Annotated in this window: 36 protein-coding genes and 3 pseudogenes (1 of these 39 running past the window's edge); 31 read left to right on the top strand and 8 right to left on the bottom strand. The window is 67.9% G+C overall.

Going from position 1 to position 57,671, the window contains the following annotated elements:
* Positions 1-287: 287 nt before the first annotated feature.
* Both EF387_RS05020 and EF387_RS05025 read left to right on the top strand, forming a co-directional pair.
* Positions 288-917, top strand: a complete 630-nt coding sequence (locus tag EF387_RS05020) for an ATP-grasp domain-containing protein (protein WP_128375261.1) — start codon at positions 288-290, stop codon at positions 915-917.
* Between the two features lie 246 nt (positions 918-1,163).
* A complete protein-coding gene (locus EF387_RS05025; protein WP_162467081.1) occupies positions 1,164-1,496 on the top strand; it encodes a DUF2516 family protein in 333 nt (110 codons plus the stop codon).
* Positions 1,497-1,706: 210 nt separating this feature from the next.
* Here the strand turns inward: EF387_RS05025 and EF387_RS05030 are convergent, their stop codons facing one another.
* The 3 genes from EF387_RS05030 to EF387_RS05040 form a co-directional block, all read right to left on the bottom strand.
* A complete protein-coding gene (locus EF387_RS05030; RefSeq protein WP_420802528.1) occupies positions 1,707-3,260 on the bottom strand; it encodes a PP2C family protein-serine/threonine phosphatase in 1,554 nt (517 codons plus the stop codon).
* Between the two features lie 223 nt (positions 3,261-3,483).
* Positions 3,484-4,566, bottom strand: coding sequence for a C40 family peptidase (locus tag EF387_RS05035; RefSeq protein WP_128375263.1), 1,083 nt, complete (start codon positions 4,564-4,566; stop codon positions 3,484-3,486).
* Positions 4,567-4,961: 395 nt separating this feature from the next.
* A complete protein-coding gene (locus EF387_RS05040; RefSeq protein WP_128375264.1) occupies positions 4,962-5,774 on the bottom strand; it encodes a class I SAM-dependent methyltransferase in 813 nt (270 codons plus the stop codon).
* A gap of 204 nt (positions 5,775-5,978) precedes the next feature.
* On the opposite strand from EF387_RS05040, the gene mshA reads away from it, so the two are divergent.
* The 3 genes from mshA to EF387_RS05055 all read left to right on the top strand — a co-directional run bounded on the left by mshA (position 5,979) and on the right by EF387_RS05055 (position 9,935).
* Positions 5,979-7,319: a D-inositol-3-phosphate glycosyltransferase gene (gene mshA, locus EF387_RS05045; RefSeq protein ID WP_128375265.1), complete on the top strand. Its 1,341-nt coding sequence runs from the start codon at positions 5,979-5,981 to the stop codon at positions 7,317-7,319.
* 196 nt (positions 7,320-7,515) lie between these two features.
* Positions 7,516-8,007: a type III secretion system chaperone family protein gene (locus tag EF387_RS05050; RefSeq protein ID WP_128375266.1), complete on the top strand. Its 492-nt coding sequence runs from the start codon at positions 7,516-7,518 to the stop codon at positions 8,005-8,007.
* Positions 8,008-8,159: 152 nt separating this feature from the next.
* Positions 8,160-9,935, top strand: coding sequence for a glycoside hydrolase family 55 protein (locus EF387_RS05055; protein ID WP_238431341.1), 1,776 nt, complete (start codon positions 8,160-8,162; stop codon positions 9,933-9,935).
* Here EF387_RS05055 and EF387_RS05060 read toward each other — a convergent pair.
* Positions 9,905-10,711 (bottom strand): AraC family transcriptional regulator, encoded by an 807-nt coding sequence (locus EF387_RS05060; protein ID WP_128375267.1) that lies wholly within the window; start codon positions 10,709-10,711, stop codon positions 9,905-9,907. The two genes, EF387_RS05055 and EF387_RS05060, sit on opposite strands and share 31 nt — an antisense overlap.
* Positions 10,712-10,760: 49 nt before the next feature.
* Between EF387_RS05060 and EF387_RS05065 the strand changes: the two genes are divergently transcribed.
* On the top strand, positions 10,761-11,228 hold the full coding sequence (locus EF387_RS05065; protein ID WP_128375268.1) for a DUF2000 domain-containing protein: 468 nt from the start codon (positions 10,761-10,763) through the stop codon (positions 11,226-11,228).
* A gap of 174 nt (positions 11,229-11,402) precedes the next feature.
* A pseudogene (locus EF387_RS05070) lies at positions 11,403-12,252 on the top strand (hypothetical protein).
* 148 nt (positions 12,253-12,400) lie between these two features.
* On the opposite strand, the gene EF387_RS05075 reads toward EF387_RS05070, so the two are convergent.
* Both EF387_RS05075 and EF387_RS05080 read right to left on the bottom strand, forming a co-directional pair.
* A complete protein-coding gene (locus tag EF387_RS05075) occupies positions 12,401-13,171 on the bottom strand; it encodes a class F sortase (RefSeq protein ID WP_128375269.1) in 771 nt (256 codons plus the stop codon).
* A 225-nt stretch (positions 13,172-13,396) separates the two neighbouring features.
* Positions 13,397-13,906: a sortase gene (locus EF387_RS05080; RefSeq protein WP_128375270.1), complete on the bottom strand. Its 510-nt coding sequence runs from the start codon at positions 13,904-13,906 to the stop codon at positions 13,397-13,399.
* 531 nt (positions 13,907-14,437) lie between these two features.
* On the opposite strand from EF387_RS05080, the gene EF387_RS05085 reads away from it, so the two are divergent.
* The 4 genes from EF387_RS05085 (at position 14,438) to EF387_RS46570 (ending at position 16,847) form a co-directional block, all read left to right on the top strand.
* Positions 14,438-14,857: a Tat pathway signal sequence domain protein gene (locus EF387_RS05085; RefSeq protein WP_128375271.1), complete on the top strand. Its 420-nt coding sequence runs from the start codon at positions 14,438-14,440 to the stop codon at positions 14,855-14,857.
* Entirely contained in the window at positions 14,854-15,468 is a 615-nt protein-coding gene (locus EF387_RS05090) for a class F sortase (protein WP_128375272.1), read from the top strand. Before EF387_RS05085 ends, EF387_RS05090 begins: the two co-directional genes overlap by 4 nt.
* A gap of 343 nt (positions 15,469-15,811) precedes the next feature.
* The gene (locus tag EF387_RS05095) at positions 15,812-16,303 is read left to right on the top strand and encodes an RNA polymerase sigma factor (protein ID WP_128375273.1); all 492 of its coding nucleotides are present in this window, start codon (positions 15,812-15,814) and stop codon (positions 16,301-16,303) included.
* The gene (locus EF387_RS46570) at positions 16,287-16,847 is read left to right on the top strand and encodes a hypothetical protein (protein WP_155589735.1); all 561 of its coding nucleotides are present in this window, start codon (positions 16,287-16,289) and stop codon (positions 16,845-16,847) included. The genes EF387_RS05095 and EF387_RS46570 overlap by 17 nt, the downstream gene beginning before the upstream one ends.
* Before the next feature lie 403 nt (positions 16,848-17,250).
* On the opposite strand, the gene EF387_RS05105 is transcribed toward EF387_RS46570, so the two are convergent.
* Both EF387_RS05105 and EF387_RS05110 read right to left on the bottom strand, forming a co-directional pair.
* Positions 17,251-18,408, bottom strand: a complete 1,158-nt coding sequence (locus EF387_RS05105; RefSeq protein ID WP_128375424.1) for a sugar ABC transporter permease — start codon at positions 18,406-18,408, stop codon at positions 17,251-17,253.
* Between the two features lie 404 nt (positions 18,409-18,812).
* A complete protein-coding gene (locus tag EF387_RS05110) occupies positions 18,813-19,922 on the bottom strand; it encodes a sugar ABC transporter substrate-binding protein (protein ID WP_128375274.1) in 1,110 nt (369 codons plus the stop codon).
* Positions 19,923-20,348: 426 nt separating this feature from the next.
* Here EF387_RS05110 and EF387_RS46575 point away from each other — a divergent pair, with 426 nt between their 5' ends.
* From EF387_RS46575 to EF387_RS05210, 20 genes and pseudogenes are all read left to right on the top strand, one after another.
* Entirely contained in the window at positions 20,349-20,495 is a 147-nt protein-coding gene (locus tag EF387_RS46575; RefSeq protein WP_155589736.1) for a hypothetical protein, read from the top strand.
* Positions 20,473-21,029: pseudogene (locus tag EF387_RS05115) on the top strand (tyrosine-type recombinase/integrase); the annotation flags it as partial. The gene EF387_RS46575 and the pseudogene EF387_RS05115, both read left to right, overlap by 23 nt.
* Before the next feature lie 616 nt (positions 21,030-21,645).
* A complete protein-coding gene (locus tag EF387_RS05120) occupies positions 21,646-22,434 on the top strand; it encodes a hypothetical protein (protein ID WP_128375275.1) in 789 nt (262 codons plus the stop codon).
* Positions 22,431-23,753 carry a 7-cyano-7-deazaguanine synthase gene (locus EF387_RS05125; protein ID WP_128375276.1) on the top strand — a complete coding sequence of 441 codons (1,323 nt, stop codon included), beginning with the start codon at positions 22,431-22,433 and terminating at the stop codon, positions 23,751-23,753. The genes EF387_RS05120 and EF387_RS05125 overlap by 4 nt, the downstream gene beginning before the upstream one ends.
* Before the next feature lie 100 nt (positions 23,754-23,853).
* Positions 23,854-24,972 (top strand): DUF6615 family protein, encoded by a 1,119-nt coding sequence (locus EF387_RS05130; protein ID WP_338058086.1) that lies wholly within the window; start codon positions 23,854-23,856, stop codon positions 24,970-24,972.
* Between the two features lie 673 nt (positions 24,973-25,645).
* Entirely contained in the window at positions 25,646-26,254 is a 609-nt protein-coding gene (brxE, locus tag EF387_RS05140; protein WP_202918148.1) for a BREX-6 system BrxE protein, read from the top strand.
* Complete coding sequence (locus EF387_RS05145; RefSeq protein ID WP_128375279.1) at positions 26,251-27,036, top strand: DUF1819 domain-containing protein; 786 nt, start codon at positions 26,251-26,253, stop codon at positions 27,034-27,036. Before brxE ends, EF387_RS05145 begins: the two co-directional genes overlap by 4 nt.
* Positions 27,033-27,671, top strand: a complete 639-nt coding sequence (locus tag EF387_RS05150) for a DUF1788 domain-containing protein (protein ID WP_128375280.1) — start codon at positions 27,033-27,035, stop codon at positions 27,669-27,671. Before EF387_RS05145 ends, EF387_RS05150 begins: the two co-directional genes overlap by 4 nt.
* Positions 27,672-27,679: 8 nt before the next feature.
* Positions 27,680-31,300 carry a BREX system P-loop protein BrxC gene (brxC, locus tag EF387_RS05155; protein WP_128375281.1) on the top strand — a complete coding sequence of 1,207 codons (3,621 nt, stop codon included), beginning with the start codon at positions 27,680-27,682 and terminating at the stop codon, positions 31,298-31,300.
* A 22-nt stretch (positions 31,301-31,322) separates the two neighbouring features.
* Positions 31,323-35,603, top strand: coding sequence for a BREX-6 system adenine-specific DNA-methyltransferase PglX (gene pglX, locus EF387_RS05160; protein ID WP_238431342.1), 4,281 nt, complete (start codon positions 31,323-31,325; stop codon positions 35,601-35,603).
* Positions 35,600-38,527: a BREX-6 system phosphatase PglZ gene (gene pglZ / locus EF387_RS05165; RefSeq protein WP_128375283.1), complete on the top strand. Its 2,928-nt coding sequence runs from the start codon at positions 35,600-35,602 to the stop codon at positions 38,525-38,527. The genes pglX and pglZ overlap by 4 nt, the downstream gene beginning before the upstream one ends.
* Positions 38,524-39,849, top strand: coding sequence for a BREX system ATP-binding protein BrxD (gene brxD / locus EF387_RS05170; protein WP_128375284.1), 1,326 nt, complete (start codon positions 38,524-38,526; stop codon positions 39,847-39,849). The genes pglZ and brxD overlap by 4 nt, the downstream gene beginning before the upstream one ends.
* Positions 39,846-42,629 carry a DEAD/DEAH box helicase gene (locus EF387_RS05175; protein WP_202918149.1) on the top strand — a complete coding sequence of 928 codons (2,784 nt, stop codon included), beginning with the start codon at positions 39,846-39,848 and terminating at the stop codon, positions 42,627-42,629. Before brxD ends, EF387_RS05175 begins: the two co-directional genes overlap by 4 nt.
* A 488-nt stretch (positions 42,630-43,117) precedes the next feature.
* Positions 43,118-44,672: pseudogene (locus EF387_RS05180) on the top strand (IS1634 family transposase).
* 192 nt (positions 44,673-44,864) lie between these two features.
* Positions 44,865-46,115: a helix-turn-helix domain-containing protein gene (locus EF387_RS05185; RefSeq protein ID WP_238431356.1), complete on the top strand. Its 1,251-nt coding sequence runs from the start codon at positions 44,865-44,867 to the stop codon at positions 46,113-46,115.
* A gap of 60 nt (positions 46,116-46,175) precedes the next feature.
* Positions 46,176-47,423 carry a restriction endonuclease-related protein gene (locus EF387_RS05190; protein WP_128375287.1) on the top strand — a complete coding sequence of 416 codons (1,248 nt, stop codon included), beginning with the start codon at positions 46,176-46,178 and terminating at the stop codon, positions 47,421-47,423.
* A complete protein-coding gene (locus EF387_RS05195; protein WP_238431343.1) occupies positions 47,420-50,731 on the top strand; it encodes a hypothetical protein in 3,312 nt (1,103 codons plus the stop codon). Before EF387_RS05190 ends, EF387_RS05195 begins: the two co-directional genes overlap by 4 nt.
* A 15-nt stretch (positions 50,732-50,746) precedes the next feature.
* Positions 50,747-53,563 carry an RNaseH domain-containing protein gene (locus EF387_RS47045; protein ID WP_162467083.1) on the top strand — a complete coding sequence of 939 codons (2,817 nt, stop codon included), beginning with the start codon at positions 50,747-50,749 and terminating at the stop codon, positions 53,561-53,563.
* Positions 53,564-54,136: 573 nt separating this feature from the next.
* Positions 54,137-56,002 (top strand): ATP-dependent nuclease, encoded by a 1,866-nt coding sequence (locus EF387_RS05205; RefSeq protein WP_128375288.1) that lies wholly within the window; start codon positions 54,137-54,139, stop codon positions 56,000-56,002.
* A gap of 538 nt (positions 56,003-56,540) precedes the next feature.
* A protein-coding gene (locus EF387_RS05210) for an ATP-dependent nuclease (RefSeq protein WP_162467084.1) crosses the window boundary here: on the top strand, positions 56,541-57,671 show its 5' portion. It continues 756 nt past the right edge of the window; only the first 1,131 of its 1,887 coding nucleotides appear in the window; the start codon lies at positions 56,541-56,543; the stop codon falls past the right edge of the window.

Raw genomic sequence — 57,671 nt, forward strand, 5'->3', positions numbered from 1 at the left:
CATCCGCCGACCGGCATCCGCCGACCGTCATCCGCCGACCGGCATCCGCCGACCGGCATCCGCCGACCGTCATCCGCCGACCGGCATCCGCCGACCGGCATCCGCCGACCGGCATCCGCCGACCGGCATCCGCCGACCGGCATCCGCCGACCGGCATCCGCCGACCGGCATCCGCCGACCGGCATCCGCCGACCGGCATCCGCCGATCGCACCCTCCGACCGGCACGCCGGTCGGCCGCAGACCACAAACCCTCATGCTCAACAGCGATTCCGGAAGGACCATCGCCATGGCGATCACCGAAGACCTGCGTAAGACCTTCAGCGACCCGACCCCGCTCTACTTCGCCGCAGGCACCGCGGACCTGGCCCTCCAGCAGGCCAAGAAGCTGCCCGGTCTGGTCGACCAGGTGCGCGCCGAGGCCCCGGCCCGTATCGAGGCCGTGCGCAACGCCGACCCGAAGGCCGTCCAGGAGAAGGCGGCCGCTCGCGCCAAGGAGGCCCAGGAGACCATCCAGGCCCGGGTGCAGGGCCTCATCACCACCCTCGACACCGACCTGAAGAAGCTCGGTGAGTCCGCCCAGGACCTGGCTCTGCGCGGAGTCGGCGTCGCGGCGGAGTACGCCGTGAAGGCCCGGGAGACCTACGAGAAGGTCGCCGAGCACGGTGAGCAGGCCGTCAAGACCTGGCGCGGCGAGGCCGCCGAGGAACTCCTCGATGTCGCCGAGGCCGTGGAGCCGAAGACGGGCCCCGAGCCGGTCGCGGTCAAGGAGGAGCCGGCCGAGGTCAAGGTCACCCCGGCCCCCGCCAAGAAGCCCACCCCGGCGCCCGCCTCGACCCCCGCCCCGGCCGCGAAGAAGGCCCCGGCGCCGGCCGCGAAGAAGGCCCCGGCCAAGAAGACCACGCCGCCCGGGAAGTGAATCCGGCAGCCCGACCGCGGCGGGCTCACCTCGGCTGAGGCCGCTGAGGCCACGACCATCTGAGGCCGCTGAGCCTGCTGAGTCGGCGCTGAGCCCGCGCTGAGCCCGCGGCTGGTACCGCCGCGGGATCGGCGACCGGCAGGACCGACGGGCCGGGCACTCGACGAGTGCCCGGCCCGTTTCGTGGGTAACGGGTACCGTGGCCGCGTAGCGGACGAACCGAGTCTGGTGGTGGACGTTGTGCTGATGCAGGGTTTCGCGGGGGTCATGTGGCTGCTGAGCATGGCCCTGATCGTTTTCAGCGGCTTCGCGCTCTTCGACGCCGCCATTCGCCGTGAGGACGCCTACCGCGCGGCAGACAAGAAGACCAAGCCGTTCTGGCTGATCATTCTCGGGCTCGCCTTCGTGGTGAACCTGCTCTTCCCGATCCTGTCCTTCCTGCCGATCATCGGTCTGATCGCGACGATCGTGTACATGGTCGACGTCCGGCCGGCGGTGCGCGCACTCCCGGGCGGCGGCCGCGGCCACCGCGGCTCCAGCAGCGACGGACCGTACGGCCCGTACAACGGAGGACGCTGACCCGGCAGCGGCAGCGGCAGCGGCCACTGGCAGCGGTGGCGGCGCAGCGCGGCGGACTCGTTCGTGAGGCCGCCGCGCGCTGCTACGCCCGATCCAGCGCGCCCCGTCGATCCGGCACAGCGCGCCAGCGCGCCCTGTTAGGCCCGGTCCAGCGCGCCCCGTTACGCCTTGCCCGGTCCAGCGCGCCCCGTTACACCCGGGCGCGCTCTCTTACGCGCGGTCGAGCAGCACTACGGCCACGTCGTCCGTCAGTTCGCCGCCGTTGAGTTCGCGGACTTCCGTTACCGCCGCCTCGAGCAGTTCCTCGCCGCGGCGGCCGTGTGCCAGTTGGCGGCGGATGAGGTCCACCATGCCGTCCTGACCGAGACGCTCCTTGCCCCGGCCGATCCGGCCCTCGATCAGGCCGTCCGTGTAGAGCATCAGACTCCAGGCCCCGCCCAGCTGCACCTGGATGCGGGGCCAGCGCGCGTCCGGGAGCAGCCCGAGGGCCGGGCCGCCGCTCTCGTACGGCAGCAGCTCGGCCGGCCGACCGGGGCGCGCGACCAGCGGGGAAGGATGCCCGGCCAGGCACAGTCCCGCACTCCGGCCGTCCGGGGCTATGTCCACCGTGCACAGCGTCGCGAAGATCTCATCGCTCTCGCGCTCGTGCTCCAGCACCCGCTGAAGCGTGGAGAGCAGCTGGTCCCCGCAGAGCCCCGCGAAGGTCAGCGCCCGCCATGCGATGCGCAGCTCCACACCGAGCGCGGCCTCGTCGGGACCGTGGCCGCAGACGTCGCCGATCATGGCGTGCACCGTGCCGTCGGGCGTGCGGACGGTGTCGTAGAAGTCTCCGCCCAGCAGGGCCCGGGAGCGGCCGGGGCGGTAGTGGGCCGCGAAGCGCAGCGCCGAGCCCTCCAGGAGCGGCGTCGGCAGCAGACCGCGCTCCAGACGGGAGTTCTCCTGGGCCCGCAGCCGGGACTCGGTCAGCCGCCGCTCGGCCGTCTCCGAACGCTTCCGCTCCACCGCGTACCGGATGGCACGGCTCAGCAGCCGGCCGTCCAGCTCGTCGCGGAGGAGATAGTCCTGGGCGCCCACCCGTACGGCCTCGGCGCCGCGTTCGGCGTCGCCGGACGCGGTCAGCGCGAGGACGGCGTGCCGGGGGGCGAGCCGCAGTACGTGCCGGAGCGTCGCCAGCTCGTCGCCCCGGTCGCCACCGGTCCTGCCCGCCGCCCGCGCGGAGCCGGAGGCCTTCGCCTGCGCGGTACCGGGTGCCGGCAGCGCGAGGTCGAGCAGGATGCAGTGCACGTCGTCCGTGAGCAGCCGTTCGGCCTCGGTGAGGTTGCGGGCGGTGCGGATGCGGATCGGTTTGCCCGCGCTGTCCAGCATCCGCGGCACGCTCAGCACGCCCGCCGGGTCCTCCTCGATCACCAGCAGGGTGAGGTTGGTGGGGCTGTCCACGGCGGCGGGTCGGGCTTCGTCGAGGTCGCCCGCGTCGCCGGGGGCGGACGCGTCGGACCCGGAGCCGGACGTGCCGGATCCGGCGGCGCCCCTGGCGGGCGTCGCCTCGGCCGTGACCCGGCCGGAACTGGGGCCGGGCACGTCCCGAGCCGGGCAACTCTCCACGGCCGGGATCGCTCGTTGCCGCGGTACGGGTACGGGCATCGTCTCGGTTCCTTCACTCCCCCCAGAGCACGGTGGGACGAAGGGCCTCGGCCCACCAGAGGGGGACCCTAGCGGTAGGCCCCGCCACAACGGAATGGCGGACCCTGGACAGCCCCTGGTCATGTGCCGTCCGCCGCACCGCAATTGGTGCCTCGGGCCCCGCTCCGGATGACGAACATCACGTCGCCGGACCTTACCGGGTGCCCGGAACATGCTGTGGGTCACGTTTTGGGCGGTCGCGTCGGCAGCCGCGAACGGGTTTGTGCGGCACCTGTCGGGCGGTGCATCACCTGTGATGCACTGCATACGTAAGAGGGTAAATGCCCCAATATTCCATGTTCGGTGCTTACTTGTCCGGCCGTACGACCCCCAGGATCGGCATCGAACCCGCGCCCGCGACCGTGACGGTCCGCCCCGGGCGCGGTGAGTGCACCATCGCCCCGTCGCCGATGTACATCGCCACATGGCTGGCGTCATCGAAGTAGATGATCAGGTCGCCGGGCCGCATGTCCTCCACGTCGACGCGAGGCAACTGCCTCCACTGCTCCTGGGAGGTGCGCGGGATGGTGCGCCCCGCCGCGAGCCAGGCCTGCGAGGTCAGCCCGGAGCAGTCGTACGCCTTGGGCCCCTCGGCGCCCCATTGGTACGGCTTGCCCGTCTGCGCCGTCGCGAACGCCACCGCCTTCTTCCCGCCGGTGGTGGCCTGCCCCTTGGCGTCGTCGAGGACGCCGGAGCCGAGCCACGCCGTCTGCGCCTTGCGGGCCGCCTCCTCCTCGAGTTCCGCCAGCCGCTCCCGCTCGTCCTTCTCCAGTTGCGACTCGAGCTTCTGCGCGGCGGCGATCTGTTTCGTGACCTTCTTCTTGGCCTCGGCCTTGGCCTTGCGGTTGGCCTCCAGTTGCTTCCACTGCGCGGAGGCGTCCGCGGAGTACTGCTCCAAGTCCTGCTGGGTGCGGGTCAGCTCGCCGAGCAGGCCCTGGGTCGCCTGCTCGCCCTGGCGGACCCGGCCCGCGCCCTCGAGGAACGCCTCCGGGTCGTCGCTCAGCCACAGCCGGGCCTCGGGCGGGAGGCCGCCCGTGCGGTACTGGGCGCGGGCGGCGGCGCCGGCGCGGTCCTTCAGTCGTTCCAGCTTCGCCCGGCCCTCGACGATCTCGCGGGCCAACTCGACGATCTCGGCCGACTGTCGCTCAGACTTCTCCTCCGCGGCGTTGTACGCGTCGGTGGCCACCGCGGCGTCGTGGTAGAGCTCGTCCAGCTTTTCGCGGATCTCCTCAAGTTCCTTGAGACTCTGGGGCGTTGACGCTGGTAAGGGAGCGGGGGGTGGCGTCGGTGCGGTGACGCTCGCGTGGGCGGCGCCGGACGTGGCCAGCACGGTCACCGCGCAGGCCAGGGCCAGGGCCGCCGTCGTGAGGCTCCGCCGTCCGGTGCCCATACACTTGCCCCCTCTGTCTGATTTGCCGTCAGTTACCTTCGACTGCCGGGGGATCGGGTCATGTCCGGGCGCTGACCGACAGGAGCGGATGCGGACTTCCCCGCCTCGCGCCCTGAGCTCACTGCCCCTTCCTCGTCACACGTGATCACGATCTCCCGCCTGTGTGACGAAGGACTCACGCCGAGCGTTCCGGGTTACGGGGGTTGACTTTCGCCCCGTCTGCCTCCGACCGCTCCACCTGCGCCCAAGCCCTCGGCCTCGGCTCGGCCTCGGCTCGGCTTCGGCTCGGCCTCGGCTTCGGCTCGGCCTCGACTTCGACTTTGACTCGGCCTCGGCTTCGGCTCGGCCTCGGTTTCAGCTTCAGCCTCGGCCTCGGCCTCGGCCTCGCGCGAGGGTCAGGCTCCACGCGGCGCCAACGCCCCCCAGGCCACGCTCACCTCGCCCTGTCGCCACCGCCCGGTCCCGTCCACCACGGGCCAGTCCCGCGTCAGCGCCCGCACCGCACGTATCCACCGCTGTCGCGCCCCGTAGGAGGCGTACGGCGCTGCGGCGGCCCAGGCGCGGTCGAAGTCGCGCAGGAAGGCGTGCACCGGTTCGCCGGGGACATTGCGGTGGATCAGCGCCTTCGGCAGGCGCTCGGCGAGGTCGGACGGGCGCTCCAGGGAGCCGAGCCGGGTGGCGAAGGTGACGGTCCGCGGACCCTCGGGTCCGAGCGCCACCCACACGTGCCGGCGCCCGATCTCGTCGCAGGTGCCCTCGACCAGCAGTCCGCCCGGTGAGCCGTCCCCTGCCGGTGCGAGCCGTGCGCACAACCGCTCCCAGACGTCCGCGACCTCGTCCTCGTCGTACTGGCGCAGCACGTTCGCGGCGCGGATCAACTGGGGCCGTCCCGGCAGCGGTATCTCGAAGCCGCCGTGCCGGAAGGCGAGCCCCTCCCGTTCGTAGGGCTTCGCCGCCGCGACCCGGGCCGGTTCGATCTCCACCCCGACCACACGCGTCCGGGGCGCGACCGTACGGAGCCGCGTGAGCAGCTCCAGGGCCGTCCAGGGTGCCGCCCCGTACCCGAGGTCGACGGCCACGGGGTCTGCGGCGCGGCGCAGCGCACCGCCGTGGACAGCGGCGATCCAGCGGTCCATGCGGCGCAGGCGGTTCGGGTTGGTGGTCCCGCGCGTCACCGTTCCCACGGGGCGGGAGGCGCGGGATGTCATGCGTATGAGGGTATGGGGTGGTCCGCGGCGCTCCGGACCCGCCGCCGGGGCCGCCTCAGCACGCGGGATGACCTCGAACGGTTGAGCGATCTCTGGTAATGATTCGGCAAAAAGGAAATGGAGTGGCCCGCTCCGATGTTCCTCCCTCGTGGAGGGCGTTCCACGTCCTCCTCCAGGCATGCCCGCAGCAAGGAGGAACGCCACGTGAGCCAGTACGTGAGCAGGCTCGGGCGTCGCTCGTCGGCAGCGCCCTCACGCCTCAGGCTGCACCACCGCAAGCCGCGCCGCGTCGCGATGCTCTCCGTGCACACCTCGCCGCTGCACCAGCCCGGCACGGGCGACGCCGGCGGTATGAACGTCTACATAGTGGAGCTCGCCCAGCGCCTCGCCGCGATCAACATAGAGGTAGAGATCTTCACACGCGCAACCACGGGATCGTTGCCCCCGGCGGTGGAGCTGGCCCCCGGAGTGTTGGTGCGGCACGTGGACGCCGGCCCCTACGAGGGCCTCGCCAAGGAGGATCTTCCCGCCCAGCTGTGCGCCTTCACGCACGGCGTGATGCAGGCCTGGGCCGGCCACCGCCCCGGCTACTACGACCTGGTGCACTCGCACTACTGGCTCTCCGGCCACGTCGGCTGGCTGGCCGCCGAACGCTGGGGTGCGCCCCTGGTGCACGCGATGCACACCATGGCCAAGGTCAAGAACGCCGCACTGGCCGAGGGCGACAATCCCGAACCCGTGGCGCGCGTCATCGGCGAGACCCAGATAGTGCGCGCCGCCGACCGGCTCATCGCCAACACCTCCGAAGAGGCCGACGAACTCGTACGCCACTACGAGGCCGACCCGGCGAAGGTCGCCGTCGTGCATCCCGGCGTCAACCTGGACCGCTTCCGCCCGGCCGACGGCCGCGCCGCCGCCCGTGCCCGACTCGGTCTGCCGCAGGACGCCCTGATCCCGCTGTTCGCGGGCCGCATCCAGCCCCTGAAGGCCCCCGACGTGCTGCTGCGCGCGGTAGCCGTGCTTCTTCAGGAGCGCCCCGAACTCCGCACCAGGATCGTGGTCCCCGTGGTGGGCGGCCCGAGCGGCAGTGGGCTCGCCAAGCCGGAGGGGCTGCAGAAGCTCGCCGCGCGGCTGGGGATCGCCGACGTCGTACGGTTCCGTCCGCCCGTCGGGCAGGAGCGGCTCGCGGACTGGTTCCGGGCCGCGTCCGTGCTGGTGATGCCGTCGTACAGCGAGTCGTTCGGACTGGTGGCGATCGAGGCTCAGGCGGCGGGCACACCGGTGCTGGCGGCCGCCGTCGGCGGACTGCCGGTGGCCGTGCGCGACGGGGAGACCGGGTTCCTCGTCCAGGGCCATGATCCGGCCGCCTACGCGCGCGTGCTGCGCGATTTCGCCGACCGGCCGGAGCTGCCGGCGCGGATGGGCGCGGCGGCAGCCCGGCACGCCGAGTCCTTCGGCTGGGACACCGCAGCCTCGACCACGGCGGACGTCTACACGGCGGCGATCCAGGAGCGTCGCCGCCGCATCCGCTCCCACCACGGCTGACTCCGCGGTCGGCCCTCCGTCGTCTCTCCGTCGGCCCTCCGTCGTCTCCGGCGGCCAACATGCCCCGGCCCCGCCAGTCGGTGGCCGGGCCACGCTGGCGCGGCCGCACCCCGGCTTCGCCGTCGGCCCTCCACCGTCCCCGCCGCCGACGGAGCCGCGCCCGGCCGGGGCGTCGGCTGTCGCGTACGCTCCCACCATGGCTGACGCAGCGTCGATCATCGAGCAGGTACTGAACGAGGCCGAACTGGAGTGGGAGAGCCCGCGGAGCGGCTCGTACGTGGTGAAGCTCCCCGGTACGCGCAAGCTCTCGACGACCGTCTCGCTGATCGTCGGCAACCACTCGCTGTCGCTGAACGCCTTCGTGATCCGCCGTCCGGACGAGAACGCCGAGGCTGTCCACCGCTGGCTCCTGGAGCGCAATCTCAAGCTCTACGGCGTCAGTTACGCCGTCGACACCCTGGGAGACGTGTATCTGGTCGGCAAGCTGCCGCTCGCCGCCGTCACCCCCGAGGAGGTCGACCGGCTGCTCGGTTCGGTCCTGGAGGCCGCCGACGGCAGTTTCAACACGCTCCTCGAGCTCGGATTCGCGACTGCGATTCGCAGGGAGTACGCCTGGCGGGTCTCCCGCGGTGAATCGACCCGAAACCTCGACGCGTTCACACATCTGACTCAACGTTCCGTCGACTGACTGACCGACTGGCCGACTCCCGGGTGACCATTTCCTGACGTCGACCTCTGCGCGACCTCTTCCGTGCGCGGGGTCTCCGTGGCATGCTCCCCGCCGTCCCCCACATGAACATCGTTCACATCCATGTACTGCTTCATGGAAGGCGGTCGGTCATGATCGACGGACGGAACTGCGATGTCCCCGGCTTCTCCAGGCGGGGTCTGCTCGGTGCCTCCCTGGCCGCCGCGGCCGTGGCCATGACCGACGGGGCGGCGGTCGCGGGATCGCGCACCCCGGCCACCACCGCGGCCACGACCACGACGGCCACGACCACCACCGACGCGACCACCACCGTCGCGACCGGCGCCGCATCCGGCGCGGGCGCCGGTCGGGTCCCCGCCCTGTGGCGGGAGTTCAGCCGCACCCCGTTCACCCACCCGCAGATCCCGTACGTCGGCCGCGCCGGCTGCCGCGGCGGAGCGACGCGCTTCCCCCGCCGCCCCGCAGTGATCGACCTCGCCTCCTACGGCGCCAGACCGGACGGCTCGGCCGACACCGCCCCCCTGATCAACCGTGCCATCGCCGCTGCCGGAAGGGCCGGCGGTGGCACGGTGCTCATCCCCCCGGGCACGTTCCGCATCGACGGCGTGATCCGTGTCGGCCACTCCAACGTTGTCCTCAAGGGCGCAGGCAGCGGCCGTACGAAGCTGTACGCGACCAAGCACCTCACCGAACTGATCGGCCCCTACGGCTCCCGCTACGGCGGCACCAAGTCGTCCTGGTCCTGGTCGGGCGGCCTGATCTGGCTGGCGCCGACGGCCCGCTGGAACTCACTGGTCGCCGCCATCAAGGCGCAGGACTGGCCCTTCGAGGGATGGACGGGCAACAGGCGCGACGAGTGGGAGACCCTCACCGCCGTCGGGCCGGCGACGCGGGGGTCCTGGTCGGTGCGGGTGGCGTCGAGCCGCCGTCTGCGACCGGGCGCCCTTGTCCTCCTGCGCCTTTCCGATGACACGAGTCACACGCTGCTCCAGCACATGTCGGGCGGCGGACCGGGCCCGGCGGCCTACCCCTGGAAGAAGCACACCAAGCTGCTCAGTTACGTCCCCTACGAGTGGCCGGTGCGCATCACACACGTGCAGGGCCGCACGGTCACCTTCGAGCGCCCGCTCCCGCTCGATCTGCGCCCCGAGTGGAACCCGCAGCTCACCACCCATGTGGAGGCGCTCACGGGCTCCGGCGTCGAAGGCCTCACTCTCGAAGCCGTGCTGAGCCCGCAGCAGCCGCACCTGCTCGACCTCGGCTACAACGGCGTCACCTTCCAGTGCGCTTACGACTGCTGGGCCGACGACGTCGTCGTACGGAACGTCGACAACGGGTTCGGACTGGTCGCCGCCTCCGCCTGCACCCTGCGCCGCACCCGGGTGACCGGCCGTGGCGAGCACCACCCGTACTTCTGCCGCGAGGGCTCGCACGACAACCTCATCGACGGTTTCACGATCGAGGAACGCACGGTCCCGGCCCCCGCGGGCACCCAGCTCCACGGCATCAACGTCGAGGGCCTGTCCTCGTACAACGTCTGGACCCGCGGCGACATGCGGATGGGCACCTTCGACAGCCACCGCGGCCTGCCCTTCGCCAACGTCCGCACCGACATCACCGTCGACAACAACGGCCGCCACGGCGGCGACGCCGTCTCCGGCCCGCTCTTCGGCGCCCGCTTCACCCACTGGAACATCCGCGCCACCAACGGCCGCGCGGGACTGGTGAAGATCGACGGGCTCGCTCCCTACAGCGCCACCGTCGGCCTCAACGCCTGCACCGAGTTCGACCAGATCGACGTGCCCGACTTCACCGGCGACCTCCACTCGCGCCTGGAGCTGTACCCGACGACGGACGTCGTACGGCCGCGCAACCTCTACGACGCACAGCGCGAACTCACCCGGTAGCGGCCGGGGGCCACCCCCACCAGCCGTTTGAAGTGACGGGTCAGATGGGCCTGGTCGTAGAAGCCGGTGGCGGTGGCGACCGCGGCCGGCCGGAGGCCCTCCAGCAGCAGCCGGCGGGCTCGTTCCACCCGTCGTGACATCAGGTACTGGTGCGGGGCGATCCCGAAGGTGCCGCTGAACGCCCTTACGAGATGGGCGGGATGGGCGTGCACGAGCCGGGCCGCCTCGTCCAGCCCCACCCCCTCGACGAGACGCGCGTCGAGCAGTTCGCGCAACCGGTGGGCGACACCGGGGCCGTCCCGCGCGGGTTCCTCGGCGCGCCGCGGCCGCAGATGGCCGCGCAGCCGCTCACCGATGAGCGTCAGCCGGCTCTCCGCCTCGAGTTCGTCGCCGGGGTGGGCGAGGGCACCGTGCAACTGGCCCACGCGCCGGCGCAGTACGGGATCGCGCAGGTCGGGCCCGTCCACGGCGGCCCCGATGAGGCTCTCGTCGAGCCGCGATGTGTCGAGGTAGACGACCCGCTTGCGGAAGCCGTCCGGGGTGGCCGCGGAACCGTTGTGCGGGACGTGCGGCGGCAGGAGCGTGACCGTGTCGTGCGGGGTGCCGTGTTCATGCCGCTCGAGGTCGTAGCGGACGGCGCCGTCGTCGACGATCAGCAGCGTCCACGCCTCGTGCACGTGCATGGGGTAGGCGTGCTCGGTGAAGCGCGCGTGGAAGACCTCGACGACGCCCGGCACCCGCGGGCGCCATGCGGAGACCTCCTGCCGGGACACCATGCAAGGAACGTACAAGACTCCGCTGTGCACCGGCGGCCAGTCTCGTCCCATGAGTGGTACGAACAACCAACCCGTCACGGGCGACGAACCGACCGGCAACGAACCCATCCGCTTCGACACCAAGATCGCCGTCCTGCTGCGCGAGGACCTGGAGCCCTGGCAGCGGCTCAATGTGACCGCGTTCCTGGTCAGCGGCCTGGGATCGACGCTCCCCGAGGTGGTCGGCGAGCCCTACGAGGACGCGGACGGCGTCTCCTACCTCCCGATGTTCCGCCAGCCGGTACTGATCTTCGAGGGCACGAAGGAGACCCTGACGGCGGCCCACACCCGGGCCCTGTCCCGGGCCCTCCCGCGCTCCCTGTTCACGGCGGACCTCTTCACGACGGGCAACGACCGCGACAACCGCGCGGCGGTACGCGCCGTGCCGACGGCCCAGTTGGACCTGGTGGGCCTGGCGGTGTACGGGCCGCGGAACGGGGTGGACAAGGTGCTGAAGGGGGCGCGGATGCATCCGTGACGGAGCCCATCCGCCACGGACGGCCCGCGTGGTGGCTCGCCGCCACAGGAGTACTGCGCGGGGCGGGCGACCGGCTCCGCCTCCGCCGGAGTCGGCTGGGCCAAAGGGGCAACCAGTGCGGGTGGTCACGGCGACCTGGAGGTGAAATCCCGTCCCCCACCCAGGGAGTTCACCATGCGCACCCAACTCGCGCGCCTGGTCACCGTTCTCGCCGCGCTGGTGGCACTGGTCGCCGCGCCCGGCACCACCGCCTCCGCGGCGCGGGCCGCCGACGAGTGGAACCCGCCCGCGAACCTCGTAGAGCCGCTCGGCGAGGTGTGGAACCACGTCGAGTCGACCTACCCGAACCTCTACGGCTTCCGCAACTACGGCTGGGACCAGGTCATGGCCAACCGGGGAAGCATCAACTACTGCGTTCGCTGGGAGTCCGACGCCCCCGTCGGCGCGGCCTGCGGGACCGGATCCACGCGGCCCTGAAGAAGCAGTTCGGCAAGTGGACGGCGGCCATGGTGGAGAACGGCAAGGCCACAACGCCTGGCCGTGCACCACCGTGCCGGTCAACATCGTCGGCTGGGCGGTGAGGAACCGCTCGACACTGCAGTGGACCGACAACTCCATCGACATCCACACCGGGAACCTCGACGGAGGCGGCGCCCCGCGGTGCTCGCCGGACTGCGGCCGCTTCTTCCACCAGGACGGCAACTACTCGCGCTGCCCGGGCGGCGCGGCCCGTCACTACGACCAGTCCCTGTGGCTGACCAAGGGGTTCCATGGCGGCGCCGGCGGGGACTGGGGCCAGCGCATGGGCCAGGAGTACTTCACCGGCGCCCTGAACCAGGAGAACATCCGCATCTACCTGCACGAGGTCGGCCACACCTTCGGCCTCGACGACTTCTACGACTGGACACCGACCGGCCAGTGCTGCTTCCTGATGAAGGCGGGCAGCGCCGCACAGATCACGCAGTTCGACACCTGGATGCTCCGGGACTTCTGGCGTCATCTGAAGGGCCGTTACGGACTCTGAGCGGAGGCGGTGCGGCATTCCGGCCGCCCTCGGGCCGAGAGACCGGGACCGGGCGCCCACCCGTTCGCCACGCCGACGGCCGGCGCCTTGGGCCCGGCCACCCCCGGTCTCCACGCCGACGGCACGCGCCCTGGGCCCGGCCACCCGCTCATCGCACCGCGGTGAGCGTGGCGTAGACGACGACGTTGCCCCGGTACCCGGTCTTCCTGGCATAGCCGCCACCGCAGGTGATCACCCGCAGTTCGGGCAGACCGGTGGTGCCGTAGACCTTCTCGTCGGGGAACCCGTCCTTGGTGTAGAGCTCCACGGCGCCGACGGTGAACACGGCCGTGCGCCGGTCCGCCCGGTCGACCTCGATCGTGGCGCCCTTGGTCAGGGCGCCGAGGCGGTGGAAGACGCCCGGGCGGCCGGTGCGCGTGTCCACATGGCCCGCGGTGACGGCCGTCCCCGCCGAACCGGGCGCCGTACCGTCGCCGTACCAGCCGGCGAGCTCGGGTGTGTCGGCGGTCGGTGGCTGCAGCGCCCCCGTGGCGTCGAGCCCCAGCCGTGTCATCGGAGCGTCGACGCGGATGGCGGGGATGCGCAGGCGGACCGGGTCCGCGTGGGGCAGTGGCTGGATGGCGGTGGAGGCGCCCGCCGCCCCGCTACCTGCCGCCCCGATACCCGCCGCTCCGGTACCTGCCAGGGAGTCCGTCGGGGAGGATCCCGCGGCGTCGACTTGACCGGGGGCAGTCCCGAGACCGGGGGCCGTCCCGATACCGGGGGCGGAGAAGGCCTGGGCCGCCGAGGGCTGTGGCGGCTGCTCGTCGTGCAGCGCGCTGATCACCAGCACGCTGCCGGCCACCAGAGCCCAGGCCAGGAGCTTGACCGAGGGGATGAACGGCTGCGGGGAAGCACTGCTCTTGTGCCCTGGTTCCATCGGTCGAGCCTCTTGCTCATGGCGGGGTGGGATTCCCGGCCGTCGTGTCGGGTGCCGGCGTCGCGGCCCCCGGACCGGTGTGCGGTCCGGGGGCCGCGAGGAGGAGAGCCGGACGGTCGGCTCCGGGCAGCTTCCGTCAGCTTCAGTCCGTTCCATCTGCTTTCATCGGCTTCAGTGGGCTCCGTCTGCTTCTCGTCAGCTTTGGTCAGCTGTCGTCAGCTTTCGTCAGCTCCGGGCGGAGAAGGTGGAGTGGGCGTCGGCCGACCGGCGGCGCATCCTCACCAGCCCTCCCGCGGCGGCTCCGGCGACCAGCGCGCCGCCCAGGGCGAGCTGCGCACCGTCGCCCTCGTCGCTCCCGAAGCCGGCATTGACGGCGCCGCTCGGTTGACTGCCGAGGATCCGGTACGTGTCCGTGACCTTGACCCTCGGCGGGCACTTGAGGGTGACCGTGTCCGTGCTGGGTTCGGTGCCCTCAGGGATCTTGAACTCTCCGCTGAGCTCACCCTCACGGTCACCCTTGAAGAGGTGGAACGATCCTCCTACCGCCGACTCCCCCTTTCCGTACGTCACGTCCGAACCACAGGCGGTGGTGCTGACGGTGACCGTGGAGCCCGGGGACGCGTTCAACGGGTGGATCTCGATGTTCGAGTCGCCGGCGGCGACAGCGGTGGGAACCTGTAGACCAACGGCACCGACGACCAGGCCGATACCTACGGCAACGCGTGCTTTGAGCATGTGAATCCTCCAACGGAGCAGTGTCCGGCCTGTCCGCACGGCGCCTCTGCTGTGCTCCACCCCCGAGGCAACCGACACTCCGTCACCCCCGCAACACGAGGTGTCGGCTCCCGTGTCCCCCGGCCAGCCGCAGCCACCGCCGCCATTCGTGACGTTTCCGCAGGTCATAGCTCCGGATACGGGACCGTCCAAGGAAAGCGGGGAGGACGGCGAACGGGGTAGCGCCGGGGCCGGCCCCGGCGCTGAGGGCCGCTCGTCCTGAGTCCTGGTCAGATGTGCGCCGGCGACGCCGCGGTCCGGCGTGGCAGGCGGCAGATGTGTGGTGGTTCCGGGGCCGGTGCGGCGAGAGTGCGCACGCACGGTTTCCGCTGAGGTGCCGTCAACCGTGCGCCCAATGACCCGTCGGAGAACCACGACGAACGGGCTTTGCCATCTCTTTACAACCCGGTCCGCCGCTGCCTCGTCTCTCCGCTCGATCAGTCACAACAGCCCGCCCGGTACCGGGCGGGCCGACCCAAGGGAGCGATTCACATGCGCCGAACCGTCCTCAGCGCCATGGCACTTGCGTGCACCGCCGTGCTGGCGGGCACCGTGCCCGCGTTCGCCGACGGGGCGACCCCGTCTCCCACCGTCCCCGCCACCGCCACCGCCGTCCCGGCTCCGAGCGAGGAGCCGACCAGCCCGTCGCAGAGCGCGGTCCCGAGCCCGATCGACGAATCGACCCGCCCGTCGGAGTCCACGGTCCCGACCCCGATCGCCGAACCGACCGAGATGCCGTCCGACGGTCAGGTCTCCGTCGTACCGTCGGGCGCGCCCGACACCGGAGTGACCGCAGGGTCCTCGCAGTCCGGGGGAGAGGGCGGACTGATCGGCGGCGGCGCTGCCGCGGTGCTCGTCGCGGGCGGCGTGGCCGTCTTCGTCGTACGCCGTCGGCGGGCGACCGGGGCATGACCCCGCTCTCCAGGCGCGCGTTCGTCGCCGCGGCGACCGCCTCGCTGCTCGCGGGCTGCACCGGCGACCGGGAAAACCGGACGACCACCGCACGGGGGAGCAGCGCGCCATCGTCGTCGTCCTCCGCCTCCGGGAAGCCGGCCCGCCCCCTGGGCCGTTCGGTCCCGGTCGGGCTGCGGATCCCGGCGATCGACGTCGACACCCCGGTGATGCGGCTGGGGTTGGCGCCGGACGGCACCGTGCAGGTACCCCCGGTCGCGGCGGACGACCGCGCGGGCTGGTACCGGCACTCGCCGACGCCGGGTCAGGTCGGCCCGTCCGTCATCCTCGGCCATGTCACGGTCGACCCCTACGGGGACGGGGTCTTCCGTCACCTGGAGCGGCTGCGCCGGGGTGACCGGATCGAGGTGCGCCTGGAGAACGGAACGACGGCGGAGTTCGCCGTCGGCTCCCTGCGGAACGTCGCCAAGGCGAACTTCCCGGTGGACGACGTCTACGGGGACGTGGACCGTCCGGAGCTGCGGCTGATCACCTGCGGCGGTCCCCGTACCGCCGACGGCTACCTCAACAACGTGATCGCTTTCGCCGCGCTGAGCTCCTCGAGATCCTGACCGGTCGACACAGACGCCGGGCCCATGGAACGTACGCCGACGGCCCGGCATCTTCCCCACCCCGGGTGCACCAGGCACCCCCGACCGCACCAGGCACCCGGACGGTGCGCCAGGCACCCGAAGTGCACCAGGCAGGCCCGACTGCGCCAGGCACCCGGAAGGTGCGCCAGGCACCCGGAAGGTGCGCCAGGCACCCGGAAGGTGCGCCAGGCACCCGGAAGGTGCGCCAGGCACCCGGAAGGTGCACCAGGCACGCCCGACTGCGCCAGGCATCCCCAGGCGCAGCAGGAAAACCCGAGTGCCACCACCGGCACTCCCGAGTGCATCACGACCATGGAGAGCGTTGAAACGGTCCCGTGACGAGGCGGCGTCCGAGCTGTTCGCCGCCCTCTACCCGCGCCTCGCCGGATGGTGCCGCCGTCTCGTCGACGACGACGAGACGGCCCACGAAATCGCCTCCGAGGCGTTCACCCGGCTCTGGGCCCGCTGGACGTCCGTGGAGGAGCCCCGTGGCTTCCTCTACGTCACCGCGGCCAATGTCGTCCGGGACCACTGGCGCAAACTGGAGCGCGAGCGCAAGGCGATGCACCGTGCCACCGCCGAGGCCGCCGTCCACCCCCACACCGAGCAGGCCGACCCCTCGGTACGACTGCTCGTACAGTCGCTGCCGGAACGACTGCGTGTCCCGATCCTGCTGCACTACTACGCTGACATGCCGATCCGGGAAGTGTCCGCGCTGACCGGGCGCAAGGAAGGAACCGTCAAGGCCGACCTCCACGCGGCCCGAGAACTGCTCCGCGTCCACCTGAGGAGAAGCCTTGACCACACGCCTTGACGACGGCCCGGAGTTCGAACCCGACGACCCCCTCGCGGTGATCCTGCGCCCCGCCGACCCCCTCCACCTCGGCCCGCCGCCGGGCCGCTTCGAGGCGATCCGCCGCAGCGCGGCCCGCCGCCGGCTGCTTCGCGTCGCGGCCGGCGTCGGCCTGTCCTGCGTCGTCGCGGCCATCGTCACGCTGCCGATCCACCTGGCGAAACCCGAGGCACCGCGGTCCCCGACGGTCCCCATGGCGCCGCCACCCGCGAGCGGTCGTACTTCGGCGCCCGCCACCCCACCGGTGTCACCCACGCCGTCGCTGCCCGACCCATCGGTGTCGGACGCACCGTCGCCATCGGTGGTGGACGAAACGTCTGTGCCGACGGAGCTGGTCACCCCCCGCCCCACCTCGACGACCCCCGGGACCGAGGAGCCCCGCCCCCCGAGCAGCGAAGTCCCCACCAGCGGGCAGTCGGCGGCACCGACCCCGATACAGGAGGAGGGCTCCACCTCGGCCCCGACCGACGAGCTCGCCGCAACCGAGGGCGGCACCCGCCCGTAGGACAACCCGCCCTCGCCGTCCGAATTCCCTCAGGACCGCCGACGCGGACACCGGTCCCTCGCTCTCAGGACCGCCGACGCGACAGCCGGCGCGGACACCGGTCCCTCGCTCTCAGGACCGCCGACGCGACAGCCGGCGCGGACACCGGTCGCTCGCTCTCAGGACCGCCGATGCGACAGCCGGCGCGGACACCGGTCGCTCGCTCTCAGGACCGCCGATGCGACAGCCGGCGCGGACACCGGTCCCTCGCTCTCAGGACCGCCGATGCGACAGCCGGCGCGGACACCGGTCCCTCGCTCTCAGGACCGCCGATGCGACAGCCGGCGCGGACACCGGTCCCTCGCTCTCAGGACCGCCGACGCGACAGCCGGCGCGGACACCGGTCCCTCGCCCTCAGTTGCCCTCAGGACCGCCAGCGCGACAGCGCGGCGCGCCGCGCCAATGCGTCGAAGGTCACCGCGGTGAGCAGCACCCCGCCGGTGATCATGAATTGGACCGGTGGTTCGACTCCCAGCAGCGCCATGCCCGACGCGATCGACTGGATGACGAGCACCCCCAGCAGCGCGGACCAGGTCGAACCACGTCCGCCGAATACGCTGGTGCCACCGATGGCGGCAGCGGCGATGGCGCTGATCAGCAGCATGCCGGAGCCAGGGACCTGGCTCGCCGAGGTGAGCCGCGACGCGACGAAAAGGCCGCCGACCGCGGCCAGGGTCCCGGACACCATGAACAGCGCGATGCGCACGCGCGTCACATCGATGCCGGCGCGCCGGGCCGCCTCCACACCGGTGCCCAGCGCGAGGACCTGCCGGCCGTAGCGAGTGCGGCGCAGGAAGAGGTCCGAGGCGACGATGACCACGAGGAAGACCACGAGCGCCAGCGGCAGGCCCTCGAACTGGTTCAGGACGTGGACGGCGGTGAACGCGACCACCGCGAGGAGCGCCGTACGGGCCCAGATCTCGCCCATCGGCCGGTACGGCATCCCGGCGGCGCTGCGGCGCCTGCGGTCTTGGTAGGAGACGAGGAGGTAGGCGGCCGTGCCGAGCGCCGCCAGGCCGTAGGTGGCGACGGCGGCGCTGAAGTAGCGGCTGGTCAGCTCGGCGACCAGCCCCTCCTCGCTGAAGTTGATGGTGCCCTCCGGCGCCAGCAGGTAGAGCATCAGGCCGTTCCAGGCCAGCAGGCCCGCGAGGGTGACGACGAAGGCGGGTACGCCGATCTTGGCGAAGAAGAACCCGTGGAGGGCCCCGGCGGCCGCACCGCAGATCACGGCGATGACCACGGCGAGCCATTCCGGCATCCCGAGGTTTACGTTCAGGGCCGCGAACAGGGCGCCCGCCAGGCCGGCGAGCGAGCCGACGGACAGGTCGATCTCGCCGATCAACAGCACGAAGACGATGCCTACGGCGACCATGCCGACCCCGACGATCTCCACGCTGAGAACGGACAGATTGCGTGGCGAGAGGAAGTTGTCGTTGAGGCTCTGGAAGACGATCCAGGTCACGGCGAGAGCGAGCAGGATCGGGGCCGGGCCGAGTTCACCCTTGCGCAGTCTGCGCCGCACGGCGCCGCCGTACGCCCTGGAACGTCCGCCGTACCACTGGCTGAGACGTCCCTCGGACCACCGGCCGAGACGTCCCTCGGACCACCGGCGTTCGTCGCGGCGCCGGCCACCGACGGGAGCGGTGTCGGCGGCGGTCCCGGTATCGGTGGCGGTCCCGGTATCGGCGGCGGTCCCGGTATCGGTGGCGGTCCCGGTATCGGCGGCGGTCCCGGTATCGGCGGCGCGCGCCCGGGTCCGCCTTCTCCTCACGGCCATGCCTCCTCCGGGTGGGTCGGGCGGTTCGGACGGATCTGGGCGTCCCGGGGACGGCGGTCCGGCGCCGGCCTCGGCCCGATGCGAGGGAGACCGGGGGCGGCGCCATGCTCTCCACGGGGCCGCCCACTCCTTCCGCCTGCGAGGAAAGCTCATGGGGTGAGTCCGGCCTCGTCGCAGGCGGACCGGAGCCTCGGAGTACAGATCTGATCGATTGTGTACATACCGTCCTTGACGAGAGTGTCCTTGATGTTGCCGGCGGTCACCGAGACCGACGGGAGCAGGACCGCCGGGATGTCCTTCGTGGTGGCGCTGTCGACGGTGCCGGTGGCGATCGACTCGACCGAGTTGCCGCGCCCGAGGGCGACGGCCATCTCGACGGCGGCGTCGGCCGCGGGCTTGAACGGCTTGTAGACGGTCATGTACTGGTCGCCCCTGACGATGCGGCGGACGGCCGCCAGGTCGGCGTCCTGGCCGGTGATCGGGGGCAGCGGCCTGACCTCGGCGGCGTTGAGGGCGGAGACCGCGGCGCCGGCGAGACTGTCGTTGGCGGCCAGCACGCCGTCGATGTTGCCCCCGCCAAGGGCGGCGATGGCGCCGGTCATGTTGACGTAGGCGTTCTCCGGCCGCCATCCGACGGTGTCGTACGACTTGCCGATCTTCACCTTGTCCTTGAGGACGGAGAGCGATCCACGCTTGAACCAGCCGGCATTGGGATCGATCGTGGCGCCGTTCATCATGACGATCTGGCCGCCGTCGGCCTTCGCTCCCATGGCCTTCAGAAGCGCCTCGCCCTGAAGCCTTCCGACGACCGCACCGTCGAAGGTGACGTAGCCGGAGATCGGGCCTTCCGCGAGCCGGTCGTAGGCGACGACCGGGATACCGGCCCGGTCCGCGGCCTCGACCGACGAGCGCAGCCCCTTGGGGTCGACGGCGGCGACGATCAGGACGTCCACACCTCTGGTGATCATGGAATCGAGCTGCTGCCGCTGGACCGCCGACTCAGGCGTGGCGGCGACGGTCGCGGTCGGGCAGTCCGGGCACAGCTCCTCCAGCCTCTTCTCGATCAGGGGCCTGTCGAACTGTCCGAAGCGAGAGGCCCCACCGCCCGGAAGCAGCAAGCCGACGGTGAGGCTGTCCCCGCCGTCCTCACCCCCGCCGCACGCCCCCGTCAGTGCCAGGCCGGCGGCAACCGTGACGGCTACAGACACGCGGCCGAGGGCTCTACACCGCACGGCCGGAAGGCTGGCACCGAGACCCATCTCCGGTTCCTTAAAAATCTGTCCGATTTTGCCCCGCAATGAACGCTTACGCCAAGCGTAGCCAAGCCCCCGCGGTCCCGTTCAGGCCTACCCACCGCGCACATCAAGCCGAGGGCCGGCACCACGCACCAAACGGCGGAGGTCGGTCCTCGCCGATCTTCGAGTACGCCGAGTGCTCCCATCGGCAGCGTTCCAGCCGAACGAGCGCGCTTGTCGAGGTGATCGCGATACCCAGGAACCGATCGACAGGTCAGCATGGCTCGCGCACAAGTACCCGAACACGTGCGCCCGGCGCTGCCCGGTCCGGCGCACGACACCAAGCCCCCATCACCCAGGGCATGACTGCCCGGGGGCGCTGGTGGAGAAGAGGTTGACGAAGGCGCAGTGGGTAAGTCGCCGTTGGCGGTCGGCGATAGCTTGACGACCATGGTCACTCAGATCATCACCCTGATCGGAGTCCTCATCGGTGCCCTTGCTTCGTTCCTGGCGACGGCCATGGCTGAACGCGCCAAGTTCAGACGGGAGATGGCTACGCGATGGGATGAGCGCAAGCTGGACGCATACATTCAGTAGCAGAAGATGCGGGCACGCCGTGGTCGGCGGCCCTGACGCGGCCTTGCCGGTGCCGCCCAGAGCTGCCGGGTACCGCTGCCGTCCATCGTCGTGGCCGTCAGGGTTGCCGTCACTGCCACATCGGGCGCTGACCTCGCCTGCGACAATGCGCCCATGAAGGCGCTCGGTCCGGCGCGGTGGAGGATCAGGGCTGGGATCGGCTCGCTGCTGGCGACAAGTGGGAGGAAGACGGCCTCGTCTTCTCCTCGGCCGTCGGCAGGCCGCTCGACGCGACCAACGTCCGGCGAGCATTCCGCCAGGCGCTTCAAGGACTCCGAAGGGATTAACACCGACGAGTGGACGCCAAGGGAGCTGCGGCACAGCTTTGTGTCGTTGCTTTCCGACGGTGGTGTATCGCTGGAGGAGATCGCCCGGCTCGTCGGCCACTCCGGCGCGGCCGTGACCGAGGAGGTCTACCGGAAGCAGATCCGGCCCGTGATCCAGACCGGCGCAGTGGTCATGGATGGCATCTTCGCTCGGGACCTGGAGCGGTAGTCACGCAGATAGACGCGCAGACGAAACAGGTGAGGCACCTACCAGAACTGGTAGGTGCCTCACCTGCTGTCTCACTGTCGGGGTGGCGGGATTTGAACCCACGACCTCTTCGTCCCGAATGAGGTTCGGTTGTGATCATCACCGGTTTGTATGCTGTTTTGACTGGTCAGAGCGTTGGGGTGCGGTGGTGTCGGGTGGCCTGGAAGGGGCTTGGGGAGCGGGTTGGCTCCCAGATGGCTCCCAGTGGGACGTTAGCCAGCGGCCGCTGAATCCGCCCTTCGCGCCGTGTCCACGGAGGCTGACTGCGGCGAGCAGTTCGACACTCCGCTGAGCCGCGCGGAGTTGCCTAGCGCTCCGCGGCAGGCGCGGTCCACGCGACACCCGGCGCAAGCCCAATCTTGCCAGCCCCTGACCGGGGCTTGGCGCGATGCCCGTAACCCAACGCCACGACTGCTCACGTTCCGAGGCGTAGATGTCACAGTAAGTGATATTCCTGGCCAGTTGACCGCCGGACTGGTCCGCGTCGCCCTGGCCGAGTCGCGCCCTACCTGGGGATCGTCCGGTCTGATGCCATGGCTGGGAGACCGGGTCGGGACACCATCGGGTTGGGGGTGCTGTGGGGACATCCACGCGATGGAAGGGGCCGAGCGGCGACCGGTGGAGCTCCGCTGCGAGGCGGCTGGCGCGTTGGCGAGAGGACTCGCGCAACGCGGATCAGCGGCTGGAGGAGATCGCCGGAGACCATCTGCGTGCCCTGCACGAGACGCTGCGTGCCGATCGATCGGCCTTCGGGTTGTACGACACGGCCTGTGCGGCCGGTGAACGGCTCGCCGGGGCCCTGGGCTCGCTGGCCGCCGAGGGCGCCGAGTCGTCGGACGCGCTCGTCGCACGTCTCGTCTCGGAGGTCGGCGGAGACGGCGGCACACTCGCCGACGCCGCGGTGCGCAGGGGGGTGGCCGCGGCGGTCCGCGATGTCCGGGACAGGCATCCCGAGATGGACGACGCCATGAACGGGGGTGGCGCGGGCGGCGGCTTTGCCTGGGACATCCTGTGTGATCTCTACCAGGTGTTCTTTGCCGACATGGTGGGGGAGTTCCTCCGGTCCGTTGTCGCCGAGCACGTCAAGCTGGCCGTGCCGGTGCTCATCGCGAGCGATCCGGAAGGCAGGATCGCCGATTGGGTCGCGGAGAAGGTGGTGGACCTGGTGCCGAATCCTTGCGAGGAGTCCGCCGAAGCGACGGATCTCGCGCAGGCCGTGGACACCACGCAGTCGGTGGTGAGCGCTGCGCAGGAGCCGTCTGTCGCGCTGCCCAAGATCGCTGAGTCGCTGGTACCGCGAGCGGTCGGAAAGGTACTCGGCCTGATCACTGAGGAGACCACTGGGGAAGAGGGAGCTGCGGCATGACCGGTTCCGACCACTTCCTGTGGTGGCGCGGCCACCGCGGAGACCGGCCTCGTGATGACCGCTGGACGGAGATCGGCGAGGAAGCCTTCCAAGAAAACGAGCGCCGCATCACCGGCCGGCACCATCTGCCCGGCCCTGTCCCCGACTGGGCCGAGGACCTATTCCGCGTCGCCAGGGCCGCGTTCATCGCCGACAAGTACGTACGCCGGACCGGCGTCCGGGACCGGTGGACCCGCCGCATCAGCCTTGCCGTGCCCGTCACGGAACACGAGCGGTGGCAGAGCGCAGCCGTCCGTACCCACCTCACCGCACTCCTCCAGATCCTCACCGGGGACCTCTGGAATGTGGACTTTCGGCCTCTCACCGGTCACCAGGTCGAGGAGGCGATGATCTTCCCCGACGACCCGCGTGCCTCGGAAGTAGCGCTGTTCTCCGGCGGACTGGATTCCCTCAGCTGGGCCGCCACCCGCTCGCGCGCCGACGACCCCGGACCGCTGCTGCTCGTGATGTTCCGCGAGATCGGCCTGCTGCGTCTCCAGCAGCGGGTATACAAGGCCGTCGAGCGACTGGATGGATCACGGCCGGTGATGCTGCTACCGATGAGCCAAACTCCGGCGGGCGACGGCTCCGGGCTGCGGCTGGAAACCTCCTCCCGCACCCGCGGTCTGCTGTACGCGGCGGGCGCGATCCGCGCCGCTACCGCCCACGGAGTGACCACCGTCCACATCCCCGAAAACGGCCAGCTCGCTCTCAACCCGCCCCTGACGCCTGCGCGTTCGGCGGCCTGCTCCACCCGTTCCGTGCACCCATGGACGCTGGGCCGCCTGAACGCCTTGCTAACCGCCGTGGGTGACGCCGGAACTGCGGTACGGGTGGTCAACCCCTTGGCAAGGCTGACGAAAGGCGAGGTGTGCAAGGCCGGACGCGATGCGGGGCTTACACCGTCCGACCTGGAATCCACCCTGAGCTGCGGCAAGCCGCCCGCCCGCCGCAGCGGCGGCCCTCGCATTGCCAACTGCGGCGTTTGCTTCCCGTGTCTGGTGCGCCGCTCCGGGCTACTCCACGCAAACGGCACCGACGGCACCCGGTACGAGGCATTGCCATGGGCAGACGACCTACCGCTCGACCGGGGCACCGACTGGCGTGCACTGCAGCGGTGGCTGCTCGGCCGGTACACCCTTACGGACGTCCTCACCGATACGCCGCTGCCGCCGGACACGGACCCGGCGGCGGCGTTCGATTTGATCAGGCGCGGGCGGGAGGAGCTGGCCCGGCTGCTTCAGATCGCGGATGCGGCCGAGGCGGCTGACGCGGCGTAGGCGAGATCCAGCTCGCACCAGTCCGTCTTGGTGGTCATGGACGGCATTCAGCCGGACTCGTGCCGAGCTGTCAGTGTCGTCTGGTTAGCTTGGCCAAGTGATGACGCTCGACGCCGCCGCTCCTTCCAGACCTCTCCCAGGCAACCGATCGTCCTTGTGCAGCGTGCTGTTGTGGATGGCCAGCGACACCTTCCGTTGGCTGGAGAGCGGATATAGAAACCCTCCCGCCGCCAACGAGGAGAGTTTCACCGACATGAATGTGCGCCATTTCCGTGACTTCCTCGACCGTCGTGTCAAGGTGATCCAGTTCGACAAGTCCACGGAGCGCGTGAACGGCGCCGACTGGGAGATGTGGATCCACAACCGCTCCCATGGCATTGGGCTGCGGATTCAGGCGAAGAAGGCAGACAGGGGCGGCCGTTACCTCTTCGACCACGAAGTGAGGAGGCAGCGGGCCTACCAGTGTGACCAGTTGATCCAGCACGCTGCTGCCGTGGCGTGCGTGCCGGTCTACTTGCTCTACAACCACTGGGCCTGGCAGGGCGGCGCGCAAGAAAAGGCTGCGGATGCGGGGCTTCTCTGCGGCCATAAAGCCAAGGACGGCTCGCACCACGGCTGCACCCTCGTGTCCGCGCACGACGTACAGGCTGAGCTGTACAGAAGGCAGAAGAACCGGAACATACGCCATAAACGGCTGTGGGAGAGTTCCCTGCCTTGGAATCGTGTCCTGTGTGACGAAAGGCTGCCACGGGCACAGCGACGTGGCGACGCAGCGCTTCGGGGCATCTTCGCGGCCGTGCAGCATCTGGATGCTTCTGGGCGAGAGGCGGTGGCTGACACACTTCCCGGCGAACAGCGCACGCACGCTACTGGCCGGGCAAGTTCCTCGGCCCGCGACGCGGCCACGCCTCAGAGCACTACTTACGCTCGGTCCAGCGGTGGGCGCTCCGCTCCCTCTCGGCGGGTGACGCCCAGCCACATGAGATGGGGTGAAGACGCCTTCGCTCAGGTGCCGTACGAGGATACGTCCGAGGCTGCTGACGCCGTCCTGGAGGACGGCCCGCAGGTGCTTCCTGAGCATGTGCAGGCGCTGTTGGACGCTCATGAGCTTGAGCCTCCTCCGCCTCCGGTTCCTACCCGCTGCACGTTGTTGTACGACGTTAGCGACGATGGCGGCAACGAACTGTCTGCGGATTCTTTCGGATGCGTCACTCTGTAGCGGTTCCTCAGGCCACAGCCGGTGCACAGGCGGACGCCAGTACATGTTGCTTGTCCGACAAGCATCCAAGATCAACGGCCGCCTAAGCGGAAGGGTAGCTCCAATTTACGCAGCCGGACGGGGCGCTCGTTGCCGCCGACAAGTTGAGGGAAGTTCCGTTTAGGCTCCCTCCTTGCAACCTGGCGCGCCGGAATCAAGACGTTTCCTGAAGTCTGCCGAGTGATCGTTCCCGGACCGTCCCTGGGCTGTCCGAGGCCCCCGAGGCAGACCAACAGCGACCTACAGTGACAGACGAGCCACAGCCTCCAGCGGAGAAACCCCAGGTCATAGCCCCGCGGTCACACGGGGCAGCAGATCACTCGCGCTGCGCCTTCAGCGCCCGCACGCCCACTCCTGCGTCGGCGAGGAGAGGATACGATGTACCGCGGTCATCGGCGTGATCGCACCGGGGAGGGTGGCGAAGATGGCGAGGAGTGATGGAAAAGGGTCGGTGGGCGACCGTCACCGAGTCTGAGTTCCGACACGAGAAGCGGGGACTGGAGTCAACCCGCAAGCAGCTCCTTGCCCTACCCGCGCACCGGGTGAGCCGGTTGTGGAACTTCAAGCTCTCACAGGTCGACGCTTGGATTGAGGCGGGCGGAGCAGCGGCGTTGAACAGCGAGAAGGTCGAGCCATGAGCATGTTCGATGTCAAGAACGTACCGACTGGGAGTGAACGAGCGCCGATTCCGATGTCGGACATCGACACCGCGCTCACCTCGCAGCTTGTGGTGGCGTGGGCGGGCGAGACAGGGGAAGAACGCGGGCTTGGTTGGTGGCGCTCCGACCTCGTTTCCGAGTACGGCGGTGAGGATCTGTTCCGTCGGCTGTTGCCGGGCACCTGGCGCTGGGCTGTGCTTCAGGGCGCGAGAGAGGCTGCCCGACGGATGGACGCGGAGCGCCGGCGCCAGGACCACGACCCTGACCGAATCGTCTCGCTCTTCAATCTGGGTTTTGAGCTGGACGAGCGAATCGAGGAGCGCTTCCAGGATCTGAAGCGTTCGGGTCGCGCGCCGGACGAGGCGCTACCGGGCCTGGCAGTTATCAGTGCCGGCTGGCACCGGGATCATTTCTGGGACTGGGTCATCGGCCACGGTGAGGCTGAGGCGGCAGCTTCACCGGTTGGACGGCGACTTAAAGGGAGCCCTCCGATCGCCTTGGATCAACGGGTGCGGAAGCTCGTCGCGGGGCTCACCCCAGCGACCGAGACCTACCCGCTTCCCCACTACAGGAGAGCATCATGACGGGCCGCCCGCGGGAGGTGACAGAAACGCACACGCGCCTCTCGAAGTGTGCCCTCGAGGTGGATAACTCACGCGCCTTCTGGGCCCGCGCCGACGAGACCACTGACGTGAACGCCCAGCGGGCCTTCGACGAGTACTGGTTTGGCGCTCGCAGTCTGGCGCGCGTGGAGGTGCTTCTCACCAATATGCGTGCCCGATTCAGTACGTTTCCGTCAGCTCTCGCCGTGCTCCACAGCTGGCAACACATGTCACCGGAAACACGCAGAGCCATCTGCCACTGGCATCTGCAACTCACCGACCCGCTCTATCGGCGCTTCACGGGAGACTATCTGGTCGCGCGTCACTCTGGGCCTAGGCCCGAGGTGACTCGCGATCTTGTCGTCGGGTGGGTCGGGCAGCAGGGGCCCAGCCGCTGGATGATGTCGATGCGAATCCAGTTCGCCAGCAAGCTCCTCTCCGCGGCGTACTCGGCAGCTTTGGTCACCTCGAACCGCGACCCTCGCCCTATCGGTATGCCGCATGTACCGGACGAAGCGCTTGAGTACCTCATGTACTTGCTACGAGAGACGGAGTTCGAGGGAAGTCTCCTCGACAACCCGTACGCGAGTTCGGTCGGCCTGGAGGGTGCCATCCTTGAGGAGCGCTTGCGTGGGCTCCCTGGTCTTGCTTTCAGGCGGCAGGGTGACCTCATCGACTTCGGCTGGAGGCATCACGACTTGCGGATGTGGGCCGATGCCAACCTCCGAAGCGAGGAGCGGCGTCTGGCTGGAGCTGCCCTATGAGCCTACATCTGTTTCAACAGAACCCTTTGCAAGAGGCGTTCGTCGCGCTGCGCCGAGATCTCATCCACGAGGATGGCCCTCACATAAGCACGATGCGCAACTACCGCTTCGCGATTATGCAGTACGACCCGTCCGATGAGTTCGATCTCCGTGGCGAAGTGCAGCGCTTGACCGCGGACCTCGTCGCGAACGGCTGGATGGTCCTTTCGATCAGCCTTCAAAAGCTTCTTCTCGACCGTGTCAGAGCGCAGGGCCTGGAGTGGGTCGACCGCGTCGTGCAGATGGAAGAGCGCATGGCCGGCATCGAACCAGAGCGCGGGTTGAACTATCTGAAGTCGAAGCTCTGGCCACTTATCGAAGGGCCGGACGGGATCGCGGCGGACTGCAGCCGCCTGATCAGCGAGTACGCCGATAGGCACCCGGACACCGTTGACCGGACGGTGACCTTCATCGGGCGCGCGGGCGCGCTGTATCCATTCATTCGATCATCGGCTCTTCTTCGCCACCTCGACGGCAGGACTCGAAATGTTCCGGTGGTCCTGCTCTATCCGGGCGAACGACGAGGAGTGGCAGGGCTCTCGTTTATGGGCATTCTCAATCCGGACAACGACTACCGGCCTCGGATCTATCCATGAGGGACGACATGCTGATTCGCGACCTCTTTCTCTCTGACGCCACGCGGGATATCCCGCCGGTCGTCTATTTTCACGAGCAGGGCGCGGACAAGCTCGCCGCTGAGGTTTCCGAGTACATCATCACGGGCGGCTGGCCCGAGGACCACCCGAACCATCGTCGTGTGCCGAGCGGCATCCACGAGCAGTACGTCCGACTGCTTACGAACATCGCCGCGGAGCTCGATAAAGCAGGTGGGCCCGAACTCCCCAACGCATGGATCTCAGGTTTCTACGGCTCCGGTAAGTCGAGCTTCGCCAAGCTGCTCGGGCTCTCTCTCGATGGCGTCGCCTTGCCGGATGGAGGATCGCTCGCGGAGGCGTGGCTACAGCGAGACACGTCGCCGAAGTCTGCCGAGCTGCGCGAGGCATGGCGTGTTCTTCGCCAGAAGATCGATCCGCTGGCCGTCGTGTTCGATATCGGCGGCATCGCGCGCGACGACGAGCACATCCACGCCGCGACCGTTCGGCAGGTCCAACGACGGCTCGGCTACTGCAGCACCGAGCCGCTCGTAGCGGACTTCGAGCTGGGCCTCGAGCGTGACGGCGAGTGGTCCCGCTTTGAGGAGACGGCCCAGGAGACACTCGGCACGCCATGGGCCGACGTGAAGGACAAGGCGCTGGCCGAGGAGGAGTTCTCGCTCGTCATGAGCGTGATGTATCCCGACCGGTACACCGACCCCATGAGCTGGTTCACCAGCCGCGGCGGCACTCATGCGCGCTCGGAGTCGCCCGAGGAGGCCGTGGCGGCCATTCGGGACATGCTCAAGTTCCGCCGCCCGAGTGCGACGCTGTTCCTCGTTGTTGACGAGGTCTCCCAATACGTCCTATCCAACAAAGACCGCGTGGATCGGCTGCGTGCCTTCGCGACCGCCATCGGCTCCACGCTCCGCGGCAAAGCCTGGCTGCTGGCACTCGGGCAGCAGAAGCTCGACGAGGAGGCGGACGACTCCTTCCTGGTGTGGGCGAAAGACCGCTTTCCTCCCAAGCTCCGCGTCCATCTGGCGGCCACGAACATCCGGGACGTCGTCCACAAGCGACTCCTCCAGAAGCGACCCGACGCCGAAGGACAGCTGCGCGCGCTCTTCGAGAGCCACCGGCCCGACCTCAAGCTGTATGCCTACGGTTGTGAGTCGGTGACCCCCGAGGAGTTCGTCGAGGTCTACCCGATGCTGCCCGGGCAGATCGACCTGATCCTGCAGATCACCAGCGCCCTGCGCACACGCTCGGCCCGAGCCCAGGGCGATGACCAGGCCATCCGCGGCCTGCTCCAGCTTCTCGGTGAGCTGTTCCGCGACCAGAATTTCGCCGAACAGCCAGTGGGCGCACTCGTAACCCTGGACCAGGTCTACGAAGTTCAGCACACTGCGCTCGACTCCGACGTGCAAGCATCGATGGCCCGCGTGCTGAGCCAGTGCGCCAATGATGCGGACGAGCTCCTGGTGCGCGCGGCCAAGGCTGTGGCACTGCTCGAGCTTATTCAGGACACCCAGGCCACCGATGCGAAACTCGTGGCGCAGTGCCTCTACGACCGAGTCGACCGCGGCAACCATGTAGCTGCCGTGACCGAGGCGCTCGAGGAGCTGCGCAGCAGGAACCTCCTCGGGTACTCGGAAAAGCACGGCTACAAAATCCAGTCCTCAGCCGGCGAAGAGTGGGAGCGTGAGCGCCGCGACATCGGCGTCGCGCGTGAAGCCATCAGCGAGATCGTGCAGGAGGGGCTCGCCTTTCTCCTTGCCACTCCGGACCGCCCGCGACTTCAAGGACGGCCCTTCCCTTGGGCTGGGCAGTTCTCCGACGGCCGCCGCGCGGACGACGTCAACCTCGTCGACCCGCGCGACGACGCTGCCGCCCGTGTCGACTTTCGCTTCCTAGCCCGCGAGGAGGGCAGCGAGAGCATCTGGGTGAAGAAGAGCGGCGAGACCGTACTTCACGACCGTCTCGTCTGGCTGTGCGGCGACAGCGACAACGTGGACCACCGTGCGCGTGAGCTCTACCGCTCGCGGGCCATGGTCAAGAAGTACAAGCCGCGCCGCGAGTCGTTGAATCCCGCCCGCAAGCTCCTGCTCCAGCAGGAGGAGAACCGTGCCGAGGACCTCGAGAAGCTCGCGCGGGACGATATCGCGGCGGCGTGGATGGCCGGAAAGATGTACTTCCGATGTCGGATCATCTCGCCACAGGAGCAAGGCGCGTCGTTCGCCGTAGCGCTCCACGCAACGGCCACCCGGGTGCTGCCAGACCTGTTCCCGCACTTCACCGCCACGCAGGTCCAGCCCTCCGAACTACTTCAGCTCGTCGAGGCCGAGCTTTCCGGCCCGTCACCCAAGTTCCTCACAGGCGACCTCGGCATCCTCGAGCTCGACTCCGGACGCTACGTCCCCTCGTGCAGCGGGGTCGTGGCACGCCGCATCCAGGAGCACATCGAATCCGAGGGGGGCCTCGGCGGGACGACACTCCTCGCCCACTTCGGAGGCCCACCCTACGGCTACACGGCGAACGTCGTGAGGGCCTGTGTCGCGGGCCTGCTCCGCGCCGGCAAGGTGCGTCTGCAGCCCGATGGTGGCAATGAAATCACCGCCATTCGCGATGCGGGAGTGCGCGACCTCTTCGACAAGGACCGCGCCTTCCGACGCACAACGATCTTCCCTGCCGGCGAAGACGACATCGGCTTCCAGGCACGGGCGCGTATCTGCAAGTTCTTCGAAGAACGCCTCAGGCACCGCATGGATCGCGAAGATCACGCCATCGCCGACGCGGTCGCCCAGCACTTCCCGCAACTCGCGCAGAAGCTCCGCAGCGTACAGGGCCAGCTCAACCAGCTCCCAGGCTCGCCTGAGGGGCCGGCTGTGTTCGGCAAGCTCGGCGATGCGCTCGAGCAGTGCATCCGCACCTGCCGGCAGACCAAGCCGACCGTGAAGCTGGTCAAGAAGCACCTTGACACGCTGCAAGACGGCGTCCAGCTCCTGCAGCTCTACGACGCAGAGCTGACGGACGACGCTATTCGGGCCGTCACATCCGCCCATGGTGTGCTGACGTACCAGGCAACTCAGCTTAAGGACCTCGGCGTCGAGTCCACCAAGGTCGAGGCAGCCGCGACGCGCGTCGCTGACCAGCTCGAGGCCGAGCGGCCTTGGCGCGACATAGGTGCACTTGATGGGGATCTCGCCGAGATTCACAATTGCTACCTTGCTGAGAGGCAGCGGCTGCTCCAGTGGCAAGAGCAGGAGGCAGAGACGGCCCGTACGCGAGTGAAGGCGCGGGACGGCTTCAGCACTCTCACGGGCGAGCAAGCGCACCGCGTGCTCCGACCCTTCGCGCTAGCGGTGACCGACACCACCGCCGAGGCAATTGCACCACCACTCGTCTCTCTGAAGGACCCGTTCGTGCTCGCGCTGCAGCGTGCCGAGGACCAGGCGAACGACCTCCTCGATGAGATCTTGAGCGAGGGTGAGAAGCCGCTCATCACGCGGGTCGACCTGCAACTGCGCAATCGAGAGGTGGCGACGGAGACCGACGTGCAGGCGCTCGTCGACGAGATCAAGGAACGCCTGCTCGAGCAGGTCCGCGCAGGCGCGCGCGTGCGGCTGCTGTGACTGGAGGACGACGACCATGCCCATGACTTCCGACGCCAAGCGCGCGCTCTCGTCAACCATCCAGTCCCTGCATGCTCGCTTGCTCGAGGACCTCCACGCCGCCACCGAGACGGCCTACCGGCTCTCGGTGCACGCCCGCGACGCAGGGCTGGACGAGGCTGCGCGCGCCCGGCGAGACCGCCTGGAGGCGTGGGTAGCCGAGCAGCTGCGAGCACAGGGCGCCGCCAAGGCCAAGGGAGACCGGTCCGCGGATGACTTCCGCCGCGAGGCCGAAAAGCAGGCCGCCTACACACTGCTGAACCGGCTAGTGATGCTGCGGCTCATGGAAGCGCCGGGGCCCTCGGGCGAACCGCTTCGCGCGCCCGCCGTGGTGACCGGAGGCTGGGAAAGCCGCGCCTACAGGGACTTCCGGCAGCTCGCGCCGGAGCTCGTGCGTGGCGATGAGACCGAGGGCTACGCCTTTCTGTTGCACCTGACCTTCGAGGATCTCGCCACCGAGCTGCCCGGTCTCTACGGGCCAGCAGGGGTGGCCGACCTTGTTCCAATCCCGGCGGCGACGCTCCGACATGTCATCGACGCCCTCAACACCGAGGCGCTCGAGACATGCTGGACCGACGACATGACGCTCGGCTGGGTCTACCAGTACTGGAACGATCCCGAACGTCTGGCGCTCGACGACAAGCTCAACGGCGGCGGCAAAGTCGAACCGCACGAGATCGCGAGCAAAACGCAGATGTTCACCGAGCGCTACATGGTGGACTGGCTGCTCCAGAACAGCCTTGGGCCGATGTGGCTGGCCATGTGCCAGAAGCACGGGTGGACGCCCGAGGTTCAGGCCGACGGCACGCTCGACCGCCTTGAAGAGCGGAGGGCCGAGTGGCGGGCCAAGCGCGCGTCGCGCGAGGTCGCGCTCACCGACCTGATGCCGCTGCACACCGACGCTGAACGCCGCTGGGCCTACTATGTGCCGCAGCCGATCCCCGAGGACGCCGTGGCACAGGCGCCCGAGACCGTGCGCGAGCTGAAGCTACTCGACCCCGCGGTCGGCTCTGGGCACTTCCTGGTCGTGGCGCTCGACCTGCTGGTGGCGCTTTACCGCGAGGAAGCCCGGCATCGGAGTGAGGCAGGTGAGGAGCGTTGGTCCGACCGGGCCATCGTCGAACGCATCTTGTCTCACAACCTGCACGGCATTGACCTGGACCCGCGAGCGGCACAGATCGCGGCGGCGGCCCTGTGGCTCAAAGCCCGACAAGTGGCCCCCGACGCCCGGCCTGAGCGGCTGAACCTGGTCGCGTCGAACCTACGCCTCGCGAGCTTGGCCGACGACGATCCAGCGCTAGTCGAGCTGCGAGGCGAGGTGGAGCGCGAGACGGGCATCCCAGGCGGACTGACCGACACGCTGATCCACGCCCTGCGCGGCGCCGACCATCTGGGCAGCCTACTCAAAGTGGACGCGGCGGTCGATGAGGCACTGGAGCGACACGAGGCAGTGTTGGGACGGGCGATTGCCGAGCAGGGCGACCTGTTCACCGGCTTCAAACCACAACGCCAGCGCGTCGCCCTCGGTCGCGACGAGGCCAAGGCCACCCTGCTCGACCTGATCGAGGGCTTCCTGGCGAAGCACACCGGCGGCGATGACCTCGGCCTGCGCCTGCGCGGTGAGCAGCTCGCGGCGGGCGTGCGCTTCGTGCGGCTAGTGCGCAAGGGAGCCTACGACCTGGTGGTGGCAAACCCGCCGTACCAGGGCACGAGCAAGATGACCGACACGAAGTACGTCGAGAAGACGTATCCGCTCGGCAAGGCCGACCTGTATGCGGCGTTTCTCTTGCGGGGGCTGGAATTGGTACGCGATGGTGGGATTGTCGCGCAAGTATCCATGAACGGGTGGATGTTCCTCAAGCAGTACACCGGACTGCGGAAGGCCGTGCTGACCGAACACTCTGTCCGGTCTATGGTCGACCTCCTCTGGGGCGCCTTCGAGCAGATGCGCGATTACACCGTAGCGATGTACTGCCTGATGCGGGGAACGGCGGAAGGCACCCAGTCTGGGGGCCTCGTTCCGACACCGCGGGACGAACAACGCGATAGGTCAATTTCAGCTTTGCACCGTAAGCGCGCCGCCATCCTCTGTCATGAGGGCCGCTGTACCTTCGACCCAGCCGCGCTGAAGGTCGTGCCAGATTGGCCTCTGGTTTATTGGTGGGAAAGCGACTTTATAAGGCAATACGCAAGTTTTGCCAAGCTAGCTGATGCTGCACCAGTGCGGAATGGGCTGTCCACACAGAACAACACCCGCTTTCTTCGTCTGGTGTGGGAAGTGTTGCCGTCTCATCTCCATCTTGGGATGGGCGCCTTGGACCCTAGCCCTCGCACGACTTGGGCCCTGTACATCAAGGGAGCAGAAGGGCGGGCGTGGCTTGAAGACGCCAGGGATATAGTGCGCTTCTCGCGCTTCGGCATGGAAGTGAAGATCTTCAATGAGGAGCTGTACGGGTCATACTCTCGGTCAGTCAAGAACGAAGTCCACTACTTCGAAAAAGGCGTCGCGTTTGCGCTCATTGGTAGCGGGTTCACCGCAAGAGCTCATCGGTACCGCTCGATCTTTGGACACATGGGTGCATCAGTGTTTCCAGGTGAGCAAAATCTTGCTTCAACCGTCTGTCTTTTGAACTCATCGCTCGCTCGATCCATACTTTCGTCACTCAACCCAGGAGTGCATTTCCTTGTTGGGGATGTGAATCGGCTCCCTCTATTCCCCATGGACGACGCTGGCGCAATTTTCGCGCAGGTCGAGGCGGCATTCGCCACCCACGAGTCCCACCGCGAGGCCTCTGTCGAGTTCAAATACCCCGGCCCCTCCCCCTGGCGCCACGCCCAGGAGTGGGCCCAGACCGCCGTGGACCGCCCTGAGAGCGAGCCGCTTCCCGATTACATCGAACAGCTCGACCGCGAGTCCCCCGTCGACCACCTGAGCTTCGCCTTCGGCGTGGCCCTCGGGCGCTTTGATCCCGAGGGAAAGGGGGTGCTGGACCCGACTACCGCTGACGTCTCCCAGACCCTGCCGCACGGCGTCCTCTTCCTCGACGGGACCCTGGACGCCGAGGACCGCCGTGACAGCCTCGGCCACCCCGCCGCAGCGCCCTTGCACGCCGCTTGGAGCGAGTACGGCCTGGCCATCGGCACGAAGCGAGGTCTGCGCGATTGGCTGGCCATCGACTTCTTCAAGGACGTCCACAAGGGCATGTACGAGAACCGGCCCATCCACTGGCCGCTCTCCTCGTCAGACAAGACCTTCGTCGCCTGGGTAAACATCCACCGAATGAATGAGCAAACCCTGCGGGTGCTGCTCGCCGACCACCTCGTGCCGACGCTCGCCCGCCTCGACGGAGAGCTCTCCGACCTGCGCTCCGCCCGCGACAGCGCCGACAGGAAGGCCTCCCGCACCGCCGAGCGGCAATACAACCGGGTGCTCAAAACTAGGGACGAACTGCAAGCCTTCATCACCGACGTCGAGCAGTGCGCCGACAGGGGCGCGCCGCCGACCGACAACAAGTGTCTGCAGCGCGAGCAGGACGCCCGTTACGCGCCTAGCCTCGACGATGGCGTGATGATCAACTCCGCCGCGCTGTGGCCGCTGCTCGACCCGCAGTGGAAGGACCCCAAGAAGTGGTGGAAGGAACTCGCCACTGCGCAGGGCCGCAAGGACTATGACTGGTCTCACCTGGCGATGCGCTATTGGCCGACTCGGGTTGACCAGAAGTGCCAGCAGGACCCGAGCCTTGCCGTCGCCCACGGCTGCTTCTGGCGCTATCACCCCGAGCGAGCCTGGGGCTGGGAGCTGCGACTCCAGGAGGAGGTAGGCCCCGACTTCAAGATCGAGGAGGCGCCCTACCGACTCGGTGGACGCGACCTTGGTGACGGCGGCGACCGCCCCCACCGCGACGCCTTCCTGCGCGACCACCCGGCCAAGGCCCTCGCCGCCATCGAGAAGGAGGCTGCACGGCGCATGGGACGTGGCAAGAGCCGAAAGCTCGTACCCGAAATGCGCATCCTCGAGACGGGTCTTTGGTCGGCCCACGCCGAGGCCCTCTGGGAGATGGAGCTACGCCTGGCCGAGAAGCAGGGCGCCGAGCTCCGCATCCTCGCCCCTGATGAGCCCGAGGCCCGCGCGGCGTTCGAATCGCGGTACCCCGAGAAGGTTCGCGCGCGCAAGGACTTCCTTGCCACTCTCGTCCCGCCCGACCTCTTTGAGAACGAGGACGCCTACGACGACGCTGAGGAGAGCGAGGGGGACGACAGGTGACGACGACAGCAGCACCCCAGCTATCGACGGTGGGGCTCGGCGGCCCTGTGTCCGCGAGCCTTGAGGCGGACCTGCGCTCATGGGTGCGCCGGCAGGGCGTTGTCGTGTGGCTCGACCAAGCCGGGCACTATGGAGGGTTCGTCGACCGCCTCCAGGTGTTGTGTGACGCCGGTGCGGTGCCTTACGAGGTCCGCGCGTTCCGAGGGAGTCACCTGGCGCTGATGATGGCACTCGACGGGGTGGCTGCCGGAACGGAAAAGGTACCGCTAGTCATCTACCTGCCAGGCTTCACCGAGGAGACCGTGCGGCAAACGCCGCTCTTCGAGCTCTACGCGGCCGGTGTGCGGTACCGGAAGGCGCTTGACACCCTCGTCACCGAGGCCGCCGCGGGACGGGTACGCCCTGATCAGATCGCCTCCTTCAAGGCGCAGCCCGACATGACGCTCGCGGGGGCCGACGCCTGGCTGAGTGCACTCCTGGATGACGCCGAAGGGGGCATCGCGGCGCAACTCCAGGCCATGAAACCGACGGTCGTGTTCGACGACCTGCTCACGCGGGGATTCGTCGCCGGACGAATTGGCAAGCTTGACGACGAGGATGCGCTCTGGGAACGCTTCGGCGTCTGGGTCGGCCTCCCTGACTCCTGGCGCGATACCACGCTTCCACCCTCGCGGCCGCGCGCCGAGGATGTGGCGTTCGTAGCCGCGAGTTGGGCGCTCTGCGTGGAGTACGTGGACGACCTGAAGCGTGCGCCGGTCAGTAAACACCTGGCGCGCGTCGCCGACCTGCCGCGCCCGGTCATCGAAACCTGCCGCGCCGTTGCGGCCCATCTCCGGGAGCGCCACCCAGGCTTCTACCAGCGGACGGCAGACGAGACCGAGGCATTGCTCGCCGATGAGGCCGACGCGGCCCGGGCCGAAGACCTCGGCAAGGTCGACACGTTCCGGTTCGAGGAGGACAAGGTTCTCAAGGCGGCGCTGGCTGCCCTCGATCGCGCGGCTTACGACCTCGCCGCCGACTGGTCCGACATGCGGGTGGACCTCAAGTCGGCGAGTACGTCGTTCTGGCTTCGAGACGATCCCACGAGGCAGTCCGCCTGGCAGCTCGTCCGCGACGCGGCCCGTCTCGGCCAGACGATCGCGCGTGCGGGTGAGCGAATCGGGGTCGACACGCGCGACGGCGGTGGCCTCGAAGCCGCCGTGAACGCCTACGTCGAGCGTGGTGCCGCCGTCGATCAAGCGCATCGGCAGCTCGAGCAACGGCGGATGGCCTTGCTCTACCCGCAGCTTCCCGAGTTCGAGACCCTGCGGACGCGCCTCGACGGGATGCGCCGCGCCTGGCGAGTGTGGGCCGATGCCTGGGCGCGCGAGTTCAATGCGCTCTGCAAGGCACAGGGTTTCCTCGCAGGTGCTTCGCAACAACAGCGGATGCTCTTTGATGAGGTGGTCAAGCCGCTGACCCAGGAAGCCGGCACAACTGCATACTTCGTCGTCGACGCCCTGCGATTTGAGATGGGCGAGGAGCTCTACCGCCAGATGGAAGGCACCCCGGCCACCACTGTGCTGCTCAAACCCCGGCTTGCCGAACTCCCCACCGTGACCGAGGTGGGCATGAACGTGCTTGCGCCCGTCGAGAAGAACGGTCGTCTGCACGTTTCGATGGCGAGCGACACCGGAAAGGTTCAGGGCTTTCAGACGGGTGAGTTTCGTGTGTCTGACCCTGAAACGCGCAAGCGGGCCATGCACGACCGGGTCGGCGGTGGGACGTGTCCATGGCTCACCCTCGAAGAAGTGGTCAGCCGCGACAGCACCTCGCTTAAGCGCTCGGTCGCGCAGGCACGACTGGTCGTCGTACACAGCCAGGAGATCGACAACGCCGGCGAAAAAGGTGTCGGCCCCGCCGTGTTCGACCACGTCATGCAGAAGCTGCGTGCTGCATGGCATCTGCTTCGAGACGCGGGCGTGCGTCGGTTCGTCTTCACCAGCGACCACGGCTTCCTCTTGCTGGAGGACAGTGTCGCATCCGCCCAAGCCCACGGTCGTCGCATCGATCCGCAACGAAGGCATGTCTTCTCTCCAGTGGCGGCGGATCACGCGGGAGAGGTCAGGGTCGCGCTGGCGGACCTCGGCTACGAGGGAGTGAACGGGCACTTGATGTTCCCGGAGACCACGGCGGTCTTCGATACCGGCCGACGGTCCATGAGCTTTGTCCATGGCGGCAACAGCTTGCAGGAGCGCGTCATCCCGGTTCTGACCGTGGTGCATCGCACGGCGGCTGGCGGGAGCAGCGTGGAGTATGGCATAAAGGCCGAGGCCAGCGAGGGCGTGGCTGGGATGCACTGCATCGAAGCCAAAGTCGAAGTCCTTGCGCAGCGGTCGTTGGACTTCGGAAGCCCAAAGGATATCGAGCTCGCGCTGCGGGTCCCTGACGCCGAGGGCGTACAGGTCGAGCTTTGCCAGACACGCGGCAAGGCGCGGATCGCGGGCGGCTTGGTCGTCGCGACCGTCGGTGAACGCTTCGAGCTCTTCTTCCGGCTCTCCGGAGCTGTCGACGCGCGTGCGCTTATCGAGATCCACCACCCGAGCGCTGTGGCGGACGTGGTGCCGTGCGTACCGGATGCTCGCTTCGCGGTCACGGCGACGCGGGGGCCGGCCGCACCACCATCCACACCAGCAGCGGGCTTCGGGGCGGGCCATGCGAGCTGGCTGGAGCAGCTCCCCGAGTCGGGGGTCCGGCAGGTGTTCGAGCACCTGGCGGCGCATGGCACGGTCACGGAGAACGAGGCCGCCGCGATGCTGGGCGGCCCGCGTGGCCTGCGGCGCTTTGCCCTCCAGTTCGAGGCATATGCTCAGAAGGTCCCCTTCGGTGTGCGCATCGACGTCGTGGCCGGAGTGAAGCGATACGTACGTGAGGGAAGCGGATGAGCACCCTGACCCAGAAGGACGTCGAACACGTCTTCGAGTCGCTGCGTAAAGGCCTGGTGCCCGAGCGGGGAATCGACGCGTTCGCTGTCGGCATCGAGAAGCAACGCGGAGAGCTGCATCGACAGCTCGACCTGGCGAGGAGTGGCGAGGGAACTGTCAAGTTCCTTCGCGGCGGCTACGGTTGCGGCAAGACGTTCATGGCGCGCCTCGCGCTGCTGGATGCGCAGGCTCGGGGGTTCGCGACCAGCTTCGTCGTGGTCTCCGATAATGATCTCAAGTTCCACCGATTCGACGATGTGTATCGCAAGGTGCTGACCGAGCTCGGGACCGCGTCGTGCTCACGAGGAGCCCTGGGCGACGTACTTGACCGGTGGATTGGCCGCGTGGAAGAGAGCCTCGTCGCGGCCGGAGAGGACGACGCGGACCCCGCCTTCGACGCCAAGGTGCAGAAGCGTCTCGACGAAGACCTCGCGGCCATGACGGGCGGTCAAGCGCCTCAGGACTTCGTTCGCGTCATTCAGACCATCTTCGAGCTGAAGCAGAGGGGAGAGGTTGCGGAGGCAGGAGCTCTCATCTCTTGGTTGTGCGGCAGCGGCAACGTCGCCGCATCGGCCAAGAAGGCGGCAGGCATCAAGGGGGACATTGGGAGCCGCGATGCCCTCGACTACCTGCGGGGCGTGCTTGAGATCGTAAAGGCTGCAGGGTATGCGGGGCTCATCGTCATCATCGACGAGGCCGAGACCATCCTCCGCATGCGTTCGGACTCACGGCACAAGTCGCTCAATGGGATTCGGCAGATCGCCGACGCATCAGGCTCCTATCCGGGCATGTTGTGGGTCTTCACGGGCACGCCGGAGTTCTTCGACACGCGGCACGGCGTTGCTGGCCTCGCGCCGCTCAACGACCGGATCAGGTTCCTGAAGCAGGGCCGCTTCGCTAGCTTGAGACAAGCCCAGCTTGAGCTCGTCCCCTTCGACGCCGATCGGCTTCGGTCGGTCGCCCTTCGTCTCCGCGAGCTGTTCCCCACATCGGACCGTGGCCGCCTCGACCAGAAGATCAGCACGTCCTTCGTGGAGAGACTGGTGGCGGAGGTGACCGCGGGCTTCAAGGGTGACGTCGGCGTGGTGCCGCGCCAGTTCCTGCGTGAGTTCATCACCCAGCTCGACCTGGTCGAGGAACATGCGGAATACGAGCCCATGTCCGAGTATGGGTTTCAGGCCAAGGAGCTCAGCCCTGAGGAGCAGCATGTCCTCTCCGGCGCCTCGCTCGTCGACCTCGACGACCAGGTGGAAGGGCTCGTGCCGGCCGAGGACGTGTGGTGAGTGTCTTCGCCCGCTTCGCACCGCGCCTACAACAGGCGATCGTTTCCCAGCTCGGTTGGTCGAGCCTGCGCCCGGTGCAGGAAGAGGCGGGCGAGGTGCTGCTTGCTGGCGACAACGCGATCATCTTGGCACCCACCGCCGGTGGCAAGACGGAAGCGTCGATCTTCCCGACCCTTTCTCAAATGGTCGATAACGAGCCGGAAGGAGTCGGCGCCCTCTACATCGCGCCCATCAAGGCGCTGCTGAACAACCAGGCTGACCGCCTCGGGCTATACACAGAGATGGTCGGTCTACGGCGCTTCGTGTGGCATGGCGACACGCCCGACCACCCCCGCCGTCAGTTTCTCAGAGAGCCTGCAGAGCTCCTGATGACGACGCCGGAATCGCTCGAAGTGATGTTGGTGTCGCCGCGAGTGGATGAGAACAAGCTCTTCGCCGATCTACGAACCGTGGTCATCGATGAGGTCCATGCGTTGGCCGGTTCCGACCGGGGCGCCCACTTGATGAGCGTGCTCGAACGCCTGGCACACATCTCCAAGCATGACGTCCAGCGAGTGGGGCTGTCCGCGACCGTGGGCAACCCAGAGGCGATTCTCACCTGGGTCCAAGGCACATCGAATCGGCCGGGACGCGTGGTCAACCCTCCAAAGCAACCTGGGCGTCGGCAGCTCCTGGTTGCCCATCGCCAAGATCTCGCAGAGCTCTCCCGCGACGCGGCGGGCGTCGCGACGGGGCAGAAGAGCCTCTTCTTCTGCCAGTCCCGCTCAACGACGGAGGCGGTCGCCGAATACATGAGGCGCTCCGGCACCGCCGTGTTCGTCCACCACAGCGCAGTGTCTCGAGAGGAGCGTCAACTCGCTGAAGAGCGTTTTCACCACGGCAGCGACGCCTGCATCGTGTGCACCTCCACACTGGAGCTGGGCATCGACGTCGGCGACCTCGATAGGGTCCTGCAGGCGGAAGCGCCGGACACCGTGAGTTCGTTCCTGCAGCGCATGGGGCGAACGGGGCGGCGAACGGGGCAAGCAGCCAACACCACATTTTTCTGTGAGACGACCGAGGGCGTACTGCAGGCCATCGCCTTGGTCGAGCTGGCCAAGGCCGGCTGGGTCGAAGCGGTCGAGGTAGAGCGCCGTTGCTGGCCAGTGCTCATCCACCAGCTGCTCGCCATGGCGCTGGCGAGCGACGGGATCGCCGCTGACGACGCCTGGGAACACCTGGCGCGCGTACCAGATTTCCAAGGCATTCACCGGGCCGAATACGACCGTCTGTTGAAGTGGATGGTACGAGATGGCGCGTTGCGGCTCGTAGGGGGCCGGCTAGTCCTCGGACCCAAAACGGAACGTCGTTTCGGGCGCAAGAACTTCGTGGAGATTTTCGCGGTCTTCTCGAGCCCGCAGACCTACACGGTACAAACCGCCGATGGCCAGCCCCTGGGCTCGTTGAACCAAGCCTTCGTCGACCGACTCGTCGATGGAGTCAGTAGCTTCCTGCTCGGAGGACGCGCTTGGGCTGTCCTTCAAGTACGGCACGACGACCGCCGCGTGGTCGTCGAAGCGGCTCCACGTGGACGGCAGCCCACGTGGGGAGGCTTTCTCCCGCAGTTTCTCGGCTCTGACGTCTGCCAGCGCATTCTGTCGGTGCTCCTGAGCGATGAGCGCTATCCATACCTCGACGATGCGGCATGGGCGGTACTCGCCGAGCATCGCGCTTCCATGCGCGGGATCATCAGCTCCCAGCGCGGAGGCATGGAGTTCGACGATGGGGAGATCCGCTGGTGGACCTTCGCGGGAGGACGCATCAATGCGACGCTTCGGTACGCGCTCGAAGCAGTCGCGGGAGATTGGAAGGTCATCCCTGACAATTTCTTGATCAAGGTGCGGGGTGAGGACATTGACAGGCACCGCTTCCGCGACGCGCTCACCAAGCTGGCAGAGCCCGAGTTCTGGGAGAATGATCGTCTCTGGGCAGAGGTCGCCGAATCGCTCCCGAGCTACCGCCTCAGCAAGTTCCAACCGCTGATGCCGCCGTGGGTCGAGCGCGAGGTGGTCGCCGGCTACCTGCTCGACGTCGGCGGTGCCTGGCGATGGCTTTCGGGAGTCGAAGCCAGTCGACCCCGCTTGCCCGATGGCGTTCGGGCTTTGACGCGAAGTGATGCGGAGCGTGTCGCCCAGCTCGAGGGGGCGCTAGAGGAGCTGCCCCTTCTGCGTCGTGAGAGTGATCGACCGCTAATCTGGGTACGCACGCTGCCGCAACTCAAGGCGGCAGTCGACGCGTTGATGGCCGAATCCGTTGTCGGTCTCGACGTCGAAACCACGCTCGCGAATCGCACGCTTTGCCTGATTCAGGTGGCGGGTCGCGAGGCGACCTACCTCATCGACGCGCTAGAGCTTCCCGATCTGGAGCCTCTCGGCCGGCTGCTCTCGAGCGCTGAAACGACGAAGCTGATCCACTACGCTTCATTCGAGCGTGAGGTGCTCGGTCGGCACGGTTTCACCATGGATGCCGTGCTGGATACGCGTGACGTGTCGAGGCAGCTCCGCTGCGCCGCCAGGGGCCACAGCCTTCGCGAAGTCTGCGCCCGTGAGCTCGGCATGGAACTCGATAAGAGGGAGCAGGCCGGGGATTGGACCCGGCGACCTCTCACCCAGAGCCAGGTGACCTACGCCGCTCTTGACGCCGAGGTGCTGCTTCGTTTGCACGCGCACTTCGAGGAGGTTGCACGAACTTATGCAGCTCGTCACCCTGTAGGCGGATCTGGTCCCAATCAGGCGAGTTGAGGGTTCCGCCGTCAAAGACGAACATGAGGCGGTCATCTCACAGGCCGTGCGTTTTCACCCAGTCCACCACACTCCTGATCGTTGGGGTGCTTGCAGTGCTCGCGGTTCTCGGGTTCTGGACGAGATGGCGGCGCGACCCAAGAGCGCTGCATGAAACTCGGCAGCTTCGCGGTTTGAGGACTGTGGGCGTCGCAGTCTGCCCCGAACTGAACGGCGGAGCCCGCGAGGTTTTTCCCGGTCCTCGGCGGATGCAGGATCAGCTGGCCCGGCGACCTTCCGGCCGGACTCGACCAGAACGAGGGCGCGGCGGCGGAACTCGGGCGGACAGCTGCGGGGCATGACAGCCTTCGTGCCCCGACACGCTCTCCATGTCTTCCCCGACTTGGGCCACGTTTCGTGGGTGAGTGAGGACGTAGGCTGCTGAGCTGCAGGTTCGTGGCGAGGCGGGGGCGAAGTTGCGCACTAAATCGTGGCCCTAAGGTGTGTGGGTGGCCCCGTACATTCGCACTGTGAAGACCGCCTCGGGTGCTCGGGCGGTGCAGATCGTGCACTCCTCGCGCCGTGGGTCACGGGACATCGAGCACATCGGGTCCGCGCACGACGACCTCGAGCTCGAACTGCTGAAGACCGTGGCCCGGCAGCGGATGGCGGCCGGGCAGGGCGAGTTGGACCTGGGCCTGGACCCCGCGCCGGAAGCGGGCGGGCCGCTGCCGATCACCTCGGCACGGATGGGCCACCTGTGGAATGCCCTCGCCTGCGCTTACGACCGTCTGGGGTTCGACGACGCCGCGGGCGGGGATGAGGTGTTCCGCCATCTGGTGCTGGCGCGGATCATCGAGCCGACCAGCAAGCTCGACTCGCTGCGGGTGCTGGAAGAAGCAGGCGTCCAGTCGGCTTCGTATCGCACGGTCAAGCGTCGGCTCCCGGTCTACGCGGCCGAGTGCTGGCGGGAGGCGCTGGCCGCGGCATGCGCACGCCAGGCCGGGCTGGGGCCCGCCTCGCTAGTGCTCTACGACGTGTCGACCCTGTACTTCGAGACCGACGCCGGGGACGGGGTTCGCGAGCCGGGCTTCTCCAAGGAACGGCGGCTGGAGCCACAGATCACGATCGGCCTGCTCACCGACGCGGCCGGGTTCCCGCTGATGGTCAACGCGTTCGAGGGCAACCGCGCGGAGACCAATGATGCTGCCGTCGATCCGCGCGTTCATGACCGCCCACCAGCTGCCGGACGTGACGATCGTCGCCGACGCCGGCATCGTCTCCGAGGCCAACATGAAGGAAATCGAGGCCGAGGGGCTGTCGTTCATCCTCGGGGCGAGGATCCCGGACGTTCCCTACGTCATCGAACGGTGGCGCACCGCCCACCTGGACCAGCCCATACCCGACGGGCACGTCTTCACCCAGCCCTGGCCCGCCGGGCCAGCGGGCGGGCGGCGTGACCAGGTCTTCTACTACCAATACCGGGCCGAGAGGGCCCGCCGCACCCTGCGCGGCATCGACGAGCAGGTCGCCAAGGCGGAGAAAGCAGTGGCGGGCAAGACGGCCGTCAAGCGCAACCGGTTCGTCCGGCTCTCCGGCGGTACCCGCACCGTCAACCGGACCCTGGAGGCCAAGGCCCGCGCCCTGGCCGGGATCAAGGGCTACGTCACCAACCTCCCCGACCCCACACCGGAGTTCGTGATCGGCGCCTACCACCGGCTCTTCCAGATCGAAAAGTCCTTCCGGATGAGCAAGAGCGATCTGGCCGCCCGGCCGATATACCACCGCACGCGCGACTCGATCGAAGCCCACCTGACCATCGTGTTCGCCGCCCTGGCCGTCTCCCGCTGGATCGAGGACACCACCGGCTGGTCGATCAAGAAGTTCGTCACCACCCTGCGCCGCTACCGCACCATCGAAATCCAGGCCGGCCCGCACACCGTCACCGCTACCCGACGACGTCCAAGCGACCCTCGACAAGATCCACCGCAGAGCCGGTGCGCACTAACTTGGCCCAACTCGGGCCTTCGTCTGGCGGCGCTGGGGCGTACAGGGACGTCCTGACCTACGGTGTGGCTGGCGCGGAAGGGGCTTCCGGACGGCGCTGTACGCCGTTGACTGCAAGCACGAACCCATGCATTTGCCCTAGTCAGCGGATCGGTCCTGGTCGACTTCAAGCTGTACGGACTGCGGATCTTGGTGAGCGCTATTGCCATGAAGTCTTCATTGCAGTTCTATGGAGGCATGCCATTGCCTATGCGTGTGATAGCTCCAGGTCGCCTAGCGACGCTGAGGGAGCGGGCAGGGCTGTCGAAGGCCGAACTCGCCCGGCGAATCGGGGTGTCGACGCGCATGATGTTTTTCTACGAGGAGGGCAGGCACACCCCGACCCCGCAGCGGCTGCAGAAGATGGCGGAGGCGTTGCGCTGCGATGTGGAGGAGCTCACCGGAGTCCGTCGCGGAGAGGAAGGACTCGTCGACCTACGGTTCGCTGCTGGCCTGACACTCGACCAAGCCGTGGAGCTGCTACGCCGCACGACCGTCGGGCGTGACCTTTACCTGTCAGCGCCGCGGCTTTCTGCCTTGGAGCAGGGGCGTCCTGTCCTTGGTCGGAACTGGGGCGATCACGATGTGGTGGGACTGCTTCCCGCCGCGCTGGCCAAAGTCTACGGCGTCCCCGCGCGTATGGTCGTGGACGCCTGGATGCGTACCCGTCCTAATGAGTCGGCGCCGGTGCGCCCGAGCCGCCGGCCGCGCAAGGGCGCGAGTGGCCCGGCCGAGGCTGCCTGGCGGTCATTGAACGAGCGGCAGAGGGTCTACCTCGGGGAGGTCCTGCGGGACGAGCGCATGACGGAGACGGAAATGTGGATGCGCCGGGTCCATCATCTCCCCGTCCCGCGGCCTGCTGAGTGGCGCAAGTTGCCCCTCGCTCTGCATGCACCTGCACGAGTCGTGGGCTACACGCGGCTGCAGGAACGGCTACGGAGCAATGGCGTCCACGACCCCGGAGCCGGTGCGACGGTGCATGCCTTGGAACGCCGCGAACTGTTGATCACCAGCACTGACGTGGTGCAGCACCCAGCAGCGGGTGAAGTGACCCGAGTTCGGGTCGAGATGACGAAGCAGGGTAGGGCAGTCGCCCGCGCTGGGCTGGGTGAACCCGCAGAGCAGCAGCCTGACATGCCACTGCTGTCCGAGTGGCTGTGGGGTGTCATGGCCCGGGTGGCCGCGGCAGGCCCGGATGGTTTGGAGCGGGACGCGTTGTCCGGCCGGGCTCCATTTTACCTGGGCGTCGGCTACAAGAGCAGGTCCGCTGGGCGGCCGAGCCGCGGATTCATCGATGAGGTGCCAGTACTTGCTGCCGACGGGAGTCACGTCGTCGGCTACCGGTGGAAGCTGACCCCGGTCGGCCTGCGGCACGCAGCTGAGTACCTGGCCGAGTACCGTCGGCGGTACCCACGGGTCGATACCACGGTCGTCGCGGCGCTCGCTGACGAACACTCATAATGCGTCTGTTGCACACGAGGCCAGACCAATTGTCAGTGGCGGCTCTTACCCTCTGGGTTCATGGAGAACGCGACGAGCGATGACGTTCGGCCGGTCGATGAGCTCTGGGTGAAGTCCCTAGTGGCGCGCTCGGTGCTGCGTGCAGCTGACGCGATGACGGCTCCCGGGGTGACGCCCTCCGCCCGCCTCGGGACTTTGATGGAGTGTCACGGCGCGTTGTTGGCCGCGCGTGGTCCGGGAAGCGCATTGTCGTTCGCTGACTTTCGGCGCCAGGTGCGCGGTGATCCTTCCCAGCTCTTGCCCGAAGGGATCCCAGGGTGGGATGTAGACGAACTGCGCGCGGTCGATCCTGACGGGCACGTCACGGAGGATGCTTTCGATATCGATGCAGAGCAGCGCCTGGTGCTCCGCGTTCTGCAGAAGAGCAGGCGGGGCACAGGTCTGATCAGCGCGCGGGACTTGGACGACGAGGTCGCGCAGGAGACGGCCTTCGCCCAGCTGTGCAAGGCGGGTAACCAGAAGGTCTACGAGACCGGACGTACCGATCTGATTCGCTACCCTGCAGGCCCGGTAAGCGAGTTGAGTGAACTGCGGCTGCCGCCTCTGGTCGCGGACTTGTACGAGGACATCCCCTACGCCTCGACGTACCGGGGTTGGTGGTTCGCCTGCCCGGTATGCCGATGGCCGATGCACATCGCGCTGCGCCGCAAGGCGGGCCAGGAGATTGGTGTGGTCGCCTGCTGGCACAAGCCGCACCAGGAGATGGGCGCTGCTTACCGCTTCCGTCCCGGTGACGGGATAGTTCCGCCCGAACTACTGCCGGAACCGCCGCCACCACCCCCGAGTGATCGGGAAGCCGTCCTCAGACCCGAGCTGGAGGACGTGCCGGAGGCGAAACCGGTCGAGGGACATAAGGCCCTGGTACGGGGAGTGTGGCGGTACACCTGCGTCCCCGGGCTGGCGGAGCTGGCGCTGCGAGACCGGCTGGTAGAGCGCGGCCTCAAGGTGGATCTGTGGCCGGCCCTGGATGCCTACGACCTTTGTGTGCACGTCGGGCGTAAGCGGGCACGGAAGAAGGAGCAACTGCGCGTCGACGTGAAGGACTACACCTCGGGCACCGCGCTCGCACAGCTGATTCACGCGCAGGAAGGCGACAGCGGGGGAGCGGAGTGGCTGGTGGTTCCAGACCACCGGGCCATCCAGGTGCCCCTGCTGTCGGGAGTGGGGGAGAGGTACGGACTGAAGGTGACCACCGCGTCCGAGTTCGGCGAGAAGGTCTGCGAGCGTTCGGGGGTGGCCTGGGCGTGAGCAAGTCATCCGTGGAGAAAACAGTCCTATGCGCCACGCTCGCACTGGCCGCCCACTACTTCCCTGACACGTCGGTGGGTGGCGACGCGCCCGCAGCCCCTTTCCGTAAGGCGGCATTTCTGCTGTCCGGGCAGTTCCGGGCCTGGGACCGGTGGCCGGAGCTGACGAGCGAAGAACGCCGCCGCATCGTCGACGTGTTCAGCAACGCCCCCGGCAGGCTCGGCGACGTACGAACCTTCACTCTGGCAGCCCGCGCACTGCTCGCGGCTTTCGACGACGAGCACCTGGGTGAGTCCCAGAAACTGCTCACCTTCGAACCGGCGGGCGGCGACCCGCTCACCGCCGAGGCGGCCATCCCCAGGGTCGGCGGTGACCTGCTTGCCTTCGTCGACCGCCAGATCGCCCGGTTCCGCCGGCCCAGCGCCAGGCCGAAGCCTCCCGAGTTCGCCGGCCCCGGAACCTGGAAGACGGGCGAGATCTACGTCCCCCAGGTCGGGCAGGTTCACGGCCAGCTGACGATCCCCACCTATCCCGGATTCACCGAGGCATTCGGCCACGACCACCTACCGCACATCGACTCCGCACCCCCACTGGACGACCTCCATATCCCCACGGAGGACCTGCTTGAGCTGGCCGCGCAGATCGAGAGCGGCGAGCCGCAGGAGAAGCGCTACCTCCACGCCACGCTCAAGGGACTGTTCTTCGTCCTGCAGACGTCCGACATCATCAGCCCGCAGGAAGCGCTGCGGATGACAGCGGGCGGCCTGGAGATCTTCCACGCTCCGACCGGGACGGGAAAGAGCGTCCTCGTGCGCGTCCTGGCCGCATGGTTCGCCAAGCAGCAGTACCGGGTCACCATTGTTCTGCCCGACATCAAGGCGTGTCTGGCCATGACCCGCAAGATCCAGTTCGACTTGCGCGTCCTACAGGACCTCGACGTCATCAAGCACGAGACTGGTTGCGCGCACCTGATGTCGTCCTCGGGCATGCACGAGCGTGCGCACAAGCTGGCCCGTCTCATCGACGAGGACCCGCAGTCGCCGGGAGAATGGGGCGAGAACGGCGAACGGGACGTGGACCCGCTCTCCTACGGATGCGCCCAGCGACCGCTGCTGGAGTCCAGCGCCGACTATCCGCCTGGCCGCGAGCCCTGTCTGTCCCTGTTCCGGCAGGGCGTGGGCGCGTCCGCTTGTCCCTGGATTCCCACCTGCGGCAAGTTCGCTCCTGTATACGAGGCGTGCTCGGCGCACGTGGTAGTGACGAATCACTTCGCCTTCCTCCAGGGCAACTTGCGTATCGGCGTGAACCTCGACGGACGGCCCGTCAGTGGGGTGAGTGTCGCCGAGTTCGCGTTGCGCACCTGCCACGCCGTCCTCGTCGACGAGGTCGACCAGTTCCAGTCGAGGGCAGTGGACCGATGCGCCGGCGAAGCCGTCCTGCACTCGCGACGGCACTGGACAGCGGCTCCGCAGGAGATGGACACGGATGCGAAGCGGCTGCCGGTCTCGGACGAGGCGGACCTGCTGCCGTCGGTCGGCCAGGTGCGGCTGATGGCGGAGTTCCTGCTGCTTGCCGTGTGCAGCAGCGCACTGCGCCTGGACGTCATGGACGACGAGCGCGCCCAGAACCGTGTCCCGGACCGGACCGGGCTGCGGTGGCACCTGGCTCGTGGGCGGGACCGGCAGTTGGTCCGCCTGCTCTGGCCCGACCTGGACGCTTCCGCGGACGCGGATCTACCGGCCGACCTCGCTCTGCGTCTCCAGGACCTCATGCCCGCTCGCTACCTGCAGCCACGTATCGCAGAAGCCGACCCGACAGAGGTGGGCTGGGACGAAGTACGCCGGGCCCTGGAAGCGTTGGTGGCCCCGCGCGGCCAACAGCTGCTGGACGCGGTCAAGCTCGATCTGCACCGGCTGCTGGAATCACGGGTGAAGGACCCGCACCGACGCGCTCAAGCGGTCAACCTCCTCGTCACCCGGGCGACCATGACCGAGCTGGATGAAGCGCTCTCCGAACTGCGTGCCTGCGCTCAGCACTACCGCTCCTCCGGGCTCCGCTCCGCCCAGCGGATCGCGGAGACGCTCAGCCCGAGCGCCGTCACGGCCGTCCTGCCGCTCGGCCTGCTGGGCCGCTCTCTCACGGGATACCGAGTGACCGGCCTTGACGACCGGGAGCGCAGCGCCGAACTCGTCGCGCAGAGCATCGCTGGCGACCCGCACACCTTCACCGCCGAGCTGGGCGGCCTCGTCTCGCTTTGCCTGGCCGATGTCGAGCGTCCCGTCATGGGACTGTCCGCCACCGCGTACTTCCCCCAAGCGGTCCGCGAGCACGTCCACGCGCCCGTGCGCTGGTGGATGACTGACGCCCAGGCCCGCTCCATCCGCGCCCGGCGCCACCGCATCGAGTACGGCGAGGGCCACCCCCTGTACGGCGAGCCGATCAAGATCTCCGGCCAGCATCCCAGCCGCAAGAAGGGCGCCCTGATCGAACTCGGCACACAGCTTTACGACCAGTACATCCACCGGGAGCTGGAGCGGCAGCGCGCCAAGGACAAGGACCGCGCGCACGTCCTGGTCGTGGCCAACTCCTATCAGCAGTGCGCCTGGCTCGCCCGAGGAATCGCCCAGGCCGGCGTATACCGAGAAGGGCTCTGCGTTGCAGTAAGGGACGGCGACCGGCACAGCCCAGACCCGGACCTGCCGCGCGAAAACATCGCTACGCGCCTCACTGCCGAGCAGTTCGAGGACTTCCCCCAGCACGGCAATGTCCTGGTTGTTCCCCTGTCCCTGATCGCCCGCGGTCTGAACATCGTCGTCGGCATCCGCTCCGCCGTGCGCTCGGTCTACCTCTGTGTCCGACCTCTGGCGCTGTTCGCTGAACCCGCGGAGATGTACGCCAGCGTCAACGCCGCCGGGCTACACGCGCTCTCGGCGGGTGGCACCGCCGATCCCGACGACGCGCTGGAGGAGGCACGCGCCGCCGCGTGGCAGCGGCTCGAACTGATCCTGCGTGCGGCACCCCAGTTCACATCCATGCCCAAGTCGCTCCAAGAGGAGGTGGTCGCGGGCGTCGTCGTCGACCTGATTCAGCTGGCTGGACGGGCTCGACGGGGTGGCACCGAGGCTGTCCTTCACCTGGTCGACTACGCCTTCCACGAGGACACCTGGAGTTCCGACCTGGAAACCGTCCTGCGCCGCATCCACGACCAGTGGCCGCCCGCAGTGAAGCGACAGATGAACGACCTGTATGGGGAAGCTCTGAACGCTTTCCTCTCCTACGCAGGCATCGACCCGACCCTCACCCACTGAAAGAGATAGAGACGAGTGAACGACCAGATCCTCGAGCCGGGAAAGTACCTGCACACTCTGGCCTACCGCTGTACTCCCGGGCTGGTGGGGGATGCGACGGTTCACGTGCGCCGACTCGACGCGGAGACTGCCAAGCTGTGGAGCACATTCACTGCTCAGTGCCGAAAACGCTTCGGCAAGGAGGAGGCCCAGGCGCCATACACCATCGCCACTACCGTGCTCCAGGTGATCACCGGCGGGTACGTGTTCTTCGAACCCAAGGGCGCGTCGCCGTTCCTGGTGTCTCGGCGGTCGATCGATAGCGATCTCCTGCGCAAAGCCTTCGCCCTGACCCACGGCCTCGCCCTCGGCGAGCAGGTCGAGATGATCGACCTGCGGCAGCCGCCCGAGCTTGCACGGCGTATCGCGCAGACGCCTGAGCAGGAGATCGCCCTGCACGAGCATCTGGAGGGGGCGGAGGGAGTCCAGCCGGACGCTCCGAACTGGCTTTACAGGAGCGTGAGTTGGGGTCTGGTCGAGCGCCTCGCGGCCGTTCCCTTCCAACTCTCCAATGGTCGAGAGATCACTCTACGTCCCGATACCACTGGCGGACTGGTCGCGTTGGACGACGCCTGGGAGAACGAGGGTGGCGGGCGCTACGCCGTGTGCCGCACTGCGGTGCGTCTGAAGACTCTGCCGAACGTCCAGCATCCCGTGCTGCTCCTGGACTCGCGCGTCTCTCGCATCTCATCCTCGCTGATCTTCAGCTCCACAGCTCTGGCCGTCCAGCCCGGCGAGGGACGACCGGTACTGGAGGTCAAGCTCAATGGGCGCGGCGGGGCGAAGACGATCCCCCGGCAGGCACTGGAGGCGCTTGGCCGATTGGAGATGGACTACTCGATTCTCCAGTCCATCAAGAAGCGTTCCGAACATGAGCAGAAACTTCGCGAACGGGCCCGAGCCTTCAAGGAGAAGCTGCAGTTCCCACGTGTACACCCCGGCCAGATTTGGCCCATTCCTGCGAAGAACTACAAGCACCCCATCGGAACCGGCGTCGGCATGCACCACCTGCGGCTCCTGCGCGCCCACGCGGATGCTGTCTTCGGAGAGGAAGCCCAGCGCCTGCCCTTGCGCCAGTCTGCGATGACTCTGCCGCGCCGCCCTACTGCTCTCGAGACGGTCACGGCCCAGGAACTGAAGCGTCGCAAGGAAGAGCGGGAGCGGACCGGTAGTAAGGAACCGCTGCGCTCCCGCGGCAGCCTCTTCCCGTCAGCAGAATCGCTCTGTATCTCCGTGGACGAGGCTGGCTTCAAGAAGCTTCGCATCGCCTGCCTTTGGTACAGGGACGAGACCCGGCAGCGCATGCTGCAGACGTTCTGTCGCGCGTTCGGGCTTGACCCTGTCGGCCTGGACACCCAGGAAGGCGTCGAGGTCGATCTCTACCAGGGCCGCATCACGGCCGTGTTCTACTACGCGCCGGGCTTCCTGCGGCCGGGGCGCGGGAGGGACCGCGCAGAGGCCCTGGAGCCTCTTGTCGCTTCGCTCAGGCCCCGCGACGGAATCCTGGTCGGCTCTTGGTGTGAGACCGAACTCCCGCACGCAGACGACTTCCCCAGCATCGATGCCCGCGATTTTGACGATTTCGATGCCAAACCGCAGACGAAGGCTGTCCTGGCTCGCCTCGACGTCCCGTCGCAGTACCTGATGGGCCGTGGGAAGGACGGGGTCATCGAGCCGGGCGGCGAGGATCACCCGGCACAGATGGCGCTGCTCGACCTGTACCGCTCGCTCGGCGTCACCGACGAACGGATCTCTAACGCCCTTCAGAGCAAGGGCGGATATCCGGTCGAACAGATCGCGCATGTCGGCGTGCACGTGCGACAGCAGAACCGTCGCTACGGCGAGAAGGGCGAGCCCAAAATCGTCATCACGGCCACCGCACTGGTCCCGCCACAGGCTTCGGAGGGGGCATGGTCCCTTCTCGGCTGGAGCTCCACGGCCCCGGTGTGGCGGCCGTACCGCTCAGCTCAGAACGCCTTCCACGCCCACCCGTATCCCGAACCCTCTGCAGAGATGACGAGCTATCGGCAGAAATGGGACGGTGCCGCCGACATGGTGGAACGCGCCCTTGGCGACCTCGTCGACGAATTGGACGGCGTTCCGTACACGGTCACTGTGGACGCGCAGTCCGCGCGACGGATGTGGGACGGCCTGCAGAACGTGCGCCTTGGTGAGCAACACGCAAAGACAGGAACTGACAGCAACCGCAGCCGGTATCAGCTCCCTGGGGAACGGCTCGGTGGGCACGCACCGCTTGCCGTTATCCGTCTCAACACGGAAGACGAGGAGGTACCGCAGCCCGTCAGCGTCACCCACATGGGCAAGAAGGAAGGTGCCGAGCCGGTCGAGAGGGACACCTCGACGCTGCTCTTCGAAGTCGCTACGGACTTCGGTACGCCCGTATGGCTGCTATGCAACGTGCCCCGCGCCTTTGACGGCAGTGGTGCTGGCCGGCTGGGTTCCAAGCGCACCCGGTGGGAGGCGGAGAAGTCGGTGCAGTCAGAAGACCGGTCGGAGCGTCGCAAGGGCGAGATGCCGCAGAACTTCTACGCCATGACTGCCACGGAGATCCTCCCCATCGGGGGACCGTCCGACGCGGCGCGTGAGGCGCTGGCGGCCATGACCGCCCGCCTCTGCCACCAGACCCTCTTCTGGTCCGACCGGGCCCGCTACCCGGTGCCGCTGCACGCGGCACGGCAAATGGACCTCGACCACCCGCAATACCGGCGCGAGGTGGCCGATGCGGAGCCAGGGAGTGGGGACGAAGCAGCAGAGGGAGAAGCCACGGAGTAGAAGAGCTAGGTGTATTGCCCTGAGAGGTTGGGGACGCGGGTGGTGGCGCAGTGGACTCCAATGCCCGCGTCGCCCCACTCCGCCTCGCCCCACTCCTGTAAAGGGTTGCCACCAACACGCTTTCCAAATATTTGCCCGGCTGTTCGGCGAGGGACGGAGGCGTCCTGACCTGCGGTGGAGCGGGTGCTGGTGGGAGTTTCGGACGCCGCCGGACGGGGGGAATGAGACCAAAACTGAGACCAGAGTGGTCGACGTTAGACCCAGTCACAGGCCCTGTTGACGTTCCGCTGCCGCTAGGGGACCCGCGGAGGACGCACCCCGATGCGTGTTGATTGGCCTCGGAGCAAGCGGGGGCCCTGCCATTGGCCCCAGTGGGTGGGACGGGCGGCTCGCCGAGACGGGAAGGATGCCCGCGCACCTGTATGGATATCTGCCCCGGTGTCGCCGGGACTTGGTGGGATGTCTCATGTATCCAATTATGAAAAGAAACTGACCACACACCACGTCCGGCGCTAGCGTCACAGATGTCCCTGTGGGCCTAACAGCCCCGTACCTTTGCATCCCTGGACGCTCGTGAAGATCAAGCGCGTATGTATCGAGAACTTCTGCTGCTTGCGCACGCTGGATGTCTCCTTCGATGGCATCACCTCCCTCATCGGCCCCACGGGCGTCGGCAAGTCCACCGTGCTGCGCGCCCTTGACTGGTTCTTCAACGGGGACAAGGGCGGAGGAGTCGGAGAAGAGGACGTTCACTCGGCGGCGCAGGGCAAGCGGATCCGTGTGGAAGTGGAATTCGACGGGCTGACGGCTTCCGACCGCACCGCGTTGGGCTACTACGCGCCCGACGGGGTTGAGACGGTGCGGATCTGGCGTACCTGGGAGGACGGGGACGATCGGATCACCGGGAAGGCCCTGGCGTACCCGCCGTTCGACGAAATCAGGCGGCTTGAGGGGAAACGCGAGAAGCACACCGCGTACAAGGCGCTGCGGGAGAGCGTCCCCGGGCTGGACCTGCCTGCCACAAAGGGCTGGGACGATGCAGAGGCCGCCATGCGCATCTGGGAGTCGAAGAACCGCGATCGGCTCGCCGAAACGGACGTCGAGGGCACGCAGTTCTTCGGGTTCGCCGGCCAGGGGCTGCTGGCCAAACTGATCGACTTCGTGTTCATCTCCGCCGACCTGCGCGCATACGAGGAGGCGGACGACAACAAGGCCACGGCGGTGGGCCGCATCCTTGAGCACGCGGTGGACCGTTCTGAGGCCGACGCTCGGTTCACCTCGATCGAGGACGACGCGCAGATGGCTCGCGAGAAGGTGCACGAGGAGATCTACGGGCCGATGCTGAAGAGGCTGTCGGGTTCGCTGTCCGACGAAGTCGCCAAATTCAGCACGGGGCGGCACATCGTCGTGAAGCCTGTGGCTCAGACTCCGAAGCCGGCCAAAACGACTTTTGCGGTCAGTATTAAGGACGGCGCGGCCATGACCTCGGTGCGTCGCCAGGGGCACGGCTTCCAGCGAGCGCTGATCATCGCCGCGTTGAAGTACCTTGCGGAGACTCGTCGGCCTGAGGACGGGACCCGGTCGCTGTGCCTTGCGATCGAAGAGCCGGAGCTCTTTCAGCACCCCGCGCAGACAAGGGTCTTTGCCCAGGTTCTGCGCGGCCTCGTCGCTTCGGCAGTGGACCGAACGCAGGTGATGTACGCGACTCATAGCCCGGTGTTCATTGACCCCCGGAGCTACGAGCAGATCCGTCGGCTGGCCAGGGTGGGCAGCGGGGAACACCCCGAGGTCACGGTGCGGCAGCTGTCCGAACAGGAGCTCGCCCAGTCTCTCAACGGCCGAGTGTCGGAAAAGTCCATCCGGCGTCATGCGACTACGCGCTACGTGAAGGACTTGGCAGAGGGGCTCTTCGTCCCGGCTGCTGTGCTCGTTGAAGGAGAGGCGGACGAGGCGGTCATCCTTGGTTTTGCGGAGCAGCAGGGTCTAAGCCTTGGCGCGAACGGCATCAGCGTGATCAATGTGGAAGGCAAGGACAACCTCATCCTCGCCCACGCCATCCTGAGTGGCTTCGGTGTCAAGTGCTACGTTGTCTTCGACGGTGACGCAGGGCCAAAGGCATTGGCCGGCAAGGCTGAGGCTGTCCGTGCGGCGGGTGAGAAGAACATGAACATTCTTGGCTACCTGGGTGCTTCGGCCAACGCTCGGCCGGTCACCGCGTGCGAGGCGACTCATACGGTGTTCGAGGATGACCTGGAGGCGTACCTCGCCGAGCACTGGCCGGCGTGGACTGAGCGGCGCAAGGAGCTGGCGAAGCAGGGCGATGGTTACGTCGCCGACTGTAAGCACGCCCCGACGTATGCCGAGGCTGCTCGTACTGCCGGGGGAGAGCCGAAGCTCCTGTACTCGTTGCTGGAGAACGTGATGGCGCTGGTCGGTTAAAGCGGTCAGCCCGGCTCCAGCTCCTCCTGGAGCCGGGCGAGGACCATGGCTAGCCGCTGCGCGTTGACGGGCACAGTGCGCCGGGTGCCCGACGAACCCGCTGCTGCGCCGCCGACGGATTAGTTCCTGCCGTGACACCGACTCTTGAGCCAAGTCAGGCTCCCCCAAAACCCCCGAGCTTCAAAGTGTCGCACCTGGACGGGCTCCGGGGGAGAAGTACCGTGGCGGTCCCCAATATGCGTGATGTGGTGGGCGGAAGCGTTCGTCGGCAGGCAACGTGAGCAGTGTTCAGCGGGACGACGAGGCTGTCTCTCAGGCGCTGTGCACCACCCTCTCGGAGGTGTCTCGGCCGACGGACTCCCGAACTCCGGCGACGAGACACAAGCTGGGACGTCGTACACGGCACAGGCGTCGCTCGACGTCCGTTTAATCATTTCTACGACCTAACCGTGTTGCACTATTGTCGGGTTTGCGCCGCCCCTTTGCCACTTCAGAGAGCGGCGCCGCCTGCTGCTCCCAGTGCATCGTTGAGGCCCTTGTGCGTATCTCCGAGATCGTGGTCACCGACTTCAAGGCGATCCGCCACGCGAAGCTGACGGAGCTGGACACGCAGCCGTACACGCTAATTACCGGGCAGAACGGTGCTGGTAAGACCGCGATGTTCCAAGCCCTGCACCTGATCACGCGCGCAGGGCAGCTGCAGCCGCGTCCAGAGTTGGTACGGCTGGGCCAGGACAGAGCCGAGATCGAACTGTCCTTCTCGCTTAGCGACGAAGAGTTCCATCGTGTGAATCTGCATCATCGATCCGTGTTCGGCAGGTCTGCCGAACGGATGGACCGGTACCGCCGGGTCGCACAAGTGGATAAAGCAGGAAAAGTATCCTTCTCGGACTCGTCCGTTGTCGCCACTTTCTTCGATCCCGTCTTCCGAGCCGGTAATAGCTTCCCGGACATCACTCTCCTCGGTGCCGCCGAAGACGGTCGGGTAGGAGCCACGTCCGCCTATGGGAGTGCCGGTGTCCTGCCGGGCGGGTTTCCACCCGGCTCCCCGGCTGCCGATGATCTGACGCGCCGTCTCACAGCGTTGGATTACTGCTCGCTGGTGAAAGCTCGGCACAGCGGGGGTCTCGACGACGCCTACGAGCAACTGGCAGCGACGTTCCGCGAGGCAACGGGTAAAACGCTGCTACGCCCGCAACCGATCGGCGGCTTCGGGGCTACCCGCATCGAAGTTGCGACGGTGGATGGTCGGCACCCCGTCAGCGAGCTTTCCAGTGGAGAGGCTGGCCTGCTCGGACTGTTGTGCGCACTCCATCAATCAGCTCACGACGGAAGTGTGCTGCTGCTCGATGAGCCCGAGCAGCACTTGCATCCGGCCCTGCAGATGGCGTTTCTGCGTGCGGTGCGATCCCGCGCCCGCCGGACCCAGACGATGATCGTCACCCACTCGGTGAAGATCGTCGCTGCTGCACATCCGTCGCAGGTCTACCAGATGCTCGGTGGCGAAGCCACCGACCAAGCCCGACGAGCCGCCAGTGTCTCTTCGCTGGCAGGTGTGATTGCCGACATGGGCGTCGACGAGGCCGACCTGCTCCTCAAGGGCGGACGCCTGGTCGTGGAGGGCGACAGGGACGAGGACTATCTGGAGCGTCTGTTCCCCGAGGAACTG

The organism is Streptomyces cavernae, from assembly GCF_004023625.1.
GTDB lineage: Bacteria > Actinomycetota > Actinomycetes > Streptomycetales > Streptomycetaceae > Streptomyces > Streptomyces cavernae.

Excerpts from the sequence above, each read along its gene's own strand:
- EF387_RS05020 (WP_128375261.1), top strand. The coding sequence starts at position 288 with ATGGCGATCACCGAAGACCTGCGTAAGACCTTCAGCGACCCGACCCCG.
- EF387_RS05025 (WP_162467081.1), top strand. The coding sequence starts at position 1,164 with ATGCAGGGTTTCGCGGGGGTCATGTGGCTGCTGAGCATGGCCCTGATC.
- EF387_RS05030 (WP_420802528.1), bottom strand. The coding sequence starts at position 3,260 with ATGACCAGGGGCTGTCCAGGGTCCGCCATTCCGTTGTGGCGGGGCCTA.
- EF387_RS05035 (WP_128375263.1), bottom strand. The coding sequence starts at position 4,566 with ATGGGCACCGGACGGCGGAGCCTCACGACGGCGGCCCTGGCCCTGGCC.
- EF387_RS05040 (WP_128375264.1), bottom strand. The coding sequence starts at position 5,774 with ATGACATCCCGCGCCTCCCGCCCCGTGGGAACGGTGACGCGCGGGACC.
- EF387_RS05050 (WP_128375266.1), top strand. The coding sequence starts at position 7,516 with ATGGCTGACGCAGCGTCGATCATCGAGCAGGTACTGAACGAGGCCGAA.
- EF387_RS05055 (WP_238431341.1), top strand. The coding sequence starts at position 8,160 with ATGATCGACGGACGGAACTGCGATGTCCCCGGCTTCTCCAGGCGGGGT.
- EF387_RS05060 (WP_128375267.1), bottom strand. The coding sequence starts at position 10,711 with ATGGTGTCCCGGCAGGAGGTCTCCGCATGGCGCCCGCGGGTGCCGGGC.
- EF387_RS05065 (WP_128375268.1), top strand. The coding sequence starts at position 10,761 with ATGAGTGGTACGAACAACCAACCCGTCACGGGCGACGAACCGACCGGC.
- EF387_RS05075 (WP_128375269.1), bottom strand. The coding sequence starts at position 13,171 with ATGGAACCAGGGCACAAGAGCAGTGCTTCCCCGCAGCCGTTCATCCCC.
- EF387_RS05080 (WP_128375270.1), bottom strand. The coding sequence starts at position 13,906 with ATGCTCAAAGCACGCGTTGCCGTAGGTATCGGCCTGGTCGTCGGTGCC.
- EF387_RS05085 (WP_128375271.1), top strand. The coding sequence starts at position 14,438 with ATGCGCCGAACCGTCCTCAGCGCCATGGCACTTGCGTGCACCGCCGTG.
- EF387_RS05090 (WP_128375272.1), top strand. The coding sequence starts at position 14,854 with ATGACCCCGCTCTCCAGGCGCGCGTTCGTCGCCGCGGCGACCGCCTCG.
- EF387_RS05110 (WP_128375274.1), bottom strand. The coding sequence starts at position 19,922 with ATGGGTCTCGGTGCCAGCCTTCCGGCCGTGCGGTGTAGAGCCCTCGGC.
- EF387_RS46575 (WP_155589736.1), top strand. The coding sequence starts at position 20,349 with ATGGTCACTCAGATCATCACCCTGATCGGAGTCCTCATCGGTGCCCTT.
- EF387_RS05125 (WP_128375276.1), top strand. The coding sequence starts at position 22,431 with ATGACCGGTTCCGACCACTTCCTGTGGTGGCGCGGCCACCGCGGAGAC.
- EF387_RS05130 (WP_338058086.1), top strand. The coding sequence starts at position 23,854 with ATGACGCTCGACGCCGCCGCTCCTTCCAGACCTCTCCCAGGCAACCGA.
- brxE (WP_202918148.1), top strand. The coding sequence starts at position 25,646 with ATGAGCATGTTCGATGTCAAGAACGTACCGACTGGGAGTGAACGAGCG.
- EF387_RS05145 (WP_128375279.1), top strand. The coding sequence starts at position 26,251 with ATGACGGGCCGCCCGCGGGAGGTGACAGAAACGCACACGCGCCTCTCG.
- EF387_RS05150 (WP_128375280.1), top strand. The coding sequence starts at position 27,033 with ATGAGCCTACATCTGTTTCAACAGAACCCTTTGCAAGAGGCGTTCGTC.
- brxC (WP_128375281.1), top strand. The coding sequence starts at position 27,680 with ATGCTGATTCGCGACCTCTTTCTCTCTGACGCCACGCGGGATATCCCG.
- pglX (WP_238431342.1), top strand. The coding sequence starts at position 31,323 with ATGACTTCCGACGCCAAGCGCGCGCTCTCGTCAACCATCCAGTCCCTG.
- brxD (WP_128375284.1), top strand. The coding sequence starts at position 38,524 with ATGAGCACCCTGACCCAGAAGGACGTCGAACACGTCTTCGAGTCGCTG.
- EF387_RS05185 (WP_238431356.1), top strand. The coding sequence starts at position 44,865 with ATGCGTGTGATAGCTCCAGGTCGCCTAGCGACGCTGAGGGAGCGGGCA.
- EF387_RS05190 (WP_128375287.1), top strand. The coding sequence starts at position 46,176 with ATGGAGAACGCGACGAGCGATGACGTTCGGCCGGTCGATGAGCTCTGG.